At 65.5% G+C, this 55,116-nt stretch carries 56 protein-coding genes and 2 tRNA genes (2 of these 58 running past the window's edge); 23 read left to right on the top strand and 35 right to left on the bottom strand.

The window, feature by feature from the left end:
- Both IE126_RS05575 and IE126_RS05570 read left to right on the top strand, forming a co-directional pair.
- On the top strand, positions 1–21 hold the 3' end of the coding sequence (locus tag IE126_RS05575; RefSeq protein ID WP_108127238.1) for a DMT family transporter. The gene continues 858 nt to the left of window position 1, outside the view; only the last 21 of its 879 coding nucleotides appear in the window; its start codon lies beyond the left edge, outside the window; it ends in the stop codon at positions 19–21.
- Complete coding sequence (locus IE126_RS05570) at positions 18–896, top strand: lysophospholipid acyltransferase family protein (RefSeq protein WP_189380413.1); 879 nt, start codon at positions 18–20, stop codon at positions 894–896. The genes IE126_RS05575 and IE126_RS05570 overlap by 4 nt, the downstream gene beginning before the upstream one ends.
- On the opposite strand, the gene IE126_RS05565 is transcribed toward IE126_RS05570, so the two are convergent.
- Positions 893–1,600, bottom strand: a complete 708-nt coding sequence (locus IE126_RS05565) for a DUF1223 domain-containing protein (RefSeq protein WP_189380412.1) — start codon at positions 1,598–1,600, stop codon at positions 893–895. The genes IE126_RS05570 and IE126_RS05565 overlap by 4 nt on opposite strands.
- A gap of 288 nt (positions 1,601–1,888) precedes the next feature.
- Between IE126_RS05565 and acnA the strand changes: the two genes are divergently transcribed.
- Both acnA and IE126_RS05555 read left to right on the top strand, forming a co-directional pair.
- On the top strand, positions 1,889–4,642 hold the full coding sequence (gene acnA / locus IE126_RS05560) for an aconitate hydratase AcnA (RefSeq protein WP_108127242.1): 2,754 nt from the start codon (positions 1,889–1,891) through the stop codon (positions 4,640–4,642).
- Positions 4,643–4,855: 213 nt separating this feature from the next.
- Positions 4,856–6,217, top strand: coding sequence for a divergent polysaccharide deacetylase family protein (locus IE126_RS05555; protein ID WP_189380411.1), 1,362 nt, complete (start codon positions 4,856–4,858; stop codon positions 6,215–6,217).
- Here IE126_RS05555 and IE126_RS05550 read toward each other — a convergent pair.
- Together IE126_RS05550 and IE126_RS05545 are read right to left on the bottom strand one after the other, a co-directional pair.
- On the bottom strand, positions 6,189–6,812 hold the full coding sequence (locus IE126_RS05550) for a class I SAM-dependent methyltransferase (protein ID WP_189380410.1): 624 nt from the start codon (positions 6,810–6,812) through the stop codon (positions 6,189–6,191). The two genes, IE126_RS05555 and IE126_RS05550, sit on opposite strands and share 29 nt — an antisense overlap.
- 7 nt (positions 6,813–6,819) lie before the next feature.
- A complete protein-coding gene (locus tag IE126_RS05545; RefSeq protein WP_054301101.1) occupies positions 6,820–7,692 on the bottom strand; it encodes a hypothetical protein in 873 nt (290 codons plus the stop codon).
- Between the two features lie 91 nt (positions 7,693–7,783).
- On the opposite strand from IE126_RS05545, the gene IE126_RS05540 reads away from it, so the two are divergent.
- From IE126_RS05540 to IE126_RS05510, 7 genes are all read left to right on the top strand, one after another.
- Complete coding sequence (locus IE126_RS05540; RefSeq protein ID WP_189380409.1) at positions 7,784–9,439, top strand: ABC transporter permease; 1,656 nt, start codon at positions 7,784–7,786, stop codon at positions 9,437–9,439.
- A gap of 82 nt (positions 9,440–9,521) precedes the next feature.
- Positions 9,522–10,157 carry a heme ABC exporter ATP-binding protein CcmA gene (ccmA, locus tag IE126_RS05535; RefSeq protein ID WP_189380408.1) on the top strand — a complete coding sequence of 212 codons (636 nt, stop codon included), beginning with the start codon at positions 9,522–9,524 and terminating at the stop codon, positions 10,155–10,157.
- Entirely contained in the window at positions 10,154–10,810 is a 657-nt protein-coding gene (gene ccmB / locus IE126_RS05530; RefSeq protein ID WP_054301099.1) for a heme exporter protein CcmB, read from the top strand. The genes ccmA and ccmB overlap by 4 nt, the downstream gene beginning before the upstream one ends.
- A gap of 51 nt (positions 10,811–10,861) precedes the next feature.
- A complete protein-coding gene (locus IE126_RS05525; protein ID WP_189380407.1) occupies positions 10,862–11,593 on the top strand; it encodes a heme ABC transporter permease in 732 nt (243 codons plus the stop codon).
- A complete protein-coding gene (gene ccmD, locus IE126_RS05520) occupies positions 11,590–11,745 on the top strand; it encodes a heme exporter protein CcmD (protein WP_108127248.1) in 156 nt (51 codons plus the stop codon). Before IE126_RS05525 ends, ccmD begins: the two co-directional genes overlap by 4 nt.
- Position 11,746: 1 nt before the next feature.
- Positions 11,747–12,274: a DsbE family thiol:disulfide interchange protein gene (locus IE126_RS05515; RefSeq protein ID WP_189380406.1), complete on the top strand. Its 528-nt coding sequence runs from the start codon at positions 11,747–11,749 to the stop codon at positions 12,272–12,274.
- A 113-nt stretch (positions 12,275–12,387) separates the two neighbouring features.
- Positions 12,388–12,804, top strand: coding sequence for a VOC family protein (locus tag IE126_RS05510; RefSeq protein WP_189380405.1), 417 nt, complete (start codon positions 12,388–12,390; stop codon positions 12,802–12,804).
- A gap of 90 nt (positions 12,805–12,894) precedes the next feature.
- Here IE126_RS05510 and IE126_RS05505 read toward each other — a convergent pair.
- A tRNA-His gene (locus tag IE126_RS05505) sits at positions 12,895–12,971 on the bottom strand.
- A 211-nt stretch (positions 12,972–13,182) separates the two neighbouring features.
- Between IE126_RS05505 and IE126_RS05500 the strand changes: the two genes are divergently transcribed.
- Positions 13,183–13,398 carry a DUF6324 family protein gene (locus IE126_RS05500; RefSeq protein WP_054301097.1) on the top strand — a complete coding sequence of 72 codons (216 nt, stop codon included), beginning with the start codon at positions 13,183–13,185 and terminating at the stop codon, positions 13,396–13,398.
- On the opposite strand, the gene IE126_RS05495 is transcribed toward IE126_RS05500, so the two are convergent.
- Complete coding sequence (locus IE126_RS05495; protein WP_054301096.1) at positions 13,379–13,852, bottom strand: MmcB family DNA repair protein; 474 nt, start codon at positions 13,850–13,852, stop codon at positions 13,379–13,381. The genes IE126_RS05500 and IE126_RS05495 overlap by 20 nt on opposite strands.
- A gap of 113 nt (positions 13,853–13,965) precedes the next feature.
- Between IE126_RS05495 and IE126_RS05490 the strand changes: the two genes are divergently transcribed.
- Positions 13,966–14,646 (top strand): hypothetical protein, encoded by a 681-nt coding sequence (locus tag IE126_RS05490; protein WP_189380404.1) that lies wholly within the window; start codon positions 13,966–13,968, stop codon positions 14,644–14,646.
- A 294-nt stretch (positions 14,647–14,940) separates the two neighbouring features.
- Positions 14,941–15,891, top strand: a complete 951-nt coding sequence (locus IE126_RS05485) for a DMT family transporter (protein ID WP_189380403.1) — start codon at positions 14,941–14,943, stop codon at positions 15,889–15,891.
- A 57-nt stretch (positions 15,892–15,948) separates the two neighbouring features.
- Here IE126_RS05485 and tig read toward each other — a convergent pair whose 3' ends face one another.
- On the bottom strand, positions 15,949–17,283 hold the full coding sequence (gene tig / locus IE126_RS05480; RefSeq protein ID WP_054301093.1) for a trigger factor: 1,335 nt from the start codon (positions 17,281–17,283) through the stop codon (positions 15,949–15,951).
- Between the two features lie 26 nt (positions 17,284–17,309).
- Positions 17,310–17,394: transfer RNA gene (locus tag IE126_RS05475), tRNA-Leu, on the bottom strand.
- Between the two features lie 233 nt (positions 17,395–17,627).
- Here IE126_RS05475 and IE126_RS05470 point away from each other — a divergent pair.
- The gene (locus IE126_RS05470) at positions 17,628–18,110 is read left to right on the top strand and encodes a Hint domain-containing protein (protein ID WP_054301092.1); all 483 of its coding nucleotides are present in this window, start codon (positions 17,628–17,630) and stop codon (positions 18,108–18,110) included.
- Between the two features lie 65 nt (positions 18,111–18,175).
- On the opposite strand, the gene rpoD is transcribed toward IE126_RS05470, so the two are convergent.
- From rpoD to IE126_RS05430, 8 genes are all read right to left on the bottom strand, one after another.
- Positions 18,176–20,170, bottom strand: coding sequence for an RNA polymerase sigma factor RpoD (gene rpoD, locus IE126_RS05465; RefSeq protein WP_054301091.1), 1,995 nt, complete (start codon positions 20,168–20,170; stop codon positions 18,176–18,178).
- Positions 20,171–20,296: 126 nt separating this feature from the next.
- Entirely contained in the window at positions 20,297–22,288 is a 1,992-nt protein-coding gene (gene dnaG / locus IE126_RS05460; RefSeq protein WP_108127260.1) for a DNA primase, read from the bottom strand.
- Between the two features lie 51 nt (positions 22,289–22,339).
- Positions 22,340–23,482 carry an amidohydrolase gene (locus IE126_RS05455; RefSeq protein WP_189380402.1) on the bottom strand — a complete coding sequence of 381 codons (1,143 nt, stop codon included), beginning with the start codon at positions 23,480–23,482 and terminating at the stop codon, positions 22,340–22,342.
- Positions 23,479–24,015 carry a sarcosine oxidase subunit gamma gene (locus IE126_RS05450; RefSeq protein WP_189380401.1) on the bottom strand — a complete coding sequence of 179 codons (537 nt, stop codon included), beginning with the start codon at positions 24,013–24,015 and terminating at the stop codon, positions 23,479–23,481. The genes IE126_RS05455 and IE126_RS05450 overlap by 4 nt, the downstream gene beginning before the upstream one ends.
- Entirely contained in the window at positions 24,008–26,941 is a 2,934-nt protein-coding gene (locus tag IE126_RS05445) for a sarcosine oxidase subunit alpha family protein (RefSeq protein WP_189380400.1), read from the bottom strand. The genes IE126_RS05450 and IE126_RS05445 overlap by 8 nt, the downstream gene beginning before the upstream one ends.
- Entirely contained in the window at positions 26,938–27,216 is a 279-nt protein-coding gene (locus IE126_RS05440; protein WP_189380399.1) for a sarcosine oxidase subunit delta, read from the bottom strand. The genes IE126_RS05445 and IE126_RS05440 overlap by 4 nt, the downstream gene beginning before the upstream one ends.
- Positions 27,217–27,391: 175 nt before the next feature.
- Complete coding sequence (locus tag IE126_RS05435) at positions 27,392–28,642, bottom strand: sarcosine oxidase subunit beta family protein (protein WP_189380398.1); 1,251 nt, start codon at positions 28,640–28,642, stop codon at positions 27,392–27,394.
- Positions 28,643–28,758: 116 nt separating this feature from the next.
- The gene (locus IE126_RS05430) at positions 28,759–29,181 is read right to left on the bottom strand and encodes a MerR family transcriptional regulator (protein ID WP_054301084.1); all 423 of its coding nucleotides are present in this window, start codon (positions 29,179–29,181) and stop codon (positions 28,759–28,761) included.
- A 62-nt stretch (positions 29,182–29,243) separates the two neighbouring features.
- Between IE126_RS05430 and IE126_RS05425 the strand changes: the two genes are divergently transcribed.
- Positions 29,244–29,876: a cation transporter gene (locus tag IE126_RS05425; protein WP_054301083.1), complete on the top strand. Its 633-nt coding sequence runs from the start codon at positions 29,244–29,246 to the stop codon at positions 29,874–29,876.
- Here IE126_RS05425 and IE126_RS05420 read toward each other — a convergent pair.
- Both IE126_RS05420 and IE126_RS05415 read right to left on the bottom strand, forming a co-directional pair.
- On the bottom strand, positions 29,873–30,271 hold the full coding sequence (locus tag IE126_RS05420) for a hypothetical protein (protein ID WP_189380397.1): 399 nt from the start codon (positions 30,269–30,271) through the stop codon (positions 29,873–29,875). The genes IE126_RS05425 and IE126_RS05420 overlap by 4 nt on opposite strands.
- A gap of 88 nt (positions 30,272–30,359) precedes the next feature.
- Positions 30,360–31,790 (bottom strand): Glu/Leu/Phe/Val family dehydrogenase, encoded by a 1,431-nt coding sequence (locus IE126_RS05415; RefSeq protein WP_189380396.1) that lies wholly within the window; start codon positions 31,788–31,790, stop codon positions 30,360–30,362.
- Positions 31,791–32,176: 386 nt separating this feature from the next.
- Here IE126_RS05415 and IE126_RS05410 point away from each other — a divergent pair, with 386 nt between their 5' ends.
- The 3 genes from IE126_RS05410 to IE126_RS05400 are packed head-to-tail and all read left to right on the top strand — an operon-like array spanning position 32,177 to position 34,895.
- Positions 32,177–33,730: a pilus assembly protein TadG-related protein gene (locus tag IE126_RS05410; protein WP_108127276.1), complete on the top strand. Its 1,554-nt coding sequence runs from the start codon at positions 32,177–32,179 to the stop codon at positions 33,728–33,730.
- The gene (locus IE126_RS05405; RefSeq protein ID WP_054301168.1) at positions 33,727–34,275 is read left to right on the top strand and encodes a TadE/TadG family type IV pilus assembly protein; all 549 of its coding nucleotides are present in this window, start codon (positions 33,727–33,729) and stop codon (positions 34,273–34,275) included. The genes IE126_RS05410 and IE126_RS05405 overlap by 4 nt, the downstream gene beginning before the upstream one ends.
- Positions 34,276–34,304: 29 nt before the next feature.
- Positions 34,305–34,895, top strand: coding sequence for a TadE/TadG family type IV pilus assembly protein (locus tag IE126_RS05400; protein ID WP_054301167.1), 591 nt, complete (start codon positions 34,305–34,307; stop codon positions 34,893–34,895).
- A 9-nt stretch (positions 34,896–34,904) separates the two neighbouring features.
- Here IE126_RS05400 and IE126_RS05395 read toward each other — a convergent pair whose 3' ends face one another.
- Entirely contained in the window at positions 34,905–35,168 is a 264-nt protein-coding gene (locus IE126_RS05395; protein ID WP_189380395.1) for a DUF167 domain-containing protein, read from the bottom strand.
- Positions 35,168–35,632 (bottom strand): lytic transglycosylase domain-containing protein, encoded by a 465-nt coding sequence (locus tag IE126_RS05390; protein ID WP_054301165.1) that lies wholly within the window; start codon positions 35,630–35,632, stop codon positions 35,168–35,170. The genes IE126_RS05395 and IE126_RS05390 overlap by 1 nt, the downstream gene beginning before the upstream one ends.
- A gap of 141 nt (positions 35,633–35,773) precedes the next feature.
- On the opposite strand from IE126_RS05390, the gene IE126_RS05385 reads away from it, so the two are divergent.
- Entirely contained in the window at positions 35,774–36,349 is a 576-nt protein-coding gene (locus IE126_RS05385) for a nitroreductase family protein (protein WP_054301164.1), read from the top strand.
- On the top strand, positions 36,349–37,038 hold the full coding sequence (locus tag IE126_RS05380) for an EI24 domain-containing protein (protein ID WP_161805977.1): 690 nt from the start codon (positions 36,349–36,351) through the stop codon (positions 37,036–37,038). The genes IE126_RS05385 and IE126_RS05380 overlap by 1 nt, the downstream gene beginning before the upstream one ends.
- A gap of 72 nt (positions 37,039–37,110) precedes the next feature.
- On the opposite strand, the gene IE126_RS05375 is transcribed toward IE126_RS05380, so the two are convergent.
- The 3 genes from IE126_RS05375 to IE126_RS05365 all read right to left on the bottom strand — a co-directional run bounded on the left by IE126_RS05375 (position 37,111) and on the right by IE126_RS05365 (position 38,526).
- On the bottom strand, positions 37,111–37,410 hold the full coding sequence (locus IE126_RS05375; protein ID WP_054301162.1) for a DUF1467 family protein: 300 nt from the start codon (positions 37,408–37,410) through the stop codon (positions 37,111–37,113).
- Between the two features lie 3 nt (positions 37,411–37,413).
- Positions 37,414–37,818, bottom strand: coding sequence for a methylmalonyl-CoA epimerase (gene mce, locus IE126_RS05370; RefSeq protein ID WP_054301161.1), 405 nt, complete (start codon positions 37,816–37,818; stop codon positions 37,414–37,416).
- Positions 37,819–37,941: 123 nt separating this feature from the next.
- Complete coding sequence (locus IE126_RS05365; protein WP_189380394.1) at positions 37,942–38,526, bottom strand: YdeI/OmpD-associated family protein; 585 nt, start codon at positions 38,524–38,526, stop codon at positions 37,942–37,944.
- Between the two features lie 97 nt (positions 38,527–38,623).
- Between IE126_RS05365 and IE126_RS05360 the strand changes: the two genes are divergently transcribed.
- On the top strand, positions 38,624–39,367 hold the full coding sequence (locus IE126_RS05360; RefSeq protein WP_189380393.1) for a response regulator: 744 nt from the start codon (positions 38,624–38,626) through the stop codon (positions 39,365–39,367).
- Here the strand turns inward: IE126_RS05360 and IE126_RS05355 are convergent.
- The 8 genes from IE126_RS05355 to IE126_RS05320 all read right to left on the bottom strand — a co-directional run bounded on the left by IE126_RS05355 (position 39,343) and on the right by IE126_RS05320 (position 47,374).
- Complete coding sequence (locus tag IE126_RS05355) at positions 39,343–39,660, bottom strand: MliC family protein (RefSeq protein ID WP_189380392.1); 318 nt, start codon at positions 39,658–39,660, stop codon at positions 39,343–39,345. The two genes, IE126_RS05360 and IE126_RS05355, sit on opposite strands and share 25 nt — an antisense overlap.
- A gap of 39 nt (positions 39,661–39,699) precedes the next feature.
- Positions 39,700–40,404, bottom strand: a complete 705-nt coding sequence (locus IE126_RS05350; protein WP_189380391.1) for a GNAT family N-acetyltransferase — start codon at positions 40,402–40,404, stop codon at positions 39,700–39,702.
- A gap of 59 nt (positions 40,405–40,463) precedes the next feature.
- A complete protein-coding gene (locus tag IE126_RS05345; protein WP_189380390.1) occupies positions 40,464–41,663 on the bottom strand; it encodes a DUF1501 domain-containing protein in 1,200 nt (399 codons plus the stop codon).
- A 10-nt stretch (positions 41,664–41,673) separates the two neighbouring features.
- Positions 41,674–43,032, bottom strand: a complete 1,359-nt coding sequence (locus tag IE126_RS05340) for a DUF1800 domain-containing protein (protein WP_229825266.1) — start codon at positions 43,030–43,032, stop codon at positions 41,674–41,676.
- A gap of 102 nt (positions 43,033–43,134) precedes the next feature.
- A complete protein-coding gene (locus tag IE126_RS05335; RefSeq protein WP_189380389.1) occupies positions 43,135–43,638 on the bottom strand; it encodes a DUF1993 family protein in 504 nt (167 codons plus the stop codon).
- A gap of 93 nt (positions 43,639–43,731) precedes the next feature.
- Positions 43,732–45,513: an aspartate--tRNA ligase gene (gene aspS / locus IE126_RS05330; RefSeq protein ID WP_054301153.1), complete on the bottom strand. Its 1,782-nt coding sequence runs from the start codon at positions 45,511–45,513 to the stop codon at positions 43,732–43,734.
- Between the two features lie 146 nt (positions 45,514–45,659).
- Positions 45,660–46,247 carry an aminotransferase class IV family protein gene (locus IE126_RS05325; protein WP_054301152.1) on the bottom strand — a complete coding sequence of 196 codons (588 nt, stop codon included), beginning with the start codon at positions 46,245–46,247 and terminating at the stop codon, positions 45,660–45,662.
- On the bottom strand, positions 46,244–47,374 hold the full coding sequence (locus IE126_RS05320) for an aminodeoxychorismate synthase component I (RefSeq protein ID WP_189380388.1): 1,131 nt from the start codon (positions 47,372–47,374) through the stop codon (positions 46,244–46,246). The genes IE126_RS05325 and IE126_RS05320 overlap by 4 nt, the downstream gene beginning before the upstream one ends.
- Positions 47,375–47,579: 205 nt before the next feature.
- Here IE126_RS05320 and carB point away from each other — a divergent pair, with 205 nt between their 5' ends.
- Complete coding sequence (gene carB, locus IE126_RS05315) at positions 47,580–50,906, top strand: carbamoyl-phosphate synthase large subunit (RefSeq protein WP_054301150.1); 3,327 nt, start codon at positions 47,580–47,582, stop codon at positions 50,904–50,906.
- A gap of 45 nt (positions 50,907–50,951) precedes the next feature.
- Here the strand turns inward: carB and IE126_RS05310 are convergent, their stop codons facing one another.
- The 5 genes from IE126_RS05310 to proS form a co-directional block, all read right to left on the bottom strand.
- Positions 50,952–51,374 (bottom strand): c-type cytochrome, encoded by a 423-nt coding sequence (locus tag IE126_RS05310; RefSeq protein WP_108127468.1) that lies wholly within the window; start codon positions 51,372–51,374, stop codon positions 50,952–50,954.
- Positions 51,375–51,444: 70 nt separating this feature from the next.
- On the bottom strand, positions 51,445–52,119 hold the full coding sequence (locus tag IE126_RS05305) for an ABC transporter ATP-binding protein (RefSeq protein WP_054301149.1): 675 nt from the start codon (positions 52,117–52,119) through the stop codon (positions 51,445–51,447).
- A complete protein-coding gene (locus IE126_RS05300) occupies positions 52,112–53,398 on the bottom strand; it encodes a lipoprotein-releasing ABC transporter permease subunit (RefSeq protein ID WP_189380387.1) in 1,287 nt (428 codons plus the stop codon). Before IE126_RS05300 ends, IE126_RS05305 begins: the two co-directional genes overlap by 8 nt.
- 130 nt (positions 53,399–53,528) lie before the next feature.
- Entirely contained in the window at positions 53,529–54,452 is a 924-nt protein-coding gene (locus tag IE126_RS05295) for a hypothetical protein (protein ID WP_189380386.1), read from the bottom strand.
- A gap of 216 nt (positions 54,453–54,668) precedes the next feature.
- Positions 54,669–55,116: the final stretch of a proline--tRNA ligase gene (gene proS, locus IE126_RS05290; protein WP_189380385.1), read on the bottom strand. The gene runs 890 nt beyond the window's last position; 448 of the gene's 1,338 nt are visible here — the last part of the coding sequence; its start codon lies beyond the right edge, outside the window; it ends in the stop codon at positions 54,669–54,671.

Here is a 55,116-nt window from a genome sequence, read left to right as displayed (position 1 = left end):
CGCCACCCGAGACCGGAATGAAACCATCGGAAAAGCCGCGATTCCGCGTGGATCACTGGCTTCAGAACCTCGTCCTGCGTGGCCTGATCGGGACGCTGCTGACCCTGCCCTATCGCTGGCGGGTGCCGCTTTGCGGCTGGATCTTCGCGCGGGTCATCGCCCCGCTGGCAGGTTATGACCGGCGCATCCGTGACAATCTGGCCCGGATCTTCCCCGACATGCCCGAGCCCGAGGTCCGCCGCATGTTGCGCGCGGTGCCTGACAATGTGGGGCGCACGGTGATCGAACTGTATTCGGGCGCCCCTTTCATCGAACGGGCACTGGCCGCGCCGATGCACGGCCCCGGACTTGCCGCGCTGGAAGAGGCGCGGGCGGCGAACCGCCCCGTGGTGCTGGTGACCGGGCATTTCGGCAATTACGATGCCAGCCGCGCCGCGCTGATCGCACGGGGATTCCGCGTTGGCGGCCTTTATCGCCCGATGACCAACCGCTATTTCAACGCGCATTACGTCGCCGCCATATCGCGCATTGGCACGCCGCTGTTCGCGCGCGGGCGGCAGGGCATGGCCGGTATGATCCGCTTCCTGCGCGAAGGCGGGATTCTGGGCATTGTGCAGGACCAGCACATGAACCTGGGCGTGAAGCTGAAATTTTTCGGCCATGACGCGATGACAGCGCTGTCGGCGGCTGAACTGGCCCTGAAATATGACGCGCTGGTGGTGCCGACCTATGCGATCCGGCAGGAAAACGGGCTGGACTTCGACATACTGGTCGACGCGCCGATCCCTCATACGACAGCAGAACAGATGACCCAGGCATTAAACGACCATCTGGAGGCGCATGTGCGCGACCATCTGGATCAGTGGTTCTGGATACACAAACGCTGGAAGGTTTAGTTCACGCGTTGCGCGGCCAGAATCTCTGCAGGACCGGCGCGCTGGATCAGAACCACCGCGGGCTCATCCCCCGCCAGCGGCAGCGTGAGATCAAGCGGCGGCTGGCCCGGCCATTCGGCCACCGGCTGCCAGTCGGTGACGATGTTGCGGTAGGTCACAGTACGGCCCGCATTCTCGCCGCGTTCAATGTTCACGGTTTCCTCGGGGCGATACCGGACAAGCTGAATTTTCATCGGCAGGCCCGGCCCCTCGGCCGATTGCGCGCGGACGCGGATCTGCCCGCCCTCGCGCTGCACCTCCAGTGTCACCGGCGACCCGGCCCCCTGCGCGCTGCGAATGGCCTCCAGCACCGCTTCGGGGTCATTGCCTTCCACCCGCGTGCCGCCATTCACGATCATCTGCGGGGTATAGATCGTGCGGCTGCGCACGGCGCGGGCATAGGCTTTCTGGCGGGCGGTAAAGCCGGGCTGGGCCAGATGGTCCTCCCAGCCGATGTAGTCCCAGTAATCGACATGCAGGGCCAGCGGGATAACGGCGGGATCGGCGGCCAGCGTCGCCAGCAGGTCATCGGCGGGCGGACAGGACGAACAGCCCTGCGAGGTATAAAGCTCCACCACCACCGGCCGGTCGGCTGCCGTCTGCGCCTGCCCGGCCACGGCAAAAGCAAGCCAGAGGCCGCATGCGGCTTTGAGTGCATCGCGCATCATGGTCTTCCCGATCCCCTCGTGATGTATCGGTTCTAGCCAACAAGCCCCCCGCTTGCCAATCAAGGTTTTGCGAGAGACCGCGAGGCAGCGTATCCTGACGCCGGGCGACCTGCGGGCGGTGCCCGGCAAAACCGTGCCGAGCGGATCAGAAAGCGCTGGATTTTCGGCATACAATTGCATACAAAGCCCGCAGATTCCCTTGCGTGATGCGCCGCATTGCGGCATGACCGGAGGGAATACCACGGACCCGAGCCCGAATTTCCGAGCCACAGCCAGGAGGCGACCATGACCGTCACCGTCGGACACGACAGCAGCAAAACGAGAAAGACCCTGACCGCAGGCGGCCAGTCGGTCGCCTATTACTCGATCCCCGCCGCCGAAGCCGCCGGTCTGGGCGAGTTCGCCAAACTCCCGGCCGCGCTGAAGGTCGTGCTGGAAAACATGCTGCGCTTCGAGGATGGCAAGACCGTTTCGGTCGATGACATCCGTGCCTTTTCGGACTGGGGCAAGATGGGCGGCAAAAACCCGCGCGAGATCGCCTACCGCCCCGCCCGCGTGCTGATGCAGGATTTCACCGGCGTTCCGGCCGTGGTGGACCTTGCCGCGATGCGTGACGGCATCATCGGCCTTGGCGGCGATGCACAGAAGATCAACCCGCTGAACCCGGTTGACCTCGTGATCGACCACTCGGTGATGATCGACGAATACGGCCATCCCCGCGCCTTCCAGATGAACGTGGACCGCGAATACGAGCGGAACATGGAGCGTTACGTCTTCCTGAAATGGGGTCAGAAGGCGTTCAACAACTTCCGCGTGGTGCCGCCCGGCACCGGCATCTGCCATCAGGTGAACCTGGAATACCTCTCGCAGACCGTCTGGACCGATACCGACCAGAATGGTGAACTGGTTGCCTATCCCGACACGCTGGTCGGCACCGACAGCCACACCACGATGGTGAACGGTCTGGCCGTGCTGGGCTGGGGCGTGGGCGGCATCGAGGCCGAAGCGGCGATGCTGGGCCAGCCGGTTTCCATGCTGATCCCCGAGGTCGTGGGCTTCAAGCTGACCGGGCAGATGATGGAAGGCACCACCGCCACCGACCTCGTGCTGAAGGTCGTGCAGATGCTGCGCAAGCATGGTGTGGTGAACAAGTTCGTCGAATTCTACGGCGAAGGTCTGGATCACCTGCCGCTGGCCGACCGCGCAACCATCGCCAACATGGCCCCGGAATACGGCGCCACCTGCGGCTTCTTCCCGATCGATAACGAAACCCTGCGCTACCTGCGCAACACCGGCCGCGAGGAATCGCGGATCGCGCTGGTCGAAGCCTATGCCAAGGAAAACGGCATGTGGCGCGGCCCGGATTATGACCCGGTCTACACCTCGACCCTGCATCTCGACATGTCGGAAATCGTGCCCGCCATCTCGGGTCCGAAGCGTCCGCAGGACTACGTTCCGCTGAACCTTGCCTCGCAGGGCTTCTACAAGGTCGTGTCGGATTACCGTGGCGTCGATCTGTCGAAAGCCGCCGACGAAATGGCCGGTGAAGGCGCCGTGGCAACCGCCCCGGCCACCGATCCGCGCAAGACCGTCAAGGTCGAGGGCAAGGATTTCACCCTGACCGACGGCGATGTGGTGATCGCCGCCATCACCTCCTGCACCAATACCTCGAACCCCTATGTGATGATCGGGGCAGGTCTGGTCGCGCGCAAGGCCCGTGCGCTGGGTCTGAACCGCAAGCCCTGGGTGAAAACCTCGCTGGCGCCGGGATCGCAGGTCGTGGCGGAATATCTGAACGCTGCCGGGCTTCAGGAAGATCTGGACGCCGTGGGCTTCAACCTCGCCGGTTTCGGCTGCACCACCTGCATCGGCAACTCGGGTCCGCTGGGCGATCCGGCGATTTCCAAGGCTATCCAGGAAAACGATCTGGTGGCAACCGCCGTGCTGTCGGGCAACCGCAACTTCGAGGGCCGGATTTCGCCCGACGTGCGCGCCAACTATCTGGCCTCGCCGCCGCTGGTCGTGGCCTATGCCATCGCCGGGTCGCTGAACATCGACCTGACAGTCGATCCCATCGGCCAGGACAAGGACGGCAAGGATGTTTTCCTGAAGGACATCTGGCCGACCAACCGCGAAGTGGCGGATCTGGTGGAAAAGACCGTGACCCGCGAGGCGTTCCAGACCAAATACGCCGATGTGTTCAAGGGCGACGAAAAGTGGCAGGCGGTGGAGATCACCGACAGCGAAACCTACGACTGGCCGCCGAGCTCGACCTATATCCAGAACCCGCCCTACTTCCAGGGCATGGGCAAGTCGAAAGGTGTGATCAACGACATCGAGGGTGCCCGCGTTCTGGCGCTGCTGGGTGACATGATCACCACCGACCACATCTCGCCCGCCGGTTCGTTCAAGGCGACCACCCCGGCCGGCAAATATCTGTCGGAGCGTCAGGTTCCGGTGTCCGAGTTCAACTCCTACGGGGCCCGGCGCGGCAACCACGAGGTGATGATGCGCGGCACCTTCGCCAATATCCGCATCAAGAACGAGATGCTGGATGGCGTTGAAGGCGGCTACACCAAGGGGCCGGATGGTCAGCAGACCTCAATCTATGACGCGTCGATGGCCTATCAGGCCGAAGGCACGCCGCTGGTCATCTTTGGTGGCGTCGAATACGGCGCAGGCTCGTCGCGGGACTGGGCTGCGAAAGGCACCGCGCTGCTGGGCGTGAAAGCCGTGATCGCGGAATCGTTCGAGCGTATCCACCGGTCCAACCTCGTCGGGATGGGCGTCATCCCGTTCGAGTTCACCGGCGGCGACACCCGCAAGACGCTGGGCCTGAAGGGCGATGAGGTCGTGGCGATCCATGGTCTTGCCGGTGACCTGAAACCGCTGAGCCTGGTGCCCTGCACCATCAAATACGCGGATGGCACCGAGAAGACGATCCAGATCAAGTGCCGCATCGATACGGCCATCGAGATCGAATATGTCGAAAATGGCGGCGTGCTGCACTATGTGCTGCGCAACCTCGCCTCGGCCTGATCTGCACTGAACGGACCGCAAGGGCCCCGGAGCGATCCGGGGCCTTTCGCATTTCCGGCGGCGTGGATACCGTGCGGGCGCAGAAAGGTGCTGCAAGGGGGGGTGAACCCCGCGCAGTGCCGCGTTATACAGGAACCGAAGTGCGCGGCGGCAAGCTGCTGCGTCAGGGCAAAGCGGATGGGCGGGACAACCGCCAGAGCGGTGGAGGCAGATATGCGCGGGTTTCTGTCAGGCGTGATTTCAGGCGGGATCGTGGGGGTGCTGGGCCTTGGTGTCCTGTCGCAACTGGCGCCGCCCCCGGCCGGGCGTCCGGCCCCGGCAGCCGAGGTCGCCAATGTGGATGCGCCGCCGGTCACGGTGCCTGAGGCCGCACCCGCCGAAAGCCCCGCGGCGGCCCCTGCCACCGTGCCCGCGGCAGAACCTGCCGCCCCCGAACAGCCGGACATGGCAGAGGCAGCGCCGCCGCCGACTGCCTCCGAAGCCCCGGAGGCGCCGCAGCGCCCGGTGGAACCCGCCGCCGCCCCGGATCTGGCACTGGCCCCCGCCACAGAGCCTGCCGCGCCGGTGCAACCCGCCTTGCCAGAAGCCGGGGCGGACAGCGATGCGGCCCCCGCTGCCGCCGAGCCGCCGCCGGTTCCGCCTCTGACGCCCGAGGAAGAAGCGATGCTGGCCCCGGTCGACGAGGGCGCGCTGCCCGATGAGATTCCGGCCCATTCGCCGCTTGCCCCCGAAGCCCCTGCGGAGGCAGAGACCGAGGCCCCGGCAGAACCCCTGCTGGACCGGCCGCAACCCGGACTGACCGGCACGGTCGATGGTGTAACCACCGGCCGCCTGCCCGCGATTGACGTGGCCCCCCCGGCCGATCCCGCCGCGACAGAGCCGGATCTGGCCGATGATCCGCGCCCGCTGATCCGTTATGCGATGCCCTTCGACAATCCCGCCGCCAAGCCGCTTTACGCCATCGTTCTGGCTGATAACGGCCTGCCGGGCGTCGACCGTGCCGCCATTGCCGCGCTGCCGCTGCCGGTGACCATCGCGCTGGACCCGGCCGCACCGGATGCCGAAGAGATTGCAGGCGCCTATCGCACCGCCGGGAAGGAAGTGGCCATGCTGGCGACCGGCCTGCCGAAAGGGGCCACCGCCGCCGATGTGCAGGTCACTTTCGCCGCAAATGCCGATACGCTGCCGCAGGCGGTGGCCGTGGTGGATCTGCCGCAGGGCGGGTTCCAGAACGACCGCAAGCTGGCGAGCGACGTGGTGCCGGTGATCAAGGATCAGGGGCGTGGCCTAGTCACCTTCGACCGGGGGCTGAATGCCGCCGATCAGGTCGCCCGGCGCGAGTCGGTGCCTGCGGCGGTGATGTTCCGCCAGATCGACGGCGAGGGCGAAAGCGTGCCGGTCATGCGCCGCTATCTGGATCGCGCGGCCTTCAAGGCAGCGCAGGACGGCAAGGTGGTCGTTTATGGCACCGTCGCGCCCGACACGATCGCGGCGCTGCTGGAATGGTCGGTCGAGGGCCGTGCAGGATCGGTGGCTCTGGCGCCGCTTACCGCCGTTCTGGCCGAGGGCCAGTAACCGGCTGGCGGCGCCGCAGCGTCAACGCAAGCCATTGCGTTGGCACGCCGCCGAAACCGCCGCCACGGCGCAAGGTCAGGGCCACCAGTTCCCAGCCCGGCACGCAGGCGGCCAGCAGCCAGGCCGGATCGGGCTGGTTGAAGTATCGCCCCAGCGCATCCGCCCCTTCCGCGTCGCCGGTCTTGAAACTGGCAAACATCAGGCCACCGGGCCGCAAGGCGCGACGGATACGGGCAAGAATGTCGGACAATTCCGGGCGCGGCACATGCAGAAGGCTCGCATTGGCCCAGACAGCATCATAAGCCGCATTTGCCTCCAGCGCATCGAACTGCAAAAGCCGCGCGGGGCGCCCCAGCCGTTCAGAGGCGATCCGCACCAAGGCGGCGCTGCCATCGGTCGGGTCCAGCCCGAACCCTGCGGCAAGTATGGCCGCCGCGTCCGTGCCCGCGCCGCAGCCCAGTTCCAGAATATGCGCACCGGGCGCCAGCCTGGCCAGAAATCCGGCAAGGGCGGGATGCGGGCGGGCGCTGCCTTCGGCCGCATAGCGCGCAGCCTGTGTTTCGTAGAACAGCCGGGTCCGGGGATCGCCAGCCATACCCGGCTCAGGGCGTGATCATGGTCACGCCGGGCAGGCTTGCGATATAGGCCATGTCGCGGTCATAGGTTTCGGTCATCACCGCGACCATGTCATCGGTCCAGTCCGGCAGGGCAAAGGACATTTCGACCACATCGGGCCGCGCGAATTTGTCGAGGAATGCCGAAACCACCCGACGCCGTTGCGCCACGCCCTGCGGCGGGTGCTTTTCCATATAGGCGGCCATCCGGCTCATGCCGTCCACGGTCATCACCGTGCCCAGCAGATCATCCGCGCCCTCCAGATACATGCCGGAGGGATGGCCCGACACCGCCTGCAGCACCTCGGGCCAGATCAGCGGCGTATCCTCGTCCGCCCAGACGGTGATCGGAACGCCGGGATTGCGGTCAATCAGTTGCAGGATCAGGTCGGACCAGCGCAGGCTCAGCGGGTCGGTGCCCTCGATGAACTCGGCATAATCGCGGCCCCGCTGACGACGGTGCAGTTCCGGCAGATAGGTGGCGGGGTTGCGCAGGCCCAGATGGAACTCTGCCCCGATCTCGGGGAAGATCTGGCAGATCGTGCGCATCCGGTCGCCGCCGGTATGATAGAACCGCCCCTTCACCGCCCAGGCAGGGAAGGACAGAAAGTTCTCCCATGACAGGACAAGCCGGTCGGCCGCATCGGCATCCATGATCTGATCCAGCAGATTGGCCTGCATTTCCATGCTGGCGGGCTGCCCTTTCAGCTGGATCGCCGCGTCGCGGATCAGGTTGCGATAGCGCCCCGGTTCCGGCACTTCGATGCCGACCGCGGCCAGCTGCCCGGCGTTGCGGTGCAGGGTCCGCACCAGACGGTCGTCATCGGTGCAATGCACCCCGAGGTGATAGGCAATACGCATTTGGCTCTGTTCTGGCAGTTGCTGCTCGTTGATGCTGAATATACGGGGTTTTCTGGACAGATAAACCGCTTTCCTGTAATCGGGCCTGATGATGCCCGAGCAAAAGACTCAGTCACAGCCTTTCAGACTGCCGCGCCTGCCCGATGTCTGGACACTGGCCGCCGTGGTCATCGGGGTTGTGGTGCTGGCGCCCGTCCTGTCCGTGGTCTGGATTGCCTTCCACCCGACGGAAAACATCTGGCCACATCTGATGGCGACCGTGATGCCGCGCTATCTGGCGACGACGGGTCGCATGATGCTGGGGGTCGGGCTGCTGACGGCCGCCGTTGGTACCGGCGCTGCATGGCTGGTGACGATGTACCGCTTTCCGGGCGCAAGGTTCTTCGACAGGGCGCTGCTGCTGCCGCTGGCGATTCCGGCCTATGTCGGCGCCTATGCGCTGGTCGATTTCTTCGATTATTCCGGTGCGTTTCAGGTCGGCCTGCGGTCGCTGATGGGCTGGCACAGTGCGCGGGACTACTGGTTCCCGACAGTGCGGTCGGAGGGTGCGGCCATCGTCGTGCTGTCGGCGGCGCTTTATCCTTATGTCTTCCTGCTGGCGCGCGCGGCCTTCCGCGAACAATCGGGCGGCTGTTACGAGGTGGCGCGCGCGCTGGGGTCCGGCCCCTGGAGCGTGTTTTTCCGCGTGGGTCTGCCGCTGGCCCGGCCCGCCATTGCCGCAGGCGTGGCACTCGCGCTGATGGAGACGGTGGCCGATTACGGAACGGCGACGCATTTCGGGGTTCAGACCCTCACGACAGGGCTGTTCTCCACCTGGCTGACCACCGGCAATGCGGGGGGCGCGGCCCAGATCGCGGGCGTCTCGCTGACGGTGATCGTGCTCCTGCTGGGGCTGGAACGCTGGAGCCGCCGTAATGCCCGCTTCCATGGCTCGGCCCGGCAGGCCCGCCCGGTAGAGCCGCAACCGATCCGGGGCCCGCAACGCTGGCTGGCGACGGTGGCCTGTGCGCTGCCCTTCGCCATGGGCTTTGTGCTGCCGGTGGCAGTGATGACCGGCCACGCCATCCGCAAGCCCGAAGCCTGGGTCTCGCCCGGTCTGGGCCGCGCGCTGGTCAATACACTGATCACCGGCGGGCTGGCCGCCCTGCTGACCGTCGGTGCGGCGTTGATCATGGTCTATGGTTTGCGGTTGCGCGGGCGCGGATTGCCACGCTGGATTTTGCCGATCACGGCGCTGGGATATGCCGCGCCCGGTGCGGTACTGGCGCTGGGTCTGCTGATCCCGCTGGCCGCCCTTGATCACTGGATGGCCGATACCCTCGCCGCGACCACAGGCTGGGATCCGGGCCTGCTGCTGACCGGCACCGCCGCCGCGCTGGTGCTGGCCTATGCGCTGCGCTTCTTCGGCATCGCGCAGGGGGCGGTGGATGCCGCCTTTGGCCGCGTCTCGCCCAATCTGCCGCTGGCGGCGCGGGCGCTGGGGCGCAGCCCTGCGCGGGTGCTGCGCGACGTTTATCTGCCGCTGATGCGCAGTTCGGTTGCCACCGCATTGCTGGTGGTCTTTGTCGATTGCGTGAAGGAACTGCCCGCCACGCTGCTGCTGCGCCCCTTCAACTATAACACCCTCGCGACGCGGGTGTTTGAACTGGCCAGCCTCGAACGGCTGGGCGAGGCCGCACCCGCCGCGCTGCTGGTGATGGGGGTCGGGCTGATCGCCGTGCTTCTGGTTGCCCGGAACGAGGGCTGAGGCACCTTTGTCGCATGCCGCCGCTTTCGCTTTGCGCGGGCGGCGCAATCGGCTAGGCAGGGCAGGAAACCGGGAAAGGCGCATGACGGCGAAAGACTATCGGGTATCTGACCTTGCCGTGGCGCGCGGCGGGCTGGTGGTGCTGGAGGGCGTGGGCTTCACCCTGCGCCCGGGGCATGCGCTGGTGCTGCGCGGGCCGAATGGCGTGGGCAAGACCACCCTGTTGCGCACGCTGGCCGGTTTGCAGCCGCCCGTTGCGGGCGACATCGGCCTGCCGCCCGAGGCCATCGCCTATGCCGCCCATGCCGACGGGTTGAAAGCGACGCTGAGCGTGGCCGAAAACCTTGCCTTCTGGGCCGCGATCTACGGCACCGACCGGGTTGAAACCGCGCTGAACCGCATGAACCTGCGCGAATTGCGCGACCGCAGCGCGGCCAACCTTTCCGCCGGGCAGAAGCGGCGGCTGGGGCTGGCGCGGCTGCTGGTCTCGGGTCGTCCGGTCTGGATGCTCGATGAACCAACCGTCAGCCTGGACGCCGCCTCGGTCGCGCTGTTCGCCGATGTGGTGCGCGGCCATCTGGCCGAAGGCGGCGCCGCGCTGATGGCGACCCATATCGACCTTGGCCTGACCGAGGCCGGGGTGCTGGACCTGACCCCCTTCAAGGCGCGCGGGCAAGCGGCGGGCACGGCCTCCGACTTTGACGAGGCTTTCGCATGATCGCCCTTCTGCTGCGGGACCTGAGGCTGGCGGTGCGCGCCGGGGGCGGCTTTGGACTTGGCCTTGCCTTCTTCCTGCTGGTCGCGGTTCTGGTGCCGCTGGGCGTCGGCCCGGAAGGCGGGACGCTGGCCAAGATCGCGCCGGGCATCCTGTGGGTCGGCGCGCTGCTGGCCTGCCTGCTGAGCCTCGACCGCATCTTCGCGCTGGATTTCGAGGATGGCTCGCTCGATCTTCTGGCCACCGCGCCGATCCCGCTAGAAGGCGCGGTGGCGATGAAATCCGCCGCGCACTGGCTGGTGACCGGGCTGCCGCTGACGCTTGCCGCGCCGGTGCTGGGGGTGCTGCTGCATCTGCCCGGTGAGGGATATTTCTGGCTCGTCGCCTCATTGGCACTCGGAACCCCTGCCCTGTCGGTCATCGGCACCTTCGGCGCGGCGCTGACCGTGGGGCTGAAACGCGGCGGCCTGCTGCTGAGCCTGCTGGTCCTGCCGCTTTATGTACCGACGCTGATCTTCGGCGCCGAAGTGGTCAAGCGCGGCGCGGCAGGGATGGCGGTGGAAGTGCCACTTCTGCTGCTGGCGGGCATTACACTGGGCGCGGCGGCAGTGCTGCCCTTCGCCTCGGCGCTTGCCCTGCGCATCAATCTGCGGTGATCCTGCCCGATGCCGCTTGCCGCACAACGAAACTGGATTTAGCGAGGCCCCATGTCGCTCTGGGAATATGCCAATCCGAAGAAGTTCATGCAGACCGCCGCACGGGTTCTGCCTGTGGTCAGCCTGCTGGCCGCGATCTGCATGGTCGGCGGGCTGGTCTGGGGGTTCTTCTTCACGCCCGATGATTACAAACAGGGCGCGACGGTGAAGATCATCTTCCTCCATGTGCCCGCCGCCATGATGGCGATCAATGTCTGGGGCATGATGCTGGTCACCTCACTGGTCTGGATCGTGCGGCGCCACCATGTCAGCGCGCTGGCCGCCCGTGCCGCAGCACCGCTGGGCATGACCTTCACCCTGATAGCGCTGGTGACCGGCGCGCTGTGGGGGCAACCGATGTGGGGGACGTGGTGGGAATGGGACCCGCGCCTGACCTCATTCCTCATCCTGTTCCTGTTCTACCTTGGCTATGTTGCGCTGTGGCAGGCGGTGGAAAACCCCGATACCGCAGCCGACCTGACCAGCGTGCTGTGCATCGTGGGGTCGGTCTTCGCCGCACTCAGCCGTTATGCGGTGAAATTCTGGAATCAGGGGCTGCATCAGGATTCGACCATCATGAAGGTGGGCGAGAAAGACCCGCTGGACCCGGCCTATTACTGGCCGCTGATCGTCTGCATCGCGGGCTTCATCCTGACCTTCGTCGCATTGGTGCTGCTGCGCACCGTCACGGAAATCCGCGCCCGCCGTCTGGCGGTGCTGACGGCACGGGAGAGGCTGGCATGATGCCCGATCTTGGCAAATATGCGGTGCCGGTTCTTGGCTCTTATGCGGTGGCGATTGGTCTGATCGCCGCCATTGTCGCGCTGTCCATCTGGCGGTCGCGGCGGATGAAACGCGCGCTTGATGCTGTCGAGGCGCGCGCCGGGAGGAAATGACATGTCGCGTATCCTGATGATCCTGCCGCCGCTGGTTTTCGCGGCACTGGCAGCGATGTTCTGGCTGGGGATGCAGCGCGAGGACCCTGACGCCCTACCCTCGACGCTCGTCGGGCGGGCGGCGCCTGTCGTGCAGGTGGGCACGCTGGGCGATCATCCCGCACTGCTGCACGAGGCGCTGACCGCGCCGGGGGTGAAGCTCCTGAACTTCTGGGCAAGCTGGTGCGCGCCCTGCCGGGCCGAACATCCGATGCTGAAACAGTTGCAGGCCGAAGGCGTGAGCATCCTTGGCGTGAACTACAAGGACAAGCCCGATCAGGCCGAGGCGTTTCTGGCCGAGCTGGGCAATCCCTATACCGCCATCGGCACCGACAGCGGCCGCATGGCGCTGGAATGGGGTGTTTATGGCGTGCCGGAAACCTTTGTGATCGACGGCGCGGGCAAGGTGGTGCTGCGTTACGCCGGTCCGATCACGGCGCAGGAGCTTGAGCGGGTCATTCGCCCGGCACTGGCCAAGGCGGCGGAATAACCGCCGCTGACCCTGAGGCAAAGGCCCGTCACCCTGTGCAGGCGGTCATGCTTTCCGCGAGCAATACGCTATCCTTGCCCGGATAGCGTAGCGACGGAAAGGACCCCTCAACCATGATCGCTTATGTCACGGTCGGCGCGGACGATATCGCGCGCGCGAAACGCTTCTATTCAGCCCTCCTGCCCGCCCTGGGCTACGCTCTGGAGGAGGGACCGGAGGGGCTGAGCTACACGCTTCCCGCCGCGCCGGGGGCATCCGGCCCCGCGCCCGATTTCTACGTCAAACCCACTTTCGACGGGCGCCCTGCCTCGGCTGGCAATGGCACCATGGTGGCTTTCATGGTCCGCGGCCAGAAGCAGGTGCGCGACCTGCACGCCGCAGCACTGATCGCAGGCGGATCGGACGAGGGCCAGCCGGGTTTCCGCGCCGCCTACGGACCGCATTTCTATGTGGCGTATCTGCGCGACCCTCAGGGCAACAAGATTGACCTGTTCTCCAGCGATCCGAACGAACCCGGACGAGAAGGGTGATATCTGGGTGCAGACGCCAATCACAGCATCCTCGCGCCCTATGTTTCGGCGACAAGGCCGGCTCGATCCGGCGGGCGATGCAAGTGCTGATGGTACCGACTCCCCGGCTCGAACGGGGGACCCCCAGATCCACAATCTGGTGCTCTAACCAACTGAGCTAAGTCGGCACTTGCGGGCGATGTAGCCCCCTGCGCGGGGGAATGCAACCCCCCTCGCGCGCTTGCCATGATGGTTTTTCGGCGCTAAAGCGTTTCGGGAATTACCCGAGCCATGAAACATCGTAAAAAGCCCGTAAGCATCGAAGATGTGTCAGGGTTTTGGCGATTGAGGGTATCCCTGAAACGCTCCGGGCCACGAAATCGGAAAACGGAGAATGCCATGAGTATCAACGACCAGAGCGAAATCGCCGCCAACCTGCAAATCGGCCCGACCGATCAGGGCATGGTGCGAATCTATGTCGAGGCGGAAGGCGGCATCGACCTGCCGCTGGACTTCGACCCGGACGAGGCCGAAGAGATTGCCGAGGAACTGCGCGCCGCCGCCGAGGCCGCCCGCGCCATGGGCGCCCCTGCCCCTAAGGGGAAAAAGCGCTGACCTTGCCCACCGCAGCCGGATCGCGCAGCGCCTGAAGGCGCAGCGCGGCATGGCGGGCGAACTTCTGTACCATGACCTTGCGGCGGGCTGCCGCCAGCGGCGCCTGCGGCCCCATCCGCAGGATTTCGGCATCGTAGTCATCGGCAACGATCAGCCCGCTGTCGGGCGGCAGCAGGCCGGTCGGGAAATCGGCATCCACCGCCCAGAAGAAACGGTCACACCACTCCAGATAATTGTGCCATTTGCGATCTGCCGCGAAATCCGCGCGCGAAGATTTGCATTCGACCACCCAGACCTCGCCCTTCGGCCCCAGCCCCATCACATCGACCCGCAGACCTGGCGCGGGCACCAGCTCCTCGACCGTGGCGAAGCCGTGGCTCAGCAAATGGCGGCAAACCCCGCGCGCAAGGCGCTGGCCGGGCGTCGGAGGCGGAAGTGCGACAGTGTCATCCATGGGAAAATATTGAACGAAAAGGGAACATTTCGCAAGCCCCCCTTGCACCCCAAGGGTTGACAGCATGGCGCCCCTTGGCCAGCCTGCCCGCAGTTCATTGAGAGAGAGATTTCATGTCCCGTATCCCGATCACCCGTCTTTTGCCGCTTGCCCTTTCGTCGCTGCCGCTGCCCGCCCTTGCAATCACGGTGGCCGACTGCACCCTGCAACAGGGCTGCGCCTGCTCCGAATCGCCGCTCAGCGCCGAGGAGATCGGCATTGTCATGGGCGCGACGCCGCCGCAGGGCGCCGACGGCATGGTTTTTGTGTTCCAGGACGGCGACGCTGGCACATGGTCGCCGCTGACGCCCGAGGAAATCGACATCGTTTCGGGCGGTGATGGCGCCTGTGACGGGCCGCTGGTGCCCGAGGATGGCACCTGGGTCACGCGATCCACCCTGAACAGCCTGCATTGCGGCGCGGGCACGGCCATGATGCGCAGCATGATCGAGGGCACCCTGAACAAGGAGAACCCGGTTCCAGTGCGCTGGAACGGCGATTTCAGCGCTGATACCTGGCGCCGCGCCTGGATCGCCGCCAATCCGCAGGCCGAAGCGCCGAACACCCCGACGTTCAACCGCGTGTCGCCGGTCGAACTGTCAGGGCGAGACAGCATCAAGGGCATGACCAGCACGCAGCGCATGGTGCTGCTGACGCCGCGGAGCTTCCGAATGGACTGGCAATTCGAGGGGCAGAACGAAATGGGGGCCTGCGGCTGGTCTGTCACGCATATGGTGCGCCGCACCGGGGGCTGAGCCCTTGCCGTCGCGCCCGCCGCATCCTATCTGTGGAAACGGCGGGTGCTGCTCTTCGCGTGTGGGACACTTTTCCAGTGGCCGATAAGCAAGCGAACGGGGGCTGGCTCTGGCAGGATCCTGGTCCTGTTACCTGGCACCCACCTGAGACCTCTGGCTCTCGGGAAAACACCGTCGCCCACGGTCGCTGCGGGCCCGCCACTTTACGACCCTTTCCCTGTCGCCACCGGGGCAGCAATCACCGGGCATGGCCCTAGGCTTGCGGGCAGTCCAACGCGCCCGAGGCTGTGCCCCATGTTCCGCATTCCCCGCCCCACCCTTCTGGGTATCCTCTGCCTGTGCAGCGGTATCGCGGTCTTTTCGGTGCAGGATCTGATCCTGAAGCTGCTGTCGGGCAGCTATCCCTTGCATCAGGCCATGGTGATCCGCAGCCTGACCGCCATGCCGCTCTTGTTCCTGCTGGTGCTGCGCGACGGCGGTGTGGCGACGCTGGTGCCGCCGGGATGGTGGCGGATGGCGGCACGCGGCTGGCTGAACTTTGCTGCTTACACCGCCTATTACCTCGCGCTGGCGGCACTGCCCATCGCCTCGACCGTCACGCTGTTCTTCTCGGCCCCGCTAATGATCACGGCGCTGTCGGTGGTGATGCTGGGGGCGCGTGTCGGCCCGCTGAGGTGGAGCGCAGTGGCGCTTGGTTTCGGCGGCGTGGTGCTGATGCTGCGGCCGGGCAGCGCGTTGTTCGACTGGGCCGCACTCTTGCCGGTGGTGGCGGGGCTCGCCTATGCGATGACGATGATCCTGACCCGCATTCAGGGCACGCGCTTCACCGCCCCCGCCATGGCCTTTCATGGCAATGTGGTCTTCCTGTTCTGCGCGCTCGCGCTTTCGGCGGTGTTCGGATCGGGCGAAATGGCACAATCCGGCCATGCCAGCCTCGATTTCCTGACGCGGGGCTGGGTCATGCCACCGCTGCGCGATCTGGGGCTGATGGCGCTGTGTGGCGTCATTGCCGCCGCCGGGCTGACGCTGCTGACCCAGGCCTATCGCATCGCCCCCTCGTCGGTGCTGGCGCCGTTTGAATATACCGCGCTGATCTGGGGCGTGATCTATGGCTGGCTGGTCTGGGGTGACTGGCCGGATGCGATCGGCTGGCTGGGCGTCGCGGTGATCTGCGGCGCCGGGCTGATCGTGCTGTGGAGCGAGGCGCAGGACCAGCGCAGCGCCGCCGCCCCCACCGCCGCCTGAAACGTAAAAGGGCCGCATCCTGCGATGCGGCCCCCGTGATCCGGTCTGACGCCGGGATCAGATCTCGTCCAGCGCCTCAACGGCTTTCTGGAGATCTTCTTTCGACACTTCCTTGTCGCTGACCTTGGCACCGGCGACGATGAAATCGACAACCTTGTCCTCGAAGATCGGCGCGCGCAGCTGCTGTTGCATCTGGGCGTTCTTCTGCACGAATTCGAAGAAGGCGCGTTCCTGACCCGGGTATTGACGCGCGGCGTTCAGCACGGCTTGCGTCATCTCGGCGTCAGTCACCTGCACGTCGGCCTTGCGGCCCACTTCGGCCAGCAGCAGGCCCAGACGCACGCGGCGTTCGGCCAGCGACTTGTGCTCGTCAGTGGGTTCCACATTGCCGTGGTTGTGGTCATGCACATCCGGGTTTTCTTCGTGCCACAGCTGATGCGCGATCTGCGCGGCTTCGGCATCGACCAGCGCGCCCGGCAGGTCAAACTTCACCAGACCGTCCAGCTGATCCAGCAGCGAGCGCTTCAGCACGGCGCGGGCAGCGCCCTTGTATTCGGCTTCCAGACGCTCGGCGATCTGGCCTTTCAGCGCATCCAGCGACTCGGCGCCGAATTTCTTGGCAAGTTCGTCATCCAGATCGGCAGCTTTCGGCGCTTTCACCGCATGGACCTTGCACTTGAACAGGGCTTCCTTGCCCGCTAGGTGCTTGGCGCCATAGTTTTCCGGGAAAGTCACTTTGACTTCGACCTCGTCATCGACCTTGGTGCCGACCAGTTGGTCTTCGAAGCCCGGAATGAACGAACCCGAACCCAGAACCAGCGGATAGCCTTCGCCCTTGCCGCCCTCGAATGCCTCGCCATCAACGAAGCCCTCGAAGTCGATGGTCACCTGATCGCCGTCCTTGGCCTTGGAGCCTTTCTTGCGGTCATCGAAGGATTTGGCGGTATCGGCGAGGTTTTGCAGCGCCTCGTCAACGGCGGCATCCTCGGCCTTCACGACCAGACGCTCCAGCGTCACAGCCGAGGCGTCCAGTTCCGGGATCGGCGGCAGGGCTTCGTAGGTCATCTCGACCACGACATCCTGACCTTCCTTCCACTCTTCGCCGCCCACCATCTTCACTTCGGGCTGAAGCGCCGGACGGTCGCCCGAGGCTTCGAAATGCGACTGCATCGCGCCGTCGATGGCGTCCTGCATGGCCTCGCCCAGCAGGCGCGGGCCGAACTGCTTGCGCAGCATGGCCAGCGGCACCTTGCCCTTGCGGAAGCCCTTCATCTCGATCTCGGGCTGCGCCTCGACCAGTTTCTCCTGGACTTTGGCGTCCAGCTCGGCTGCGGTCACCGTGATGGTGTAGCCGCGCTTCAGACCTTCGTTCAGGGTCTCGGTGACCTGCATGAGTGTTCCGTCCTTGTTCACGTCTCTGGTGCGGGTGGAGGGACTTGAACCCCCACGCCTTGCGGCGCCGGAACCTAAATCCGGTGCGTCTGCCAATTCCGCCACACCCGCTTTCCCAAAACGCGGACGGCCCCCTGCGAGGCCGCCCGCGCCCTGAAATTCCGCGTCCTTCTAACAAAGGCCCGCAGCGGATGCGAGGGAAAAATCGCGCGCGTCCGGCTGCGGCAAATGGGGCACGTCCGGCAGGATCGGCGGCCCCTGGCGCGGAAAAGCCTCGCGCCGGGCGCATTCCTGCCATAATCTGCCTTGAAAAGAGCAGAACATACAAAAAACAGGTGTCACCCATGTCCATCGTGACCGAGGGGCGTGTCGCGCAAGCGGCCGCCGAGACCGATTTTGCTGTGGCCGATTGCGGGATTGCCGCCGGAACCCCGGTGCTGACGCTGGCCGGAGCCGTCGCGGTCGAGGATCTGACGCCGGGAACCCGGATCATCACCCGCGATGGCGCGCGTCAACTGACCGGACTGCGCCAGGTTGCACCGTCGCGCATGGTGCGGGTTTCGGCTTCGGCCATCGGCGTCGAACAGCCGGAAGAGGATATGGTGATCGGCGCCGCGACGCCCATCCTGATCCGTGACTGGCGCGCCAAGGCCCTGAAAGGCTGCGATCAGGCGATCATCCGCGCCGACCGGCTGATCGACGGTGAATATATCCGGCACGAAACCGCCACCTCCCCCACGCTGTACGCGCTGGAATTCGACGCTCCCGCGGTGATTTATGCGGGTGGTCTGGAACTGGCACTGGCACCCGCGCGGCAACCGGCCTGACATCACCTGCCCGGAAACGCAAAAGGCGCCCCGCAGGGCGCCTTTTTAATTTCGGGTCTGCGCACTCACTGATCAAGGAAACTGCGCAGTTTGCGCGAGCGCGACGGGTGCTTGAGCTTGCGCAGTGCCTTCGCCTCGATCTGGCGGATACGTTCGCGGGTCACGCTGAACTGCTGGCCCACTTCCTCCAGCGTGTGATCGGTGTTCATGCCGATGCCAAAGCGCATCCGCAGCACACGCTCCTCGCGCGGGGTGAGGCTGGCCAGAACGCGCGTCGTCGTCTCCTTCAGGTTCTCCTGAATCGCCGAATCAAGCGGCAGGATCGCGTTCTTGTCCTCGATGAAATCGCCAAGCTGGCTGTCCTCCTCGTCGCCGATCGGCGTTTCGAGGCTGATCGGCTCCTTGGCGATCTTCATCACCTTGCGGACCTTTTCGAGCGGCATTTGCAGCTTCTCGGCCAGTTCTTCCGGCGTCGGTTCGCGGCCGATCTCGTGCAGCATCTGACGGCCGGTACGCACCAGCTTGTTGATCGTCTCGATCATGTGCACCGGAATACGGATGGTGCGCGCCTGATCGGCGATGGACCGGGTGATAGCCTGACGGATCCACCAGGTCGCATAGGTCGAGAACTTGTAGCCGCGGCGGTATTCGAACTTGTCCACCGCCTTCATCAGACCGATGTTGCCTTCCTGGATCAGGTCAAGGAATTGCAGGCCGCGGTTGGTGTATTTCTTGGCAATCGAGATCACGAGCCGAAGGTTGGCTTCCACCATTTCCTTCTTGGCCTGACGGGCCTCTTTCTCGCCCTTCTGCACCTGCTGAACGATGCGGCGGAATTCGCTGATGTCCACGCCAACATACTGGCCGACCTGCGCCATCTCGCTCCGCAGATCCTCCAGCTTGTCACGGCTCTTCTCGATCAGAGTCTGCCAGCCGCGGCCCGCCTTGGCCGCCATGCGGTCGATCCAGGTCGGGTCCAGCTCGTAGCCCTGATATTCGTCGATGAACTCGCGCCGGTTGATGCGCGCGGCATCGGCCAGCTTCACCATGCCCGAGTTGATCGACATGATCTTGCGGTTGATGCCGTAAAGCTGGTCGATCAGCGCCTCGATCCGGTTGTTGTGCAGGTGAAGCTCGTTCACCAGCTGCACCACTTCCGACCGCAGTTTCTGATAGGTCGCTTCCTCGTTCACGCTGAACCTGGCGCCACTGCTGGTCATCGCGGCATGCATCCGCTTGTCCTGCATTTCGGACAGTGTCTCGTAATCCAGCGCGATGCGTTCCAGCATCTCCAGCACGCGGGGGCGCAGCGCGTTTTCCATCGCGGCCAGCGACATGTTCGACGAATCGTCATCTTCATCGTCATCATCGGCACGCGAAATCGGGTTGCCGTCGGCATCAAGCTCGGGCTCCGAACTGGCGGGGCGGCGCGGGGTTGCCGGGGAGGCCCCGGACATGTCCACCTCATCCAGCCCGCCCATTTCGTCATCGCCGTCCAGATTGCGGCCGAAGGTGGCCTCAAGGTCGATGACGTCGCGCAGCAGGATGTCTTCGTTCAGAAGCTCCTCGCGCCAGATGGTGATGGCCTGAAAGGTCAGCGGGCTTTCGCACAGCCCGGCGATCATGGTGTTGCGGCCAGCCTCGATGCGCTTCGCAATGGCGATCTCGCCCTCGCGGCTGAGCAGTTCGACGCTGCCCATCTCGCGCAGGTACATGCGCACCGGATCGTCGGTGCGATCCAGCGTTTCGGCCGGCCCACCGGCCAGCGCCACCTCGCGCGAGGTCGATCCGGTCTCGACCAGCTCGCTGCCGGTCTCGCCTTCCTCGGCCTCGTCATTCTCGACGACGTTGATGCCCATTTCGGACAGCATCGCCATGACATCCTCGATCTGCTCGGACGAGGCCTGTTCGGGCGGCAGCACCGCATTGAGCTGATCGTAGGTGATATAGCCGCGCTCGCGGGCGTCGGCGATCATCCGTTTGACCGCCGCCTGGCTCATGTCGAGGGAAACCTCGGTCTCCTGATCCTCGGGCTTGGCGTCGTCGGTGTCTTTGACCATGAGTTCTCCTCGGGTCCGAATCGGTCTCGTCTCGTTACGAATCAATAGCGCGAATCACGCCGGGGGAAAGGGGGCAGCGTTCGCTTCCCCCCGTTCCCATGCAACAGGGCGGCGATTCCGCCCGTTTCAGGGGCGTGACTTGCCCCCTTTGGTAAAGTCGATGCTGGCCCAAATCTTCTTGGCATGGTCCAGTTCCTCCCTGTCCATTTCCACCCCGTTCGGCGCCACCACGCCTTCGGCCCGGGCGGCCTCGGGGCCACGGTCGGCGTCAGCACGCGCGCGTGCCGCCTGCCCCAGCCGCCAGGTCAGCCCCTCATCCGCCAGCGCCTCGATATCCTCGGCCGCCTCGCGCATTTCCTGCGCATGGCCCCAATAGGCCTCCAGCTTGGCAAATTCCATCTCCAGGCATTTCGCGGCGCAATCCGTATCGTCGAGGCGACGGATATGCGGCTGGATACGGATCTGGGGATGCGCCAGCAGGGTTTCAAGATCATCCCCCGCAGCGCGACGCACCCGTTCGGCCCGGCTGTCAGGATCAGCGTCATGGGCATGGGTCAGCACAACCTGCCGCAGGTTTTCATGCCGCGAGTCATGCAGGTGCATCCGTTCAATCCGCGATTCATGCGGGTCGATCAGATGCGGATGCAGGCACAACGTCGTCAAAACCACCGACACGCGCAGATCGACGACCGCTGCCTCGCTATCGGCAGACCCCAGAAGCGAGGCGCGGGTCTGGGGCACCGGCTCCACCGGCTGAAGCCGCGCATTCCGCGCGAAACCGCCCCGTGCCACGCCGCCGACTGGCCGGCCGTCCGGCCGGGAGGGTCGGCGGCCCTGACGGAACAGCTGCCAGCGCAACTCCTTGATATCCTCGCCGTAATGGCTGCGGATGGAGGGGTCCCTGATCTTCATCAGCGCGGCGCGCAGCGATTTGTCCAGCGCGGCCTTGCGTTCGGGGCTGTCGAAAACGCGGCCCTCGGTCTCGCGCTTCCACAGAAGGTTCACCATCGGCTGCGCCTGATCCAGCACCTCTTGCAGCGCCGGCGCCCCTTTGGCCTTCAGCAGGTCATCCGGGTCCATCCCCTGAGGCAGCACGGCAAACCGCAGGCCCTGCCCCGCCTCCAGCAGCGGCAGCGCAAGGTCGATCACCCGCATTGCTGCACGCTGGCCTGCGGTGTCACCGTCCAGCGTGATCACCGGCTCTGGCGCGATGCGCCACATCAGGCGCAACTGGTCTTCGGTGATGGCAGTGCCCAAGGGTGCCACGGCAGCGGGAAAACCCGCCTCCACCATGGCGATGACATCCATATAGCCCTCGGCCACCACTAGCGCGGCACCCTTGCCCGCAGCTTCACGCGCGGGGCCGTGGTTAAAGAGGTTGCGCCCCTTGTCGAACAGCTCCGTCTCGGGGCCGTTCAGGTATTTCGCCCGCGCATTGGGATCGAGCGACCGCCCGCCCAGAGAAATCGCCCGCCCGCGCGCATCGCGGATCGGAAAGATCACGCGGCCCCGGAAACGGTCGTAAAGGCTGCCATCATCGCCCTTGGCGATCAGGCCCGAGGCCACCATCAGATCCGGCGGCACTCCCTTCGCCTTCAGCGCGTCCAGCAGTGCATGGCGGTTGTCGGGCGCCCAGCCGATTTCCCACCGCTCCTGCGCCTGCGGGCTGAGCCTGCGCTTGCCGCCGATATAGTCGCGCGCCATCTGCCCGGCGCCGGTGCGCAGTTGCAGCCGGAAGAAGCGCACCGCCTCTTCCATCACCTCGGCAAGCTGGCTGCGGCGGTCAGCCTTCTGCGCCGCCTGCGGATCGCGGGCAGGCATCGGCATCCCGGCCTCGCGCGCAAGAATCTCCACCGCCTCCATGAAGCCCACGTTTTCGCTTTCCTTCACGAAGGTCAGCGCATCGCCCTTCGCGTGGCAACCGAAGCAGTAGTAGAACCCCTTGCGGTCATCGACGTGGAAGCTTGCGGATTTTTCCTGATGGAACGGGCAAGGCGCCCAGAAATCGCCCTTCGCCTGGTTCGACTTGCGCATATCCCATGTCACCTTCCGGCCGATGACGGCGGAAAGCGAGACGCGGTTGCGCAGCTCGTCAAGGAATCCGGGCGGCAGGGACATGAGTTCTATATCGGCCCTCGCGGCGGCACTGTCCAGTGCCGGGGTTCGACGTCAGCCGCAGAGATCGCGGATCACGCGCAGGAAGGCCGTGACACCGGGGGCGATAAGGCTGTCGGGAAAATCGTAGTCCGGCGCGTGCAGGGGCGGATGGGTTTCACCGGAACCGACGAAGGCCATTGCACCACCGAGACGCGCAGCGGAGGACAGGCGGCCAAAATCCTCGGACGCGCGCATCGGGCCGAAGCCATTGACCAACGGGATGCCCGACGCCGTGATGGCGGCGCGGAAGCGCGTGACAGCCTCGGGCGCATTGGTGGAAGCCGCGAAATCATCGTGCCAGTCATGGGTCAGTGACAGCCCGCCCGCACGGGCCTCGGCCCCCGCCAGATGCAGCGCGGCCTCTTTCAGCGCCTGCATGCCGTCGTCGGTCAGCGTTCGCAGCGTCGCCCAGATTTCGGCCCGGCCCGGTGTGATGCCGAAGGCCGGTTCGCCCATCGTGGCATGGGTCACCGTCACCAGCCGGAAGTCGGGGGTCAGCGCGCCGCCCTGCCCCAGCGCGGCAAGGCCGGGGATCAGCCGCGACAGTGCCAGCGCCGGGCTGACGGCCTTGTCCGGCTCCGCCGCATGCGAGGTGCGGCCGTTCAGCACCAGCCGCAGCCCGACCGAGGCGCAATTGGCAGGCCCCGGTTCAACCACGAAGGCGCCCAGCGGCAGGCCTGGCAGATTATGCAGCGCAAAGGCCCAGTCCGGCGCGATCTCGGCAAAGCGCGGATCGGCGAGCACAGCGGCAGCGCCCGAGCCGTTTTCCTCGGCGGGCTGGAACAGCAGCACGACCCGGCCGCGCGCCGGGCGGTCACGGCCCAGCGCGAAGGCCAGCCCCGCGACGATGGCCATATGGCCGTCATGACCGCACAGATGCCCTTTGCCCGGCACAGCCGACACCCAGTCGGGGCGCCCCGTCTCCTCGATCGGCAGGGCATCGAGTTCACACCGGATCAACACGGTCGGCCCGTCTGCGGCCCCCTGAAATTCCAGCGCGACACCATGACCACCCAAACCCGTCAGCACCCGGTCAGGCGCGCTGTCCGCCGTGAAGGCCAGCACGGCACGGGCGGTTTCCGCCTCGTGCCGCGACACTTCGGGCGCGCGGTGCAGCGCGTGGCGAAAGGCCGTCAGCGCAGCAAGGTCGCTCATGCCCCCGCCCGCGCCGCCAGATGCTGCATCGCATGTTCAAGCTCGGTCCAGGCACTGCGCGCCATCGACCGGAACACAAGGATCTCGAACCCGCCCTCGACGCGCATCAGGACCGAGGACATATGTCCCAGCGCCGCCCGTGCTGCACGACCCGGCGGGAAGGCCGCCGCGCGCAGGTCCAGCGGGTAAAGCCGCGCCAGAACATCTGCCGCAGCCGCCCCTTCCAGCCGCAGGCAGGCCCAGCCATCCGACTGATCGGTCAGCGCCGCGCCCTCGCAGGCCAGCGTTCCGTTCAGCAGAAACGCCTGATCCCGCCCCGTCCAGACCAGCCGCAGCGCGCCGTTCTCGGAGAACAGCCCCGGCGCGGGGAAAGCCACACCCAGCGGCTTCAGCGCCTTGTCCACCGCCTTCTGCCCGCCAGGCAGAACGGCGACAGATGTGATGCCCTCGAGCACGACCTCGGACAAGGCCACCCCGCCATGGGTGACCGGCCACAACCCCGCCAGCGGGGATTTCGTAATCAGCCTAGGCACGGAGCTTCACCCCTTCCCTGTCATGGAATACCGGATCGCAGACCTCGCACAGCACATCCAGCCCGCGCAGATGATCGACCAGCCGCACCGTCTCGCCCAGCCGGGCGGGGCCGTTCTTCAGGAAGGCGAGCGCCAGCCACGACCCCAGCGTCGGCGACCAGCAGACCGAGGTGACATAACCCTGATCGCGGGCACGTTCGACCGTATCGCCTGGCACGAACAGATGCGCCCCGGCGGCCAGCGTATCCTGCGGCTGGCGCGGGCGCAGGCCGACCAGCTGTTCGCGCTCTGGCCCGGTCAGCCCCGGACGCTGACTTGCAGCCTTGCCGATGCAATCCTTCTTCGCGCTGACCATGCGGCCCATACCGATGTCAAAGGCGGTGGTCCGGCCGTGGATCTCGGCATGGGTGATGAAGCCCTTCTCGATCCGCAACACGTTCAGCGCCTCCATCCCATAGGCGCCGCCGCCCATGGTTTCCGCCCGCGCCAGCAGGTCGCGGAACAAAGCCTCGCCATAGCGGGCGGGCACCGCGATCTCATACCCTTCCTCGCCCGAGAACGAGATACGGAACAGCCGCCCCGCCACCCCATGCACCGAGACCGGCGCACAACCCATGAAGGGCAGATCCACGGCTTCATCCAGAACCGAGGCCAGAAGCGCCCGCGCCTTTGGCCCGGCGACGGCGAATTGCGCCCAGGTCTCGGTGACCGAGATGAAGCGCAGATCCCAGTCGGCGCAGAAGGCCTGATGCACGAAATCCAGGTGCCGCATCACCAGCCCGGCAGCGGCGGTGGTCGTGGTCATCAGATAATGGTTCTCGTCCAGCCGCGCGGTGGTGCCGTCGTCCAGCACCATACCATCCTCGCGCAACATCAGCCCATAGCGCACCCGCCCGACCGGCAGGGTCGAGAAGGTGTTGCAATAGACCAGATCAAGGAAGCGCGCCGCATCCTTGCCCTGAATGTCGATCTTGCCGAGGGTGGAGACATCGGCCACCCCCACGGCCTCGCGCACCATGCGGACCTCGCGGTCACAGGCCTCGCGCCAGGTGGTTTCGCCCGGCCGGGGGAAATAGCTCGGTCGATACCACAGCCCCGCCTCGATCATCGGCGCGCCGCGCTCGACACTGGCCTGATGCGAGGTCAGGAAGCGCTGCGGCGCAAAGCCCGCGCCGCGCCCGCCCGCGCCCATGGCCGCAATGGAAACAGGGCTGAACGGCGGGCGGAAAGTGGTGGTGCCGGTTTCGGGAATGCCGCGCCCGGTGGCATCGGCCAGCAGCGCCAGCGCCGCCACGTTGGAGCTTTTGCCCTGATCCGGCGCCATGCCCTGCGTGGTATAGCGCTTCATATGCTCGACCGAGGCAAAGTTTTCCTGCGCCGCCAGCTTCACATCCTTGGTCGTCACGTCATTGGCGAAATCGAGCCAGGCCCGCGCCCAGCGCCCGCCAGAGGTCGGCACCGACCAGATCGGCTCGATGGTATAAGGCGCGTCCTCGGCCACCGGCAGGGCGGCGCCGGGGGCCTTCAGGCCCAGCGCCTCCAGAGCCTCGCGCGCGGCGCGCTGACCCGAGGCCAGACCGGCGGCGGTGGACATGATGCCCGTCGCAGCCCCCACCGGCGCCAGCCCCGGCACCGCCCCCGGTGCAGGCACGAAGGCCGCCAGCGCCTCGTTCCAGATCGGCCGGCCGTTCAGATGGCAGGTCAGATGCAGCGTCGGGTTCCAGCCGCCGGAGACGGCCAGACAATCGGTTTCGATCATCGCCTCTCCGCCGCCATGGCGAATGGTGATCTGGCGCAGGCCCCTGCGCCCTTGCGTTCCGGTGACCACCGCGCCGGTATAGACCGGGCAATCCTCCACCGCGCTGGCATGCGGGCGCGGGTCGATGATCGCCGCCACCTGCACGCCTGCCGCCATCAGGTCGCGCGCGGTGCGGCGCGCGTCATCGGTATTGCCGAACACCGTGACCCGCCGCCCCGGTGCCACACCGTAACGATTAAGGTAGCTGCGCACCGCCGAGGCCAGCATGATGCCGGGCCGGTCATTGTTTTCAAACGCAATGGGCCGCTCCAGCGCCCCGGCGGCAAGGATCGCCCGCTTCGCCACGATGCGCCAGAAACATTCGCGCGGCAGATGCGGCCGGGCGGGCAGATGCAGACCCACCCGCTCCAGCGCGCCATAGGTGCCATGGTCATAGGCGCCGGTCACCGTGGTGCGCGGCATCAGCCGGACATTCGGCAGCGCCCGAAGCTCGGCCAGAACCGTGTCAGCCCAGGTCACACCAGGCTGACCATCCAGCACCAGCGTTTCCGACAGCAGCCGCCCGCCCATCCGGGCGTCCTCGTCGGCAAGGATCACATCGGCTCCTGCCCGCCCGGCCTCCAGCGCCGCCATCAGCCCGGCAGGCCCGGCCCCGATGACCAGCAGATCGCAGAAGGCAAAGGCCTTTTCGTATTCCGCCTCGTCATGGCGGCCTGACAGCCGCCCCAGCCCGGCAGCGCGGCGGATCAGCGGCTCGTAAAGCCCTTCCCAGAACCGGCGCGGCCACATGAAGGTTTTGTAGTAGAATCCGGCGCCAAAGAAGGGTGCGGCAAGATCATTCACCGCCAGCAGATCGAACTGCGCCGAGGGGAATCGGTTCTGGCTGCGCGCCTCCAGCCCCGGAAAGATCTCCTGCACGGTGGCACGGACATTGGGCGTCTGCTGCCCCGCCTCCAGCACCTCGACCATGGCATTGGGCTCTTCCGGCCCGGCGGTCAGCACGCCGCGCGGGCGGTGATACTTAAAGCTGCGCCCGACCACCCGCACATCATTGGCCAACAGCGCCGAAGCCAGCGTATCCCCCGCGAAGCCCACATAATCGCGGCCGTCGAAGCGAAAGCTGATCTGGCTGGTGGGATCGACCAGCCCCTTGCCCGCGATCCTCATTTGCGCCCCCTCTTCTGAGCGACTGGCGCCACCAGATCGACAGCAAGCACCGCATGAGTCACGGTATTGCGCGTCACCGCCAGCCACTGCCCGCAGCCCGCCTCGTGATACCAGAGGTCACGCGTCTCGCCTGCCGGGTTGTCGCGGTTGTGCAGGTAATCATCCCATGCGGCGGCAGGCGCCCCTTCCGCCGGGCGGCGCAGATAATCGCCGGCGCCGTAGTAATAGAACTCGCGGCGGTCCCTTTCGCCGCACAGCGGACAGGTCAGGCGCATGGCCGGGGCTCCTTTGGGTTCGATGCGAAAGAAAGGGGCGCTGCCCCTCGGCCTGCGGCCTCACCCCGGGATATTTGAACCAAGGCGAAAAGCCGTTTCATCTTGGTAAAAATATCCCCGCCGGAGGCATCCGACGGCCCAACCAGGTGCGGAGATCTGAGTGACAGAGCCATGGTCAATGCAGGTTATGCTGGCTGCCGGTGCCTTCCTCGTCGAGAAGATGGCCGGTGGCAAAACGATTGAGCGTGAAACGGCGGGCAACCTCGTGCGGGCGGTCGGTGGCCATCAGATGCGCCATGCACCAGCCCGAGGCGGGCACAGCCTTGAAGCCGCCGTAATTCCAGCCGCAGTCGATATAAAGACCGTCAATCCCCGTGCGGTCGATGACGGGCGAGCCGTCAGGCGACATATCCATGATGCCCCCCCAGCTACGGAGCACCTTTGCCCGGCCGATCATCGGCATCAGCGTCATGCCCGCCTCCATCACATGTTCGACCATCGGCAGGTTGCCGCGTGCGGCATAGGAGGCGTAGAAATCCAGATCGCCGCCAAAGACGAGGCCCCCCTTGTCGGACTGGCTGATATAGAAATGCCCCATGCCAAAGCTGATCACATGGTCGATCACGGGCTTCAGCCCCTCGGTCACGAAGGCTTGCAGGATATGGCTTTCGATGGGCAGGCGCAGCCCTGCCATCGCCGCGACCTGGCTCGACCGGCCCGCGACGACAATACCCACCTTCTTCGCCCGGATCGCGCCGCGCGTGGTCTGCACGCCGGTCACGCGGCCGTTTTCCACGTCGATGCCCGTGACCTCGCAATTCTGGATCAGATCGACGCCGCGCTGGTCGGCGCCACGGGCATAGCCCCAGGCCACCGCATCATGCCGCGCCGTGCCGCCGCGACGGTGCAGCAACCCGCCGTAGATCGGGAAGCGGGTCTGTTCGAAATCCAGATAGGGCAGCAGCGCGCGCACGCCGTCCCGGTCAAGGAGTTCCGCATCGTCGCCCTGATTGACCATCGCATTGCCGCGCCGGGCAAAGGCATCCCGCTGACCATCGGAGTGGAACAGGTTGATCAGCCCGCGCTGCGAATGCATGACGTTGTAGTTGAGGTCAGCCTCCAGCCCTTCCCACAGCTTCAGGGAATGGCTGTAGAATTCGGAATTGCCGGGGAGGAAATAGTTGGCGCGCACGATGGTGGTGTTGCGCCCGATGTTGCCGCCGCCGAGGTAGCCCTTTTCCAGCACAGCGATATTGGTCAGGCCGTGGTTCTTCGCGAGGTAATAGGCCGTCGACAGCCCGTGCCCGCCGCCGCCGATGATGATGGCATCGTATTCGGCCTTCGGCGCCGGGTCGCGCCATGCGGGTCTCCAGCCCTTGTTGCCGAAAAGCCCCTCGGTAAAGACCTTGAAGCCGGAATAGCGCATTCTGACCGTCCTTCCCTGCCCGATAGCGGGCCTCGGCCCATCTGAGCCAAGCTTTGGCTGAATATCAACCCCCGGAGCAAAAAGCCTTATCCGTGAGCGACAGGATCATGTCGCCTTCAGCTTTCATGCGGGCCTGCACACAGGGAATGATCGCCCAGGCTTTCCAGAACGTGACAATCCGCCGTACTGCCCGCCCCGCAATCGGCCATGCGCTGCAATTCTGCCCGCAGGGCAGACAGGCTGCGGATGCGCGCCTCAACCTCGGCCAGTTGCTGACGCGCGATGGCATCGGCAGCGGCGCAGGGCGCTTCGGGATGCCCCGCGAGGCGCAACAGGTCGGCGATGGCAGGCAGGCCGAAGCCCAGTTCGCGCGCATGGCGGATAAAGCGCAGCCTCGCCACCGCCGCCGGGTCGTAAAGCCTGCGATTCCCGGCACTGCGCGGCGGTGCGGGCAAAAGGCCCCGATCTTCGTAAAACCGGATGGTGTTGATCTTGATGCCACTTTCGCGGGCCACATCGCCGATGGTCAGGTCAGACATATCGCTTGCTCCTCCAGTGACTGGAGATGTTACGCCTGATTCGATGCAAGAAGGAGAGTGAAATGTCGGCATCCTGTCACAACCATGCGATCACCTTCGACGGCACCAGCCCGGCCTATCGCCGGGCACTGGTGGCGGTGATCGTGTTGAACGCGGGCCTGTTCGGGGTCGAGATCACCGCCGGGGCGCTGGCGGGCAGCCGGGCACTTCAGGCCGATGCGCTGGATTTTCTGGCCGATGCGCTGACCTACGGCGCCAGCCTCGCGGTCATTGGCCGGTCGGTCGCGCTGCGGGCAAGGGTGGCGCAGATCAAGGGGATTTCACTGGCTCTGATGGGTCTTTGGGTCTTTGGCCGCACGCTGGCCGATTTTCTGGCGCCCGGTGTGCCGAAGGCCGAGGTGATGGGCGCGGTAGGTCTTGCAGCGCTGGCGGCGAACCTCGCCTCGGTGCTGATCCTGATGCGCTGGCGCGACGGGGATGCCAATGTCCGGTCGGTCTGGCTGTGTTCGCGCAACGATGCGGTGGGCAATATCGCCGTAATGGGGGCGGCCGGTATGGTGGCGATGACCGGCAGCGGCTGGCCTGACCTGATCGTGGCCACCTTCATGGCGGGGCTGTTCCTGTCGTCAGCAGTGCAGATCCTGCGCCGGGCGGCCAGCGAGCGCGCAGATCACGCCTGCGGCCACAGCCATTAGGGTCCGGCGCGTCGCAGGGTCATCACCGGCTCCACCCGCCCCGCAGGTTGCCGGGGCGCGGCGGGCTGGACCGGGGCCTCGGGCGCGCGGGTCGCGGTCAGTGCCGGGGCGGCAGGCTGCGCCGCTGTGGCGGGCGCTGTGCTGTCCCGGTGCCGCGCCTGCCGTTCGGCGGCATCGGCGATGCGGTGCAGCAGGCGGTTGTTCTCGATCTGAAGGGCCAGCATGCCGAACAGCGTAATGACCAGCGCCAGCCCCCCTGCCGCCAGCAGCGCCGCAGAGACACCATTGCCGGTGGCGAGATAGTAAAGCCCTGCCCCGCCCAGGGTGCCAAAGACGAAGGCCAGCGCAATCACGCTGAACAGGGTACGGAGGGCTTGCGCAAAGCTGCGGGACATGGGCGGTTCCGGTTACTGGGTCGGCTCGTCCGGGGGCTAATGCGCCCCGGACGGTCCTGTCAAGCAAACTGCCCGTGAGGCCCGGCAGTCAAAGCCCCTTCGACCTGTAGGTCTTGGCCACGCGATCGATCGCCACGATATACGCCGCAACCCGCAGATCCTCGACATCGTTCCGGCTGTGCCAGACCTCGCGCATCGACTGATAGGCGGTGCGCATCGTGTCATCGAGGCCCGAGCGCACCAGCGCCAGCTCGTCCGAGCCGGTGAGGAAGCGCTCCTTGAAGTCATCTGCCAGCGTCCAGCCCAGCCCCTTGTCAGAGGACAGCCGCTCCAGCTCCTCGACCAGCAGGCGCGACCGCGCCTCCTCGGCGCGGCGCTGCATCCGGCCAAAGCGGATGTGGCTGAGGTTCTTCACCCATTCGAAATAGCTCACCGTCACCCCGCCCGCATTGGCATACATGTCGGGGATGATCACCTTGCCCTTCTTGCGGAGAATCTCATCGGCGCCATAGGTGATGGGGCCGTTCGCCGCCTCGGCGATCAGCGGCGCACGGATGCGGTCGGCATTGCCGAGGTTGATCACGCCTTCCATGGCCGCCGGGATCAGGATGTCACATTCCGCTTCCAGCACCGTCGCGCCCTCGGCCACATAATCGGCGCCGGGGAAGCCCTTCACCCCGCCATGGACCGCGATCCATTGCTTGATCTCTTCGACCGGCAGGCCCGTATCGGAGACCAGCGCCCCGTCGCGTTCGATGATGCCGGTGATTTTCGCGCCATCCTCTTCCGACAGGAATTTCGCGGCGTGATAGCCCACATTGCCAAGGCCCTGCACGATGATACGCTTGCCGTCCAGATCGCCGCTCAGGCCGGCCTGTGCCTTGTCTTCCTTGTGACGGAAGAATTCGCGAAGGGCGTATTGCACCCCACGGCCCGTCGCCTCGACCCGGCCCTGAATACCGCCCGCATGCGGCGGCTTTCCGGTGACGCAGGCCTTGGCATTGATGTCGGTCGTGTTCATCCGCGCATACTGGTCCGCGATCCATGCCATTTCGCGCTCGCCCGTGCCCATGTCGGGGGCCGGCACGTTCTGCGCCGGATGGATCAGGTCGCGCTTGATCAGCTCATAGGCAAAGCGGCGGGTGATCAGCTCCAGCTCGTGCTCCTCCCAGGCGCGGGGGTCGATGCAAAGCCCGCCTTTCGAGCCGCCGAACGGCGTTTCCACCAGCGCGCATTTGTAGGTCATCAGCGCCGCCAGCGCCTCCACCTCGTCCTGGTTCACATTGGTCGCATAGCGGATACCGCCCTTCACCGGCTCCATATGTTCGGAATGCACCGAACGGTAGCCTGTGAAAGTCTCGATCTTGCCCCGCAACCGTACCCCGAACCGCACCGTGTAGGTGGAGTTGCACACCCGGATCTTCTGTTCCAGCCCCGGACTCAGGTCCATCAGCCGGACCGCCCGCTCGAACATCAGATCGACGGATGCCCGGAAACTCGGCTCGTTCTGCACTGCCATGTAACGTCCTCCACGTTATGACCACCGCCCGCCATGGCCCGGCGGACAGTGCCCTTGGCTCACGCTAGGACGCAATGCTGAAAAATTCATCACCAAATTTGCAACGTTTCCGTGTCCATCAGGCCGAAGCGGAGGTGATTCGTGGCCATTTCGGCGGTTCAGCGCAAATGTGGCAAGAAGTTGACCGCTGCGCGACAATCCGCCACCGCCCGCATCCGCCGTTTCCGGCCCTGTCGAATTCTCTTCACATATCGGGACAAGTCACCGTTATCAGGCCATAATTTCGCCCGATGTCTGAATGTAAATGAACACTTGAGAAGGTCTGTGCCGCAAGCTGCGGCCGGATCGGAATACGAGTGAGCACAGTCCATCGAGGGGTCGGCGACATGGGCAAGGACAGAATACGGATTGCGGCGCGGATCACGGCGGCCCTCCGGGGATTCCGCCGGAGCGAGGATGGCAGCCTGCTGCCCTTCGGCATGATGCTGCTTCTGCTGATGCTGATGGTCGGCGGCCTCGCCATCGACGTGATGCGTCACGAACAGAAGCGTGTGACCTTGCAACAGACGCTGGACCGCAGCGTCCTGGCCGCCGCCGGGTTGAACCAGAGCCTTGATCCCGAAACCGTGGTGCGTGACTATTTCGACAAGGTCGACCTGTCGCAATATCTGAAATCAGTCACGGTGGAGAGCGGTTTCAACTTCCGCAGCGTGACGGCGGATGCCGAGGCCGACACCCATCCGATGTTCATGCAGATGATGGGCGTCAACAGTTTCGACGTGGCCGCAGACAGCGGCGCCGAACAGCGGATCAACAACGTCGAGGTGTCGTTGGTGCTGGATATTTCCGGCTCAATGAGCGGGACACGCATCAACGCCCTGCGCCCTGCCGCGCGCAGCTTCATCGACACCGTCTTTGCCAATTCCGAAGCCGGGCGGACGACCGTTTCGATCATTCCGTACAACGCGCAGGTCAATCTGGGCCCCGATCTGATGGCACAATTCAACGTGCCCAAGCTGCACGACTATTCCTATTGCGTGGAACTGCCGGATGACGTGTTCGGCACCACCACGCTGTCACGCACCCGCAGCTTGGTGCAGAACGGCCATTTCGACCCGTTCAACGGCACGAGCTCCACAGCGCAGGATTACAACTGCCCACCCGAAACCGGAAACCGGATTGTCATGCTCAGCGACAACACGACAACGCTGAAGGATGCGATCACCAACCTTCAGGTGGGCGGCAATACCTCGATCGACCTTGGGGTGAAGTGGGGCGCTTTGCTGCTTGACCCCGCCACACAAGCCGTCACCCAGGGCATGATTGCCCGGGGCAAGGTGGCTGCCCAATATGCGAACCGGCCCCTGGACATCGTCAGCGGCAATACGATCAAGGTTCTGGTCGTGATGACGGATGGCGAGAACACCACCGAATACAAGCTGACCAGCAACTACCGCTCCGGCCTGTCGAACATCTATCGCCGCAACAGCAATGGCCGCGCGTCGATGTATTACAACCGCAGTGGCTCCAACGATTATTACTGGGTCAGTGATGGGTCGTGGCATTCCTCGCCCGAGGGCGGCACCAGCGGGGCGACCCAGCTCACCTGGCCTGAGGTGTTTCGCTACTGGTCTGTCCAGTATGTCGCCTATCAGCTGATGGCGCGGCCGCTGGGGGGGAACTATTCGACCTATTATTACGACATGGTCGACTACGTCAGCAGCACCAAGAACTCCCGCCTGCAACAGGTCTGCACCGCAGCCAAGAATTCGGGCATCATCATCTATGGCATCGCCTTCGAGGCGCCCTCGAACGGCCGCGCCCAGATTCAGGCCTGCGCGACCTCGGATGCGCATTACTTTGCGGCGACGAACCTCGATATCGCCTCGGTGTTCCATTCCATCGCCTCGCAGCTCAGCTATCTGAGGCTGACCCAATGACACTCCGGTTGCCAGACTGTCTGCGCAGGCTCTGGCCGCGTTTCCGGCGCGAGGACGGATCGGCCACAGTCGAGTTCGTGCTGATCTTCCCGCTGTTCATGACGGTGTTCATGGCCTCCTTCGAGACCGGGCTGCTGATGGTGCGGCAGACCATGCTGGAACGCGCGCTGGATATCGTGGTGCGGGAACTGAGGCTGGGTCAGTTTCCAAATCCCACGCATGACAGCATCCGCGATGCGATCTGCGACGCGGCGGTCGTTCTGCCCGAATGCAGGCAATCAATGAAAGTCAGCCTTGACCGGGTGGACATGACGACCTGGGCGCTGCCGACGGACCGCGTGGTCTGCCGCGACCGCGCCTCCAACATTGATCCGGTCACGCGGCTGGACCCCGCGGCACTGGCGCCGCGCGAATTCATGCTGGTGCGCGTCTGCGTCCGGGCCGATGCGATTTTCCCGTCCACCGGCATTGCGGCCAATCTCGAAAAAGACGGCAAGGGCGGGTACCGCCTGGTCGCGGCCTCGGGCTTTGTGAACGAACCGTAAGGATACGAGTAGATGTGGGGCAGCAGAACATGACAGGCAATCCGGGGCTTCTGGGACGGTTGTGCCACCGCCTGCGCCGTTTTGGCCGCGAAGAGGATGGCACTGCCCTGCTGGTCGAAGGCATGTTGCTGATGCCCATGCTGATCTGGGCCGCCTTCGGGCTGTACGTCTACTGGGACGCGTTCCGCACCATCAACCAGGTGCAGAAAGCCACCTATACCGCCTCGGACGCGCTGAGCCGGATGGAGCGCAATGCCTCGTTCACCTATGTGAACGGGCTGAGCAACGCCATGACCTACCTCATCCAGAACGACTTCGCGCCGGTGATGCGCTATTCGTCGGTGATCTGGGTCGCGGCGCGCAACAGATACGAGGTGCAATGGTCCTGTTCGATGAACCGCTCCAAGATGCCGCCATGGACCACCACCACCCTGCAAACCGTGGCCACCAAACTGCCGATCAGCGACAATGCGCAAACGCTGATCCTGGTGGAAAGCAGCACCAATTTCCGTCCGGCGCTGAACATCGGGCTGAATGATTTCGTCATCCGGCAGTTCGTGGCGACAAAACCGCGGTTCGTCACGCAGGTCGGCTTCAACGATGTCGGCAACTGCAACTGAGCCGCGGGGTCAGTCCAGCCGGAACAGCTTGTCCCGCGCGGTCGCCCCGCGCACCAGCGTCAGACGCGACTTGGCAACACCCAGCGCTGCGGCCAGCAATTCTGTCACGGCGGCATTGGCCCGCCCGTCCTCCGGCACCGCGGTCACCTGACAGCGCAACTGCCCGTCGTCTTCGGTCAGCGCGTTGCGGCTGGCACGGGGGGTAACCCGCAGGGCAAATTCTGCCCCCGGCAAGGCCCGCGCCGCCAGATCAGGGACAGACCGGCGCGCCATCAGCCCCGCAATCCGGTTTTCTCCAGCAGACCCATGCGCTTGGCTTCGTAGTAGTAGCCCCGCGAATACCAGCCGACCGCCCGGTCATGATTGCCGCGCGACACGAGCCAGGCGCCACGCAGATATTTCACCCCGTATTTCAGGTTGGTATCGGCATCCAGCAATTCCTGTGCCGATCCCCGGTGCCCCATCGTGCGGGCGGTCTGCGGCAAAATCTGCATCAGCCCGTAGTACGGCCCGTTGCGTGCCCCCGGATTGTAGTTGCTTTCCCGCTTCACCACCCGGTGCACAAGGCTTTCCGGCACGTCATAGACGCGGGAGTAATGGGAAATCAGGTGATTGATCTCTGCCGGTCCCTGCGCGGTATCGGGGCGCCGGGCTTCGCGCCTGCGGCCGCCCCCACACCCCGCGACAAGCGTGGCAAGCGTCAGGGCTACAAGGGAACGGCGGGTCAACTGGCTCATGGCAAACTCCTGGCGGCAGGCTAAGCCCCGTTTAGCGGTTCCCTTGGCGCCGATAAAGGGGGCTTGCAGCGGCCCTGCGCCCTTCCGCCCGGCCCGGCCCGCGCCTATGTTGGCCGCGATGACGAGCTTAAGGACCGACAGATGACCCCGAACCCCGCCGCGCTGGATTTCCTGCTGACCCGCCGCTCGCGCCCGGCCAAGACGCTGACGCTGCCGGTGCCGACGCCCGAGGAGCTGGCGCCGCTGCTGACCGCCGCGCTGCGCGTCCCCGATCACGGCAAGCTGGAACCCTGGCGCCTTCTGGTGCTCACGCGCCCCGCCATGGCCCGGCTGGCCGACATGGCCGAGGCACGGGCCCGTGAAACCGGCGGCAACGAGGAACGCATCGCCAAGGGGCGCGGCCAGTTCGATCAGGGCAATCTGGCTGTCGTGGTGATCTCCAGCCCCAAGGCGCAGGACAAGGTGCCCGAGGCGGAGCAGATCCTGTCGGCAGGCTGTGTCTGTCTGGGCCTTGTGAATGCCGCGCTGGCGGCGGGCTGGGGCGCAAGCTGGCTGACAGGCTGGGTGAGCCATGACCGTGGCTTCGCCGAACCGGCCTTCGGCCTTGCCCCGCAGGAAAGCGTGGCGGGGATCGTGCATATCGGCACCGAAACCTCGGCACCGCCCGAACGCCCGCGCCCGGATGTGGCCGCCCTGACCCGCTGGGTCGTGGAATGATCTTTTCGGATTTCACCCGCGCTCTGGGCCAGATCGGCGACCCGCGCTTTCGCCGCGTCCTGCTGCTGGGCGTTGGCCTCGCGCTGGCGCTGCTGGTCGGGGTCTACGCCGGGATGCTGTTCCTGATCGAATGGCTCGCCCCCGCCTCGGTCGATATCCCGCTGGTCGGGCCGGTGGGCGGGCTGGATACGCTGCTGTCCATCGGCTCGGCCCTTCTGATGGTCGGGTTGTCGATCTTCCTCATGGTGCCGGTGGCCGCCCTGTTCTCCGGCCTGTTTCTGGAGGATGTGGCACAGGCAGTCGAAGACCGGCATTATCCGACCCTACCCCCGGTGCCCCGACTGAAACTGTCGGACAGCCTGATCGACGCTGTGAATTTTTTCGGCTTGCTGGTGATGGCCAATGTGCTGGCACTGCTGCTTTATCCCTTCGCCGGGCCATTGGTGCCGGTTGTCTTTTGGGCAGTGAACGGGTTTCTGCTGGGGCGCGAGTATTTCACGCTGGTCGCCATGCGTCGTCTGGGGCGCAAGGGGGCCAAGGCGCTGCGGGCGCGTCACAACGGGGCGATCTGGCTCGCGGGCACGCTGATGGCCGCGCCGCTGTCGTTTCCGCTGGTGAACCTCTTCATTCCGGTTCTGGGCGTCGCGACCTTCACCCATATGTTTCACCGCCTGAACAGCGCGCGCTGACACCAGCAGCGGACGTACCCTCAGGGGCAGACCGCCGAAGAAAGAAGGCGGGCCGATCCGGGCCCGCCTTTCCTATTTCTGCTCCTGCTGTTCCAGCGCAGAGGGCGGCGGCATATGCCCCATCACGTCGATGTCGCGGATGCTGACCAGACCGCTGGTGATGAACCAGACCAGCCCGGCCCAGATCACCACCGTGATCATGGTGGTGATCTTCGCCTTGCGGCCGACCATGTGATCGGCCGGAGCCGATTTCGGCGTGCCGGGCACCACCTCCCCCGCCTCGGCCTGCGAGCGGAAGCGCACCGGCAGCACCACAAAGAACACCATGAACCAGGTGACGGCGAAAAGGATGAGGGCGGCGGTGATCGTCATGGCTCAGACCTGTTCCAGTTCCACGAGGCAGCCGTTGAAATCCTTCGGATGCAGGAACAGCACGGGCTTGCCATGCGCGCCGATCTTCGGCTCCCCCGTGCCCAGCACCCGCGCACCGGCGGCCTTCAGCTGATCGCGTGCGGCAAGGATGTCTTCCACCTCATAGCAGATGTGATGGATCCCCCCGGCGGGGTTCTTTTCCAGAAAGCCCGCAATGGGGGAGTTCTCGCCCAGCGGATACAGCAGCTCGATCTTGGTGTTCGGCAAGTCGATGAACACAACGGTCACGCCATGATCAGGCTCGTCCTGCGGCGCGCGGACACTGGCGCCCAGCGTGTCGCGGTATTGCGCGGTGGCAGCCTCCAGATCCGGCACTGCAATCGCCACATGGTTCAGTCGTCCGATCATCCTCGCGCTCTCCTCTGCCTGACGCCGGTGCGGTTCGGGGCGCGGCGGGCCATGCCGCGCGGAACCCGGCCCGCTTATCCCGTGACCGGCGTCCGCACGCAAGAGCGGCTTTGCCGCAGCGCGTCAACGGTCGTGCATTCCCTTGCCCGCCCGGATATGCGGCGCCCATTTTTCAAGCCGCGCGCGCCGGGTTGCCGCCTGCTTCGCCTGGGTGAAATGCAGCAGGTAGCCGCGCCGCCGCCCCGGTGTCAGTGCATCGAAGGCAGCCGCCAGATCCGGGTCTTCGGCGAAGGCTTCGCCGATCTCTTCGGGCAGGTCCAACTCGCCCGGCGCCGGGATCACCTTCTGCCCGCTCTGTTCCAGATGCAGCGCCTGCGCCAGAAAACCGCGCAAGGCAGGGCTGGCGGGCGCCACCTCTGCGCTTGCGGTAAAGCGCATCATCCGCACGAAGCGCGAGTTTGGCCCCGGCGGCTCCAGAAGCCTGTCGGGGTCATCCAGCAACACGCCCTTGAAGAACGACAGGCCAAAGCTCTCCTTCATGCGCCAGGGCATCGCCACATTGCCGCCCTGCCAGTCATAGCAGGGACCGCGCCATTTGAGGTTTTCGGCCAGAGGCGTTTCGCGCAACAGCGCGCGCAGGGCCAGAAGCCCCTCCTGCCAGCGGCTTTCAGTGCCGTACCATGCTTCGATGCGCGGATCTTCGGTCATTGGGCCATCCTGCCCGCCGCAGCGGCGCCTGTCCACCGTTCACCGGAGATTAGGGAATCTTTGCTTGGCTGGACACAGGACAACCCGCGAGGCCCCCATGCCAGACCCTCTGCACCTGCCCGATGCCAATGCCTGCCGCGCCGCACCGCTGCGCGGGTTGACGATCCTGCTGGTCGAGGACAGCCGCTTTGCCTGCGATGCGCTCCGGCTGATCTGCCAGCGCACCGGGGCACGGATGCGGCGCGCGGGAACGCTGGCCGCCGCGCGGGCGCATCTGCGGCTCTATCGTCCCGATGTCGTTCTGGTGGATCTTGGGCTGCCCGACGGGCGGGGCGAAGCGCTGATCCAAGAATTGTGTCTGGGAAGTTTCGGGCGGGCACGCCCGGCAATCCTTGGTCTCAGCGGTGATCCGGCCGGGCGCGCCGCGGCGCTGGCCTCCGGGGCCGATGGCTTCGTCGAGAAACCCGTTCCAGGCCTGTCCGCCTTTGTCGCCATCATCCTGCGGACCACCGGCGCCCCGGCAGCCACCGCCTGCGAATCTGGCATGACGCTGCCTGCCGACCCGCTGGCGCTGCGGAACGATCTGGCCCACGCGGCTGAAATGCTGGACGTGCAGCCAGAAACCGGCAGCTATGTCGCCGGGTTTGTCGAAGGCATCGCCCGCTGCGCCGATGATCCGGTTCTGGCGGATGTGGCGGCGCGGGCACGGCCTGCCGGGGCAGATACCGCGCCACTGGTCAGGCTGCTGGCGTCACGGCTGGCCCGGCCGGTCACCGGACTGATCGTTCCCCCCATGTCGGGGGCCGGGCCGCCGCCTCATCCGGGGACGCATTCAGAATAGACCGGGGTTTCTTCCGCCCCGAACAGCATCATGGCCTGATCACCCTTGCTCCACCAGACAAAGGACTGGGCTGCATCCCGGCTTTCGTAGCGCGCGCCGGACGCCGATTGCGCGATGGCAAAGCCGATCTGCCGCCCCTCGAAGGTGACAACGGCAAAGCTGTCGGTCCCGGTATTGATATACGTCGCGCTGACCCGCGCCCCGTGATCGCAAAGGTAGGGGACGGTCGTCACATCCTCCGCGGCAAGCACGGGGGCCGACAGAAGGCAGAGACCGGCAGAAAGCAGGGTCATTCGCGGATGCATGCAGTTTCCTTTTCGCAAACGGGCCGGTCACAGCGCAGGGTCGCGCGCGGGCCGGGTCAGTCGGGTCAGATCCGAAAGCTTTTCATTCTGCTGCCCGCCCGCACCGAAATTCGCAGGCGCGAGCCAGGCTACGAAGGCCTCGCGCAGCGCCGGCCATTCGCTGTCGATCACGGAGAACCACGCGGTATCGCGATTATGCCCCTTCACGATCATATGCTGCCGGAACACCCCCTCGTAGCTGAACCCCAGCCGTTGCGCCGCGCGGCGCGAGGGCATGTTCAGCGCATTGCACTTCCATTCATAGCGCCGGTATCCGGCCGCGAAGGCCCATTGCATCATCAGGAACATCGCCTCGGTCACAGCGCGGGTTTTCTGCATTTCCGGTGCGATGCAGATATGGCCGACCTCGATCACACCATGCGTCCGGTCGATGCGCAGGAAAGAGGCCACACCGCCGCAATGCCCCGTCGCCCGGTCCCGCAGCGCCAGAAACACCGGGTCCTGGCTCGTCTCGTGATCCTTGACCCAGCGGTGATATGCTGCCGCGCCGGGAAACGGGCCATAGCCCAGATAATCCCACAGCCGGTCATCCTTGGCGAAGGCGCGGTACAGATCGCCTGCATGGGCCTCTGCCTCCAGCGGCTCCAGCCGGACATAGCGCCCCTCCAACACCGTGCCCGCCGGATGCGCGGGTGCCGTAAACCCTTGTATCTTCTGACCGAGATCAACCATGCCCACCTCCACCTCGGGTTTGAGCCTAGGCGGGCGCTGCGGTAAAGGCAACGGCCTGCTCAGCGCAGGAAACCGGGATCATCGCCCATGTCGAGACCGGGAAAAACCGCCTGTTCCAGCACCCGGCGGTCCAGCCCGTATAGCCCGCGCATGGCCCAGGCCGCCCAGCCGCGCACATCGCTGGTGGGCATGAGGTCGCGCCGTTCATACAGGGCTTCCTCGGCCAGGCCCGGCCAGCGGCCGTAGATGCGGCCACCTTTCAGTGCGCCGCCCGCCATCAGCATGGCGCCCCCGGTGCCGTGATCTGTGCCCGCACTGCCGTTTTCCGCCACCGTGCGACCAAACTCGGTCATCGCAAGCAGCATGGTGCGATCCCAGGCCGAACCCATCTGTTCACGCAGGACAAGGATCAGCCGCTCCAGCCCGCGCAACTGCTGCGGCAGCGCGCCTTCCTGACGGCGATGCGTATCCCAGCCCGACAGCGAGAAAGCGGCAATCCGCGTGTCACCTTTCAGTCGGTCCGCCGCGAAACCGGCCAGCCTGTCGGTATCTGCGAATTTGCCGCCCCCCTCCATCGAGGCGGGCGCGGCCCCGCCTGCAAGTTCGGCAGCCAGATCCATCGCCTCGCCGCCCGCGTCACGGAACAGCGCATCATCATGATAGACCTGTTCCAGCAGCAACCGGCTTTGCGCGCTGAGGCTCAGGGTCACTTCGGGCGTCCAGCTGCGGATTGCTGCCGCACCGGCCAGAAGGGGTTGCGCCTCGCGCCCGACCGCATAGGCTGTCTCCGATGCGATTCCCGGCACCGCCTGCAACATCCGGTTCAGCCAGCCATCGCGCACTTCGGGAACCGGCACATCCAGCCCGGTTCCGGCTTCAAGAATGTCCTGCCCATCGAAATGGCTGCGCTTGTCGCGATAGGGCGTCGACGTGGCATGAACAAATGCCAGCTCACCCGACGTCCACAGCGGCATCAGCCCGGCCATTGCCGGATGCAGCCCGAACAGGCCGTCCAGCGGCAGCACGCCCGCGCCGGTGCCCAGCTTCGGCCGCATCCGCGCAAACAGCGGGTCGCCAATGGGCTGCACCGCGTCCAGACCATCCATCGCCCCCCGCAGGATCACGACGATCAGCCGATTCTCCCCCAGTTGTGCCGCGCCTTGTGCGAAGGTCACGGTGGTCAGCCAGGGATGGGCCGCCGCCGAACAGGCCGCCGCCAGACCGCCTCGCAGGAAAAGCCTCCGGGTGACATCTTGCATCGCCGCCTCCTCAGCGCCGGTTGAATTCAGGCGAGGCCATCACGAGCCCCACCCCCTCGCGGGCAGATTCGGCGCGCGAGACCGCAACCCGCAGCGTGTCAGGGGCGAGTGTTCCCAGCGCGTGATCCAGAAAAGCCCTTGGATCGATCTGGTCCACCTGTTCCAGATTGCCCGGCATGTCCATCGCCCAGGCAATTCGCGCGCCCAGCCCCTGCGGTGTGATCCACTCCGCCGCCGCCTCGGCCCAGCCATCCGGGCCGATGGGCCGTCCCCATTCCTGCCCCATCAGACGCATCGGGTCGATCAGCAGAGTGTGGAAGCGCCGTGAGGGCATCCTGAACATGCGTTGCGGCCGCAAACCCAGCGCCCGGCAGGCACCGATGACGAACTCGGCCGGCTGGCGGGCCTTCAGGCGCGGCGCGGCGAAGGCCGATGAATCCGTCAGCATCACCTCATACACCGGCAGAAGCGCGGTATCATTGGCCAGATAGGCCGCCGCCATCCGGTCCACCAGCGCGGGATCCGGCGTATCCGACAGGAAATGCGTCACCAGTTTCCGCGACAGATGCTGCGCGGTTTCCGGTCGGCGCGCCAGATCGTCCAGTACCCGGTGGATGGGCTCCAGCCCCCGCCCGTCATAGCTTTTGCCCAGAACCTGTTCCGCACCGGGTTCGGCCCGGCGCGGATAGAACACCGCCCCCCTGGCCGGGTCCACCGCAAGCCCGGTCAGAAGCTCGGCAAGCTGCCGCACATCGGTCTGGGAATATTGCGCGCCCACCCCCAGCGTGTGCAGTTCTATCGCCTCGCGCGCCAGATTCTCGTTCAGCCCCTTTCCCTTGCGCTTCCCGAAGGCCGATCCGGGGCCGATGGAACTTCGCTGGTCAAGGTAAAGCAGCATCGCAGGATGGAGGTCAGCCGCCCGCAGCATATCGGCAAAGCGCCCCGTGAGATGAGGGCGGATGGCACGTTCGGACATATCGCCCGTCAGAACCGAATGCTCGCGCAGGCGGGGCACCGTGGTGAAGTGATCTGCCCAGAACCAGGCCAGCCGTTCGCGAAAACCGTCCGGCGAGGCCAGCGCGCGCGCGATCAGCCTGCGGGAAAAGGCCTCGGTCTCCGCCTCCACCAGCTTGACCCGCCTGCGCACCTCGTCACGCTCTTCCTTCTTCTTTCGGAAGGCAACGCGGGCTTTCGCTGCATCGGCAAACAGGGCGAAAAGCGCAGGGGTTTCCGGCGCAGGAAACATGTCCTGCGCCCGGTCAGGGCCGGCCAGTGCCGCCAGCATCTCTTTCGCACCGCGCGGGGCGCCTGCGGGCAAGGGTAATCCATAGCCATAACGGAAGGCGGCGATATCTTCGGCGACCGGCATGGCATCCTCCGGGCTGGCACAGACTGGTGCAGCGAAGATAGGCACAGGCCCGGAGATGGAAAGCCCTGACCTCTGGCCGCCGGCACAATTCCGCGCGAGGGATCAGAACCGGAAACCGTGCGGATAGTCGTGCAGCCCGTCAAAATCGGCCTTGCCGATCTCCAGCCCCTGCTGGCGCAGCACGGCAAAGGCCATGGCTGTGTGGAACATGAAATTCGGCATGCCGAACAGGTGCAGGAACTCTGCGCCGGACTGATCCAGCTCGGCAAAGCCCGCGCGATGACGGATGCGCCGGGTTTCGGCCCCGTCGAAGGCCGCAGGCTCCAGCCCGCGCAGCGCATGGCTTGCCGCCGCAAGACGACGGCCGAGGCCGATCCGGTCCATCCCGTGATCCGCGATCCCCGGCACCGCAGCCCCGGCCAGCGGAAAGGAAATCCGCAGGGCAAAGCCCGCCGCCGTCGCCACCTGTTGCGCGGCGGTGAACATGTCGGGGGCAAGCCGGGCCTGAAGCACCTGCTCCTGCCGGGCAGTGCGCTCCACCATGGCCGCCAGACGGTCGAGGTAGTGCAGAAACACCGGGACGGAGGCGTCGAACATCGCAGTCATGGCAGCCTCTTGTTGAAAGACCCCGCCGGGGCGGGGCCAAATCTTTTGCAAAAAGATTTGCAAATTCCTTCACAAGGAATTTGCAACTCCCGCTCAGGCGTCTTTCGGCACCACGCGCAGGCGCAGTTCGCGCAGCTGTTCGTTGGTGGGTTCCGAAGGCGCGTTCATCAGCAGATCCTCGGCACGCTGGTTCATCGGGAACATGATGACCTCGCGGATGTTCATTTCATCCGCCAGCAGCATCACCGCCCGGTCGATCCCCATCGCGCAGCCACCATGCGGCGGCGCGCCATATTTGAACGCCTTGACCATACCGCCAAACCGCTTGTCCACTTCGCTGTTCGGATAGCCCGCCAGTTCAAAGGCGCGATACATGATTTCCGGCTTGTGGTTGCGGATACCGCCCGAGATCAGTTCATAGCCGTTGCAGGCCAGGTCATACTGATAGGCATGCACCTTCAACGGATCGCCCGACAGCGCCTCCATCCCGCCTTGCGGCATGGAGAAGGGGTTGTGGCTGAAGTCGATCTTGCCGTCGTCGGTCTTCTCGTACATCGGGAAGTCAACGATCCAGGCAAAGCGGAACGTGTCAGTTTCGGCAAGGTTCAGCTCGCGCCCGATTTCATTGCGGGCACGGCCGGCGAAGCCTTCAAACTGTTCCGGCTTGCCGCCAAGGAAGAAGGCCGCATCGCCGAGGCCGAGGCCAAGCTGCTGACGGATCGCCTCGGTCCGCTCCGGCCCGATGTTCTTGGCCAGGGGGCCAGCGGCTTCCATCGCGCCATTTTCACCCTCGCGCCAGAAGATATAGCCCATCCCCGGCAGGCCCTCTTTCTGCGCATAGGCATTCATGCGGTCGCAGAATTTGCGGCTGCCGCCGGTGGGCGCCGGAATGGCGCGGATTTCGGTGCCCTCATTCTCCAGCAGCTTGGCGAAAACCGCAAAGCCCGAGCCTTTAAAATGGTCGGACACCACCTGCATCCTGATCGGGTTGCGCAGGTCGGGCTTGTCGCTGCCATACCAAAGCATGCTGTCGCGGTAGGCGATGCGCGGCCAGTCGGAGGGCACTTTGCAATCGGGACGGAATTCCTCGAACAGGCCCTGAATGACCGGCTGCACGGCGGCGAACACGTCTTCCTGCTCGACGAAAGACATTTCGATATCAAGCTGATAGAAGTCGGTCGGGCTGCGGTCAGCGCGCGGGTCTTCATCGCGGAAGCAGGGCGCGATCTGGAAGTAACGATCAAAGCCTGCCACCATAATCAGCTGCTTGAACTGCTGCGGTGCCTGCGGCAGGGCATAGAACTTGCCGGGATGCAGGCGCGACGGCACCAGGAAGTCGCGGGCGCCTTCGGGGCTGGAGGCGGTGATGATCGGGGTCTGGAATTCGTTGAACCCCTGATCCCACATCCGGTTGCGGATCGAGCGCACCACGTTCGAGCGCAGCATCATGTTGCCATGCAGCTTTTCGCGGCGCAGGTCGAGGAAGCGGTAGGTGAGACGGGTTTCCTCGGGGTAGTCGGTTTCGCCGAAGACCGGCAGCGGCAGATCGCCCTCCACCGCGCCCAGCACGCGGACGGATTTGATGTAGACCTCGATCTCGCCGGTGGCGAGCTTCGGGTTCACAAGGCTCGCGTCGCGCGCCTTCACCACGCCGTCGAGCGAAATCACCCATTCGGCGCGCAGCTTCTCGATCTCCGCAAAGGCCGGGCTGTCGCTGTCGGCCAGCACCTGCGTCACGCCATAATGGTCGCGCAGGTCGATGAACAACACGCCGCCGTGATCCCGCACCCGATGCACCCATCCGGCCAGACGGACATTCTGACCGACATGATCCTTGTTGAGTTGCGCACAAGTATGGCTGCGATAGGCGTGCATCACGCTCCCCTTTTCCGAGGCTTCATCCGATGCGCCGATACACACCGCGCCAAGGGGCAAGTCAACCCCGCGCGATACGGGCGAAGCCGGGGCAGAAGGGTTTTGCGAAAGCATTTGCAAGGTGCCTTGCAGATGCCCTGCGTGTTTCACCCCAGCCAGACCGCGGGGATCAGCCCGCGCAGCGCGTTCCCGGCCCAGAGCCGGACCTGCGGCAGGTCTTCTGCGCGCAACACCTCTTCCGGGCAGCCGAGTTCGGCACGCAGCACGCCGGGCAGGCAGCCGCTGGCCAGCGGCGGTGTCCGCATCCCCTGCCCCCGATCAAAGAACAGCGTGCTGATCGTGCCCTCGCAGACCTCGCCACGTTCGTTGAGGAAGATCACTTCCTCAACGCCCTCGGGCAGCGCGGCGCGGCTGGCATCATACAGCGCGCGGCGGGTGGTCTTGTGGCGCAGCCAGGGGTCCGCGCTGTCGAGCCGGAGCGGCGAAAGCGCCAGCCGCCAGTGCGACGCGGCGGGCGGCAGCGGTGCCGCCGTCACCTCGATATCGCCCGCCTGGCCCAGCGTCAGCCGGACACGGGCCGCGCCCTCGGGGGCGGGCAGCGCCTCCTGCACCGCCGTGAGGTCGCAACTGTAGCGCAGCACTGCGGCAGAGCCTGCCAGCCGCACCAGATGCAGCGGCAGGCGCGGATAGGACGCCCCGTCCCACAGCATCGTTTCAATGAGGCGCGGCGTCATCGGACCAGCGCCGCGGCATAGCGCGCCTTCCAGTGAGCCTCGTCCCATTCGCCCTGCGTGGTGGAATCGTAGACCACGCCACCGCCGACGTTCAGCACCACGCGATTGTCCGGCCAGACCGACAGCGTGCGGATCGCCACGTTGAAAACCGAGGCACCATCCGGCGCCATCCAGCCGATTGCCCCGCAATAGACCCCGCGCGGGAAGGGCTCGACCTCGCGGATGATCTCCATCGCGCGGATCTTCGGCGCCCCGGTGATCGAGCCGCAGGGGAACAGAGCGGGCATCAGCCGGGCCATTGCGGGTGGTTCGACCAGTTGCCCGACGACGCGCGACGACATCTGATGAACGGTGGCGAAAGCCTCCACCGCGAAAAGTTCGGGCACCTTGACCGAGCCGACCTCGGCAAGGCGCGAGATGTCATTGCGCAGCAGATCGACGATCATCAGATTTTCGGCCCGGCCCTTTTCGGAACGATACAGTTCTTCCGCCAGCGCGGCATCTTCCTCCGGGTCGGCGCCACGCGGCGCGGTGCCTTTCATCGGGCGGCTTTCGATGCGCCCGGCAGCGGTGGTGGAAAAGAACAACTCGGGGCTGCGTGACACGATGACCGGGCCGCAGCCAAGGTCCAGATAGGCGCCATACCCCACCGCCTGCCGCGCCCGCAGCGCCGCGTAAAGTCCAAGGGGCGTGCCGGTCAGGCGGCTTTCCATCGGGAAGGTCTGATTGATCTGATAGCAATCGCCCGCACCGATATAGGCCGCCACCTTTTCGGCGGCCAAGCCGTAATCCGCGCGGCTGATCATTGGCACCAGCGGCGCGAGCGTGGCGCCGCCTGCCGACCGTGCGGTTTCCAGCAGCGGCCCGCCCGGCGCGGGGGCATCAAAAACACCGAAGGCCAGCAGCGGGTGATCCCGGTTCTCCGGCATCAGGGGCGCCAGCTTCGGCTCCAGCGCATAGCCCGCCTCGTAGGACAGATAGCCCGCGATCCAGCCGCCCGCCGCCCGCGCCGCATCCAGCCGCGCCAGGGCGGGTGCCAGCGCGTCCGCCTCCCACACGACAATGGTCTCGCGCGGGGCATCAAACAGGGCCGGGCGGCCCTGCGGCCCGTGTTCCAACAGGATCATGCCTCGCCCTCCGTTCGACCGCTTTCCCGCGATGTAGCAGCCATGCCGCGCGCCGACCAGCCCGATGCCGACATGCCGTTCCTTCCCTGCGCCAGATAGACCCTTGCGCCCCGAACTGACGCGACTATAACCCCGCCAATTTGCGCGATGCTCAGAATCCCTCCCCCGCCCCCTTGGGTGCGGCGGAGCACACACGGGGGCCCCCATGCCGAAAAGAACCGATATCTCCTCGATCATGATCATCGGTGCGGGGCCCATCGTCATCGGGCAGGCCTGCGAGTTCGACTATTCCGGCGCACAGGCCTGCAAGGCGCTGCGCGAGGAAGGGTATCGCGTCATCCTCGTGAACTCCAACCCCGCAACGATCATGACCGATCCGGGGCTGGCGGATGCGACCTATATCGAGCCGATCACCCCCGAAGTGGTGGCCAAGATCATCGAAAAGGAACGCCCCGACGCAATCCTGCCGACCATGGGCGGGCAGACCGGCCTGAACACCACGCTGGCGCTGGATGATCTGGGCGTGCTGGAAAAGTTCAACGTCAAGCTGATCGGCGCCAATCGCCAAGCCATCGAAATGGCCGAAGACCGCAAGCTGTTCCGCGAGGCGATGGACCGGCTGGGGCTGGAGAACCCGAAGGCAACCATCATCGCCGCCCCCAAAGTCGGGACCAAGTTCGACATCTCGGCCGGTGTGGCCGAGGCGATGAAGGCGCTGGATTATGTGGGCCTTCCGGCCATCATCCGTCCCGCTTTTACGCTGGGCGGCACGGGTGGCGGCGTCGCCTACAACCGCGACGATTACGAGGCCATCGTGAAATCGGGTCTGGAAGCCAGCCCCGTCGCGCAGGTTCTGGTCGATGAATCGCTTCTCGGCTGGAAAGAATACGAGATGGAGGTGGTGCGCGACCGCAAGGACAACGCCATCATCGTCTGCTCCATCGAGAATATTGATCCGATGGGCGTGCATACCGGCGATTCCATCACCGTGGCCCCGGCGCTGACGCTGACCGACAAGGAATATCAGATCATGCGCAACGGCTCCATCGCCGTGCTGCGCGAGATCGGGGTGGAAACCGGCGGGTCCAACGTGCAGTGGGCGATCAACCCGAAGGACGGCCGCATGGTCGTCATCGAGATGAACCCGCGGGTGTCGCGGTCTTCGGCGCTGGCGTCCAAGGCCACCGGCTTCCCCATCGCCAAGATCGCGGCGAAGCTGGCGGTCGGCTATACGCTGGACGAGCTGGACAACGACATCACCAAGGTCACGCCCGCCTCGTTCGAGCCGTCGATCGACTATGTCGTCACCAAGATCCCGCGCTTTGCCTTTGAAAAATTCCCGGGGTCCGAGCCGCATCTGACCACCGCGATGAAATCGGTGGGCGAGGTCATGGCCATCGGCCGCACCATCCACGAAAGCCTGCAAAAAGCGCTGGCGAGCCTTGAGACCGGCCTCAGCGGCTTTGACGAGATCGCCATTCCCGGCGCGCCCGACAAGGCCTCGATCTTCAAGGCGCTGGGTCAGCAAACCCCCGACCGGCTGCGCGTGATCGCTCAGGCCATGCGCCACGGCCTCAGCGATGACGAGATCCAGCAGGCGACCAGTTTCGACCCGTGGTTCCTCGCCCGTATTCGCGAGATCATCGGGACCGAAGCACAGATCCGCGCCGTGGGTCTGCCGGTCACCGAAGAGGGCCTGCGCGGGCTGAAGATGATGGGCTTTACCGATGCCCGTCTGGCCAAGCTCACCGGCCGCGATGAAGGTCAGGTCCGCCGCGCGCGCCGCAATCTGGGCGTGAAGGCGGTGTTCAAGCGTATCGACACCTGCGCCGCCGAATTCGAGGCGCAGACCCCCTACATGTATTCCACCTATGAGGCCCCCGCGATGGGCGATGTGGAATGCGAAAGCCGCCCGTCGAATGCAAAGAAGGTGGTCATCCTTGGCGGTGGCCCAAACCGGATCGGCCAGGGGATCGAGTTCGATTACTGCTGCTGCCACGCCTGTTTCGCGCTGACCGCGCAGGGCTATGAAACCATCATGGTCAACTGCAACCCGGAAACGGTTTCGACCGACTATGACACCTCGGACCGGCTGTATTTCGAGCCGCTGACGCTCGAACATGTGCTTGAAATCCTGCGGGTAGAGCAGGAAAACGGCACGTTGCATGGCGTGATCGTGCAGTTCGGCGGGCAGACGCCGCTGAAACTGGCCAACGCGCTGCATGAGGAAGGCATCCCGATCCTCGGCACCACGCCCGACGCGATTGATCTGGCCGAAGATCGTGAGCGGTTCCAGAAGCTGCTGAACGATCTGGGCCTGAAACAGCCGGTGAACGGCACCGCCCGTTCGCGCGACGAGGCGTTCGCTGTGGCCGCGGATGTGGGTTACCCCTTGGTCATCCGCCCCTCCTTCGTGCTGGGCGGCCGCGCGATGGAGATCATCCGCGACGACGCACAACTGGAACGCTACATCCGCGACGCGGTGCAGGTCTCGGGCAACAACCCGGTGCTGCTGGACAGCTATCTGGCCGGCGCCATCGAGGTGGATGTCGATGCGCTGTGCGATGGCGAGAATGTCCATGTCGCGGGCATCATGGAACATATCGAGGAAGCGGGCGTCCATTCGGGCGACTCGGCTTGCTGCCTGCCGCCGCACAGCCTGTCGGATGACACCGTGGCCGAGCTGAAGCGCCAGACGGTGCTCATGGCGCGCGCGCTGCATGTCGTCGGCCTGATGAACGTGCAATTCGCCATCAAGGACGGCGTGATCTATGTGCTGGAGGTCAACCCCCGCGCCAGCCGCACCGTGCCCTTCGTCGCCAAGGCCACCGACAGCGCCATTGCCTCCATCGCTGCGCGGCTGATGGCGGGCGAGCCGCTGTCGAACTTCCCCGAACGCGCCCCTTATGACGCGGGCGTCGGCCCCGATTCGGTGCTGCCGCTGGCCGATCCGAACACGCTGGCCAACCCGATCACGCCGTGGTTCAGCGTCAAGGAAGCCGTGCTGCCCTTCGCCCGCTTCCCCGGCGTCGACCCGCTTCTGGGGCCGGAAATGCGCTCCACCGGCGAGGTCATGGGCTGGGACCGCACCTTTGCGCTGGCCTTCCTCAAGGCCCAGATGGGTGCGGGGATGAACCTGCCGGAAAGCGGCCGGGTTTTCCTCAGCGTCAAGGATGCCGACAAGTCCGAAGCGCTGGCCGGAGCCGCGCGCGACCTGATCGCCATGGGGTTCGAGATCGTGGCGACGCGCGGCACCGCAAGCTGGCTGTCGGCGCAGGGCGTGGCGGCGACTTTGGTCAACAAGGTCTACGAAGGCCGTCCGAACATCGTGGACAGCCTGAAGAACAATGAAATCACCGTGGTGATGAACACGACCGAAGGCGCGCAGGCCATCGCCGACAGCCGTGACATCCGCCGCGTCGCGCTGATGGACAAGATCCCCTATTTCACCACCGCCGCCGCATCCATCGCCGCCGTCGCCGCGATGAAGGCCCGCGCGGAAGGTTACGGGGTCCGCACGCTTCAGGGCTGATCCCCTGCCCCATGACGGAAACGGCGCCCCGAGGGGCGCCGTTTTTCATTTGGCCTGCATGTCGCGGACATATTCGCCCAGTTGTACCAGCCGCAGCGGCGTGGGCGTGGCAATACCGTCGCCGCTGTCGAACAGCACCATCTTCTCGCCTTCCAGCAGGGGTGCGAATTGCGGCATGACCACACCATCGGGTGTGCGGGCATAGCCCCAGATCTTGCTCATCACCCGCGCCATCGGGAACTTGCCGCGGTTCTTCGCGGAAATACGGGTCAGATCAGCCGGGCGCTTGTCCAGCGTATCGGCCATCGGCCCGTCGCCCTTGCCGGCATCGCCATGGCAAGCCGCGCAATAGGTGGCAAAATCCTCGGCCCCGGTCGGCACTTTCTTCGCCAGCGGCAGACAGGCCGCCAGAGCCAGCGGCAAGAGGGCACCCCCGAGGGCAAGGCGCAGCGGCGTAAGATGGAACATGGCAGTCTCCGAGGTATTTTCCCTCACGAAACCATGCCCGGCCACAGGGCGCAAGCGCCAGATCATGCGCTCAGGCGACGCGCCCCTGTTCCAGCCGGACAACGCGGTCCATCCGCGCGGCGAGTTCCATGTTATGCGTGGCAATCAGCGCCGACAGGCCCGTCGCCCGCACCACCGCCATCAGCGCGCCAAACACCTGATCCGAGGTGCCGGGGTCCAGGTTTCCGGTCGGCTCGTCCGCCAGCAACAGCTTCGGCGCATTGGCCAGCGCGCGACAGAAGGCGACGCGCTGCTGCTCGCCGCCCGAAAGCTCGGCCGGGCGGTGGCCCGCGCGGTGATCGACGCCGACGCTGGCCAGCAGATCCATCGCGCGCGCCTGCGCGGCGCGCGCTGCAACACCATTGGCAAGCTGCGGCAGCACCACATTTTCCAGCGCGGTAAATTCCGGCAGCAGGTGGTGGAACTGATAGATGAACCCCACATCCGCCCGCCGCGCCGCCGTGCGCGCCCGATCGGGCAGACCCGTCATCTCGCGTCCGGCCAGATCCACGCGGCCCTCGTCCGGCGTATCCAGAAGCCCCGCGATATGCAGAAGTGTCGACTTCCCTGCTCCCGAAGGCGCCACCAGCGCCACGACCTCGCCCCGCCCCACGCTGAGGCTCGCCCCGTTCAGCACCGTCACCGCCGAGGGTTTGCCCCGGTTGTAGGTCTTGGAAATGGCCTCCAGCCGCAGCACCTCATTCATAGCGCAGCGCCTCCACCGGGTTCATCCGAGCCGCCCGGCGCGCCGGAAAGATCGTGACGATGAACGACAACCCGAGGCTCAGCGCCACGGCCGAAGCCACATCGCCCGCCTGCAACCGCGCCGGCAGGTAATAGATGCCGCGCACCGCCGGATCCCAGACCCCGCCGCCCGAAACATAGTTCACAAAGGAAAAGATCGGGTCGATGTAGATGGCGAACAGACAGCCCAGAACCACCCCGGCCAGCGTCCCCACCAGCCCCGTCGAGGCGCCGCAGATGAAGAACACCCGCAGGATCGCGCCTTCCGTCAGCCCCATGGTGCGCAGGATGCCGATGTCGCGGCCCTTGTTCTTCACCAGCATGATCAGCCCCGAGATGATGTTCATCGCCGCGATCAGCACGAGGATCGACAGGATTATGAACATCACATTGTCCTCGATATCCAGCGCGCGCAGGAAGGATCCCGCACTGTCCCGCCAGGTCCAGAGCAGCGTGCGCTCGCCCCCCGCCTGCAACAGCGGCAGTTCATATTTCTCGATATGATCGGGGTCAGCCACCATGACCTCGATCTCATCCGCCCGCCCCTCGCGGTTGAAATATTCCTGCGCCTCGGTGAAGGGCAGGTAAACACGGGTCCGGTCGATGTCATAGCGCCCGGCGGTGAAGATATAGACCACCTCATAGGCATTGACCCGCGGCGAAGTGCCGAAGGCGGTCTTCACCCCGTCGGGCGAGATCAGCCGCAGCCGGTCACCGATCCCCACCCCAAGTTCGCGCGCAAGGCCTGATCCGATGGCGATGCCCTCGTCGAAACGCGCGATGTCCCCCTCGTGTTCGGCCCCGTCACCGACACGCGGAATGCTGCGCAGGTCGTCCAGCCGGATGCCAAAGACCTCGGCCCCCATGTTCACGCCATTGGCGGTGGCCATGACCTGCCCCTTGACCAGCGGCGCCGCCCGCACCACCCCCGGCACGGCCGCCAGCCGTTCGGCCCGCGCGTCATAATCGCTGAACCCGCGCAGGGACCGGCCGTTGTCATCGACCTCAGCACTGACATAAACCGTCACATGCGCATTGGCGCCAAGAATCGTATCAACGAATTCCGCCCGGAACCCGGCCCGCACCGCCAGTGTGGCGATCAGTGCGAAGACCGCCAGCGCAATGCCGATCAGGCTGATCCAGGTCATCACGCTGACGCCGCCCTCGCTGCGTCTTGCACGCAGATAGCGCCAGGCGATCATCCATTCGAACGGGGCAAAAGGCGGGGTGCGTGTGCTCATGATGCCGGGTTGTTCCGCCCTTTGCCACAAAGGTCAAGCGCCGCCTGCATCACTTCACCGTTGTCCTCTGCTTCTTGCGCAAATACTCGCGGGGGTCCGGGGGCGGCAGCCCCCGGGGGCACCATCCCGCTCAGCCCAGCCGCATCAGCTTGAAGACCGAAAGCTGGTTGCGCAGAACCCCGGCATGAACGCAGGCCCAGCCGTCATCCGAATAGTTGCGCATGTCGCGCTGGAAGGCATAGACCGCCTCAATGTAGTCCTTGCGCTTCGCATCATGCGGCGCCACCGCATTCGGCACCACCAGCACCGAACGCCGCGCGATCCGGGTGAACTCGCCCACCACCTTCATCCAGTCACGCGGATGGCAATAATGCTCGATCGCGTCGAAACAGATCACGCTGTCGAGGCTCTTGTCCGCGAAGGGATAGGGTCCGCTGCCCGCATCGAACAGCCGCACATCAAGACCAAGGCTTTCGGTGATCGGCCGATAGGGCCAGTCGCGCACCACGCCCGAGCCGTCATGCAGCCCATGATCGTCCCGCGCGGAGGTCAGATCACTGCCGTTGAAATCCCGATACCGGCTGTCCAGCGCCGCCCCGCCGACGAAATTGGCAAAATCATTGCCGATGACCCGGTGTCCTTTCCGGCGCAGGATTTCCAGCGTCGCACCATGGGCGGTGGACATTTCCAGCACCTCACGCGGCGCGCAGCCCTCGGCCATCAGTTCGGGCATATGTTGCAGCAGCAGCGCCCAGCAACGCCGTATATTCTTGAAATGGATTACATATTTCCGCTGAACACAGCGGCTGACATGCTCCAGCCCCTCGGGCGTCAGGTCATAGGGCACCGCAAGATCGGCAGGGGGCAGATCACCGAAGGCGGCGATGATCTCGTCATTCGACGGATGCCGACGGGCCTCGCGGGTCAGGAACTGTTCAAAGAACGTGTCACGCAAGGCGGCCATCTTGCGCCGATACCCGTCGTGGCCCTTCCGGTGGTCCGCCGGCCGCGCCCGCTCGTTCTCGATCAATTCGGCATGGTTCAGTTTCAGCATCGCCCCTACCCGCACTGCTTCCCCGCCCCGGGGAGATTACCGTTTGTGTTCTGCCCGCTGTCTTGCCTGCAAACAAGCTGGAACGGTTGCTCCAAGGGGCGGAAAGTGCCCTGTGACCTGACAGCGCCCCCAAGACCCGCCCCCGCGCACGGGACCGGGCAAGGAAAAACCGGCAGGAGGCCCTGCCGGTTCGTTGTCCTGCCATCTGCCGGTCGGTCAGATCCCGGCGTAGATCTGCGCGATACGGTCCACAGCGGCTTCGGCGCTCATTTCCTCGCTTTCGCCGGTGCGGCGCGAGGTCAGTTCGACCACGCCATTTGCCAGACCGCGCGGGCCGACGGTGATGCGCCACGGCAGGCCGATCAGATCCATCGTGGCGAATTTGGCCCCCGCGCGTTCGTCGCGGTCATCGTACAGCGGGTCGAGGCCCCTGGACTTGAGCGCCTTGTAAAGCCCTTCGCAGGCTGCATCGGTGGCGCTGTCACCCTGTTTCAGGTTCACGATACCGCAGTGGAACGGAGTCACGCCTTCCGGCCAGATGATGCCCTTGTCATCGTGGCTGGCCTCGATGATCGCGCCCAGCAGGCGCGAGACACCGATCCCATGGCTGCCCATCTCGACCGGCACGCGGTTGCCGTCGGCGGTGACGACGGTGGCGCCCATC

The sequence above is a fragment of the Gemmobacter nanjingensis genome (assembly GCF_014652195.1).
Classification (GTDB): domain Bacteria; phylum Pseudomonadota; class Alphaproteobacteria; order Rhodobacterales; family Rhodobacteraceae; genus Gemmobacter; species Gemmobacter caeni.
This window is presented reverse-complemented; position numbering and strand designations above follow the sequence as displayed.

Bases quoted from the DNA above. Each gene is read 5' to 3' on its own strand.
- IE126_RS05570 (WP_189380413.1), top strand. From the start codon at position 18: ATGAAACCATCGGAAAAGCCGCGATTCCGCGTGGATCACTGGCTTCAG.
- IE126_RS05565 (WP_189380412.1), bottom strand. From the start codon at position 1,600: ATGCGCGATGCACTCAAAGCCGCATGCGGCCTCTGGCTTGCTTTTGCC.
- acnA (WP_108127242.1), top strand. From the start codon at position 1,889: ATGACCGTCACCGTCGGACACGACAGCAGCAAAACGAGAAAGACCCTG.
- IE126_RS05555 (WP_189380411.1), top strand. From the start codon at position 4,856: ATGCGCGGGTTTCTGTCAGGCGTGATTTCAGGCGGGATCGTGGGGGTG.
- IE126_RS05550 (WP_189380410.1), bottom strand. From the start codon at position 6,812: ATGGCTGGCGATCCCCGGACCCGGCTGTTCTACGAAACACAGGCTGCG.
- IE126_RS05545 (WP_054301101.1), bottom strand. From the start codon at position 7,692: ATGCGTATTGCCTATCACCTCGGGGTGCATTGCACCGATGACGACCGT.
- IE126_RS05540 (WP_189380409.1), top strand. From the start codon at position 7,784: ATGCCCGAGCAAAAGACTCAGTCACAGCCTTTCAGACTGCCGCGCCTG.
- ccmA (WP_189380408.1), top strand. From the start codon at position 9,522: ATGACGGCGAAAGACTATCGGGTATCTGACCTTGCCGTGGCGCGCGGC.
- ccmB (WP_054301099.1), top strand. From the start codon at position 10,154: ATGATCGCCCTTCTGCTGCGGGACCTGAGGCTGGCGGTGCGCGCCGGG.
- IE126_RS05525 (WP_189380407.1), top strand. From the start codon at position 10,862: ATGTCGCTCTGGGAATATGCCAATCCGAAGAAGTTCATGCAGACCGCC.
- ccmD (WP_108127248.1), top strand. From the start codon at position 11,590: ATGATGCCCGATCTTGGCAAATATGCGGTGCCGGTTCTTGGCTCTTAT.
- IE126_RS05515 (WP_189380406.1), top strand. From the start codon at position 11,747: ATGTCGCGTATCCTGATGATCCTGCCGCCGCTGGTTTTCGCGGCACTG.
- IE126_RS05510 (WP_189380405.1), top strand. From the start codon at position 12,388: ATGATCGCTTATGTCACGGTCGGCGCGGACGATATCGCGCGCGCGAAA.
- IE126_RS05500 (WP_054301097.1), top strand. From the start codon at position 13,183: ATGAGTATCAACGACCAGAGCGAAATCGCCGCCAACCTGCAAATCGGC.
- IE126_RS05495 (WP_054301096.1), bottom strand. From the start codon at position 13,852: ATGGATGACACTGTCGCACTTCCGCCTCCGACGCCCGGCCAGCGCCTT.
- IE126_RS05490 (WP_189380404.1), top strand. From the start codon at position 13,966: ATGTCCCGTATCCCGATCACCCGTCTTTTGCCGCTTGCCCTTTCGTCG.
- IE126_RS05485 (WP_189380403.1), top strand. From the start codon at position 14,941: ATGTTCCGCATTCCCCGCCCCACCCTTCTGGGTATCCTCTGCCTGTGC.
- tig (WP_054301093.1), bottom strand. From the start codon at position 17,283: ATGCAGGTCACCGAGACCCTGAACGAAGGTCTGAAGCGCGGCTACACC.
- IE126_RS05470 (WP_054301092.1), top strand. From the start codon at position 17,628: ATGTCCATCGTGACCGAGGGGCGTGTCGCGCAAGCGGCCGCCGAGACC.
- rpoD (WP_054301091.1), bottom strand. From the start codon at position 20,170: ATGGTCAAAGACACCGACGACGCCAAGCCCGAGGATCAGGAGACCGAG.
- dnaG (WP_108127260.1), bottom strand. From the start codon at position 22,288: ATGTCCCTGCCGCCCGGATTCCTTGACGAGCTGCGCAACCGCGTCTCG.
- IE126_RS05455 (WP_189380402.1), bottom strand. From the start codon at position 23,482: ATGAGCGACCTTGCTGCGCTGACGGCCTTTCGCCACGCGCTGCACCGC.
- IE126_RS05445 (WP_189380400.1), bottom strand. From the start codon at position 26,941: ATGAGGATCGCGGGCAAGGGGCTGGTCGATCCCACCAGCCAGATCAGC.
- IE126_RS05440 (WP_189380399.1), bottom strand. From the start codon at position 27,216: ATGCGCCTGACCTGTCCGCTGTGCGGCGAAAGGGACCGCCGCGAGTTC.
- IE126_RS05435 (WP_189380398.1), bottom strand. From the start codon at position 28,642: ATGCGCTATTCCGGCTTCAAGGTCTTTACCGAGGGGCTTTTCGGCAAC.
- IE126_RS05430 (WP_054301084.1), bottom strand. From the start codon at position 29,181: ATGTCTGACCTGACCATCGGCGATGTGGCCCGCGAAAGTGGCATCAAG.
- IE126_RS05425 (WP_054301083.1), top strand. From the start codon at position 29,244: ATGTCGGCATCCTGTCACAACCATGCGATCACCTTCGACGGCACCAGC.
- IE126_RS05420 (WP_189380397.1), bottom strand. From the start codon at position 30,271: ATGTCCCGCAGCTTTGCGCAAGCCCTCCGTACCCTGTTCAGCGTGATT.
- IE126_RS05415 (WP_189380396.1), bottom strand. From the start codon at position 31,790: ATGGCAGTGCAGAACGAGCCGAGTTTCCGGGCATCCGTCGATCTGATG.
- IE126_RS05410 (WP_108127276.1), top strand. From the start codon at position 32,177: ATGGGCAAGGACAGAATACGGATTGCGGCGCGGATCACGGCGGCCCTC.
- IE126_RS05405 (WP_054301168.1), top strand. From the start codon at position 33,727: ATGACACTCCGGTTGCCAGACTGTCTGCGCAGGCTCTGGCCGCGTTTC.
- IE126_RS05400 (WP_054301167.1), top strand. From the start codon at position 34,305: ATGACAGGCAATCCGGGGCTTCTGGGACGGTTGTGCCACCGCCTGCGC.
- IE126_RS05395 (WP_189380395.1), bottom strand. From the start codon at position 35,168: ATGGCGCGCCGGTCTGTCCCTGATCTGGCGGCGCGGGCCTTGCCGGGG.
- IE126_RS05390 (WP_054301165.1), bottom strand. From the start codon at position 35,632: ATGAGCCAGTTGACCCGCCGTTCCCTTGTAGCCCTGACGCTTGCCACG.
- IE126_RS05385 (WP_054301164.1), top strand. From the start codon at position 35,774: ATGACCCCGAACCCCGCCGCGCTGGATTTCCTGCTGACCCGCCGCTCG.
- IE126_RS05375 (WP_054301162.1), bottom strand. From the start codon at position 37,410: ATGACGATCACCGCCGCCCTCATCCTTTTCGCCGTCACCTGGTTCATG.
- mce (WP_054301161.1), bottom strand. From the start codon at position 37,818: ATGATCGGACGACTGAACCATGTGGCGATTGCAGTGCCGGATCTGGAG.
- IE126_RS05365 (WP_189380394.1), bottom strand. From the start codon at position 38,526: ATGACCGAAGATCCGCGCATCGAAGCATGGTACGGCACTGAAAGCCGC.
- IE126_RS05360 (WP_189380393.1), top strand. From the start codon at position 38,624: ATGCCAGACCCTCTGCACCTGCCCGATGCCAATGCCTGCCGCGCCGCA.
- IE126_RS05355 (WP_189380392.1), bottom strand. From the start codon at position 39,660: ATGACCCTGCTTTCTGCCGGTCTCTGCCTTCTGTCGGCCCCCGTGCTT.
- IE126_RS05350 (WP_189380391.1), bottom strand. From the start codon at position 40,404: ATGGTTGATCTCGGTCAGAAGATACAAGGGTTTACGGCACCCGCGCAT.
- IE126_RS05345 (WP_189380390.1), bottom strand. From the start codon at position 41,663: ATGCAAGATGTCACCCGGAGGCTTTTCCTGCGAGGCGGTCTGGCGGCG.
- IE126_RS05340 (WP_229825266.1), bottom strand. From the start codon at position 43,032: ATGCCGGTCGCCGAAGATATCGCCGCCTTCCGTTATGGCTATGGATTA.
- IE126_RS05335 (WP_189380389.1), bottom strand. From the start codon at position 43,638: ATGACTGCGATGTTCGACGCCTCCGTCCCGGTGTTTCTGCACTACCTC.
- aspS (WP_054301153.1), bottom strand. From the start codon at position 45,513: ATGCACGCCTATCGCAGCCATACTTGTGCGCAACTCAACAAGGATCAT.
- IE126_RS05325 (WP_054301152.1), bottom strand. From the start codon at position 46,247: ATGACGCCGCGCCTCATTGAAACGATGCTGTGGGACGGGGCGTCCTAT.
- IE126_RS05320 (WP_189380388.1), bottom strand. From the start codon at position 47,374: ATGATCCTGTTGGAACACGGGCCGCAGGGCCGCCCGGCCCTGTTTGAT.
- carB (WP_054301150.1), top strand. From the start codon at position 47,580: ATGCCGAAAAGAACCGATATCTCCTCGATCATGATCATCGGTGCGGGG.
- IE126_RS05310 (WP_108127468.1), bottom strand. From the start codon at position 51,374: ATGTTCCATCTTACGCCGCTGCGCCTTGCCCTCGGGGGTGCCCTCTTG.
- IE126_RS05305 (WP_054301149.1), bottom strand. From the start codon at position 52,119: ATGAATGAGGTGCTGCGGCTGGAGGCCATTTCCAAGACCTACAACCGG.
- IE126_RS05300 (WP_189380387.1), bottom strand. From the start codon at position 53,398: ATGAGCACACGCACCCCGCCTTTTGCCCCGTTCGAATGGATGATCGCC.
- IE126_RS05295 (WP_189380386.1), bottom strand. From the start codon at position 54,452: ATGCTGAAACTGAACCATGCCGAATTGATCGAGAACGAGCGGGCGCGG.